Origin of the sequence: Limosilactobacillus secaliphilus, assembly GCF_001437055.1 — a bacterium.
In the GTDB taxonomy this organism is placed as follows: domain Bacteria; phylum Bacillota; class Bacilli; order Lactobacillales; family Lactobacillaceae; genus Limosilactobacillus; species Limosilactobacillus secaliphilus.
In genome coordinates, this window is sequence record NZ_JQBW01000006.1 from 1 (window position 1) to 57671 (window position 57671).

Genomic DNA, 57671 nt, shown 5'->3' on the forward strand with positions numbered 1-57671 from the left:
TTGTTGGTTTCACGTAAGGTGTCGCCTTCTGGTGCCAAGTCACGGTCGTGGAAGCAGAGGAATTGAACCCCTAACTTCTGGTAAAATTCGAAGGCATAGTCAACCTTGGCTAAAGCCTGGTCCATTGGGTCGCTGTACTTGTCGTATGGCCGTTCAGCGGTCCCATCACCGAATGGGTCCACCAGGCGCTGGTCAAAGGTGTGCCAGTAAGCAACGGCAAACCGCAGCCAGTCCTTCATCTTCTTGCCCAGAATCACTTCGTCAGGGTTGTAGTATTGGTAATACAGTCCTGAACGGAGGTGCTTATGTGGACCTACATACTTGATCTTATCGATACCTTTCCATAAATCACTCATCATTGAGTCCTCCTGTTCATATTAGTTTATATAAACAACTAACTTACGATTTAAGAATAATCCTTCAACATGAATTTGTAAACCCTTCCAGTAAAAATAAAATTCCTTTTCAGCAACTTGAATGTCAAGCTGACTGGAAAGGAACCTTATTAATCGATATGGTTGACCTCTTTAGGCCATTTGAACTTTAAGGAATAATTCTCCATCCCCAAAACGTGATGGATGATTAATGATGATGTACCCAGCAAAGATGGATAACGCGAACCACGAATTTCGTAGATCGGCACATTCATGTTTAAATCAATCAACCGGTGATGAACTTTTCTAAATATATCCGGAATACTTTCCATCAACGGCGAATTCAAGTAGACAACCTGCGGCCCATATGAAACAACAGCATTATAGATTGTCGTCGTTAAAACGGTGATTGCATTATCAATTAAGTTAACCGTGTCAGTATCTCCTCTTTGGTATAACAAATACAGTTGCTTCAATTGATAATTAGGGCGGTGCTTAATCTGCCGGAAGCGATCAAGAATGGCTTTTTCAGAACACAAGGATTCAACCTTAACTAAGGAAGCAGTTGTATCACCACGACGATGGACTAACTGACGGCCGATTTCACCAGCCTGGCCACGATAGCCCCGATACAAGTCTCCGTCAACAATGATCCCGACCCCTAATCCAGCATGAATACTGATCGTGATCAAGTCATCAACGTTGTTTTCCCGGCCAAAGTCATGTTCAAATACCGCCACCGCGTTGGCTTCGTTTTCCAAAATGACGGGCACATGGTAACGATCCTCAAAGTATTTCTGCAAGTCAATCGACTTAAAGTCAAAAAATGGCGTTGATTGGATCTTATTTTCGTAAACAACCCCATGGACCGAAAAACCGATTCCTAACAAGCCATGATCAGTGTCATCGCTAGCCAGGAAGTTCTCCATCATCCGGTCAATCTCTTTCAATAATTCACGCACGTTGATCGTGTCCAGTGACTTTTCAGCAACCTGGATCATCTCCCCATTTAAATAGGTAACCAAAGAACGCAAACCATAACCACCGATATCAAAACAGGCAACCCAGCCGTACTGCTTGTTCAAAGTAATCAAATGGGGACGCCGGCCACCACTGTTGGTCGACTCACCCAGACCGAGCGATTTAATCAAGCCCGATTTGTTAAGCTCGTTATAAATGGAAGAGACAGTGGATTTATTTAGTTTTAAGATTCGTGCTAATTCAACCCGTGAAGTTTGGGAATGGTTGAATAGTTGCTGAATAATCAATTGACGATTGGTAACTCGTGATAAGTTCCGACTACTGACCATGTAGTTTCTGCCTCCCTTTCTTCGTCAAAAAAGGCTGCTGAAAATGAGTCCATTCTCAACAGCCTAAAGTCATTTTAGTTACCGTTGGCATTTAGTGATAACTCTAAATTAATTTTTTTATCATAAGTTAGTATATCACTTTAACCAACAAATTAAACAGTCACAGATTTCTATTAACGTTCAACCGCCAGTATGGCAACACCATAGCCACCCAAATTAATCTGCTTGCCTGTCTTTTCTTCACTTAACAAGTCTTGAGCTCCCGGAACTGGATTGGCGACAACTTGACCAGCTGGGGTGGTATTAACAAAGAAGTAATACCGTGTCTGATCGTTTTGCCGAACCGTACAATCAACGGTTGCGGCTGCTTGCAGAGCATGACCCGTAATGCCAGCTGCAGAAAAGGCATTCCGGATTACTGCCTGCAAGCCATTTTGGTCAAGATAAGTACCGACATGAAAGACCTTACCCTGGCCAAAGTCGTTGACTGTTACAGCCGGTGTACCTGCATAGTATTTACCTTCATAGACAGCCACCGCCTTAGCGTTTTCTAGGTGGATAACTTCATCAAGGCCACCGCCTTGTACAACGCCGTCAGCCATCCGAACCGGAATATGCTTACCCTGGTCCAAGTGATCCAATTCCTCAATCCAGATGCCAGTCAACTTTCGCAGGCCACCCGGGTAGCCGCCCAGGTAAACATTATCGTTTTCGTTGACCATGCCGGAGAAAGCGCCGGTTAACAGAATGCCACCCTGCTGGACATACCTCTTCAGGTTTTCACGGTCTTGCTTCGTCACCATGTACATAAACGGTGCAACAACCAGTTTGTACTGAGACAAATCAGCGGTTGGTGCAACCAAGTCAATGTTGACGTGTTGCCGGGCAATGGCCTGGTAGTAAGCCAGAAGTTTATTGATGTAGTTGCGTGAAGTTGCGTTCAGTTCAGCATTAGCCCAATAGTTGTTCCAGTCAAAGATCATGGCAACCTTAGATGGTAATTTGTCGGACTGCAGAATGCCCGACTTACTCAACCGCTTCAGTTCTTCACCCATTGATGTGATTTCCTTGAAGGCGCGGGTATCTTCCCTACCGGAGTGAGAGATGATTGCTCCATGGAACTTTTCAATGCCGGAATATGACTGCTTCATCTGGAAGAATTGCATACTCTGAGCGCCATGGGCCATTGCCTGATAACCAAGCATCCGCATCTGGCCAGGTGCCTTCAACATCTTATTCCAATCCTGCTGGGTCGGTGTTTGTTAAATCAACAGGAACGGACGCCGCTTCAAACCATAATAGAGGTCATGCTCCATGCCGGTTTCAAAGCCTGACGTGTTGTATTTCGGATATTCATCCCAGGCAATGACATCCTGGTACTGAGCCCACTTGTGATAATCGAAACCATCGTTGAATTGCACGAGGTTGGTGAAAATCGGTGTGTCAGCAAAGTACTTGCGAATCGTGTCGTATTCCATCCGGTATTCGTTCAAGAAGGAATCCGACATGAAACGGTGGAAGTCCATGGTGTCCGCCATCAAAATAGCCATTCCACCATTCCAAGGATAAATGTCGTTGTTGACTGTCGGCGGCTCGATCTGGCTCCAGTCGGTAACCGTGTGTGACCAGTAAGCCGTATTCCAAGCCTGATTCAGACGATCAAGAGTCTTGTACTTCTTTTGTAGCCATTCTTGGTAAGCCTTCGTACAGTGTTCACAATAACAGTAACCGCCGTACTCGTTGTTCACATGCCAAGCGACAATTGAATCGTGGCCGACAAAATGAGCAGCCAGATGGTCAACCAAATCATGAGCAAACTTCAAGTAGGTTGGACTGTTGGGGCAGAAGTTGTGACGCTTGCCGGGCCCCTGCCGAACATGCGTGTTTGGATCAACCCGACCAACGTCTGGATATTTCTTGACCATCCAGAATGGGAGCGCAGCCGTTGAAGTTGCCATGATGATCTGCATGCCGTTCTTCTCAGCCAATGCGACAACCTTATCCAACAGACTAAAGTCGTAATGGCCTTCCGACGGTTCAAGCAGGCCCCATGAAAAGACGTTCAACGTCAGCTCGTTGATGTGCGCATCCTTCAGCATGTCCATATCATGTTGCCATGTATCTTCCGGCCACTGCTCAGGGTTGTAGTCACCACCAAACATGAAGTGCGAATAAATTTTCTGCAGATTAACTGCCATTGATATACCTCCTTATCGTGACTCAAGACGATAATTAGTTTTCTTGCTTAGCCTTATTCTTCCGTTCAACGACGGCCTTGTTCATGTCGTCAACATCCTTATCAGTCAGAGGATACTTGGACATGAAGTAGTAAGACAATGCCGCGATAATGATTGGCAGCCAAATTTGGGTGATTTGAATACCAAACAGAGCATGTGGAGTTTGTACCTGAGCCTTGCTGTTGAACTTGAACAGACCGTTAATGAAGGCAGGCAAGAAGCTGGCGATAACCGTCCCAATCTTGTAAACCAAACCAGTCAAAGCCTTGATAATACCAGCTGGCCGTTTGCCCGTGTGGTATTCGGCGTAAGTGATCAGTTCAGGTGACAGCCGCCACATGTAACCGGTAGCACTAGTTAAGCCCCAGCTCTTTAAGAAGGAAGCTAAGTAACCTAACCAAAGTGAGTTCTTCAGTGAAGTAATGCTCCAGATCCACAGCAAAAGTTCACCAACGATAAACATGATGATGAAGAAGTAGAAGAAGCCCTTCTTACCAAAGACCTTACGGAACCATGGCCATAAAGCAACCAGGAAGATCCCAGGAATGGCACCGATCGTACCGATAGCGGCGATCCATTCAGAGTGACCGATGTTGTATTGCATGAAGAATGGCCATACACCGTTGGATAACGTGTTCCAAAGACATGCACACAGAACGAACCAGCAGAAGTAACGCAGACCTTTGCTTTGCTTCAATTGAATCCAGTAGTCTGAGAAGTGAATCTTTTCAGTTTCCTTCTGAGTTGGCAGAACACGTTCGTGAACACGGAAGTAAGCGAACAGCATTCCACAGAAACCAATAATCATGTAAATCAGGTAAGCCTTGAACCAAGCTGGCTTAGCTGCTGGAATACCATAGTTACCAAGTGGTGCCTTGATACCGAATAAACCGATACTCTTGACTACCTTGTCAGGAGACATCAATTGAACGATAACTGGGAAGATGGTACCGATCAACCAGTAACCGATGTTCCCGACCAGTGTGTTGACAGAAATCAAACGCGTCATTGATTCGTTATCACGGGTAATGGATGCCAGTAATGAACCCCATGGCAAAGAAATCATGGTGTAGATCAAGTTAGTGGCAATGTAAGTACCACCGGCGACCCAAACAATTCCTTTGAAGTTCGGGATCGGAATAAACAGTGATACGGCGCAGGCCATCATTGGCAGCCCCCAGCCAAGAATCAATGGCTTATATTTACCATGCTTGCTTGGCTTCCGCTTATCGATGATGACCCCAACAATTGGGTCCCAAATAACGTTAACCCAATTGACAATCAGGAAAATTGCCGCACCGGCATACGATGCAATTTGGTCAACGTTGGTAAAGTAAAATAGCAGATACGAGCCTAAGAGCCCAAACACGAAATTTTGAAAAATACTCCCACAACCAAAGGCGACAGCTTCAATCATTTTGACCTTGGCAAACTCATTGTGCCGGTCGTCTTTTTTCGGAGAGCTGGTTAATTTACTATCCATATTTCTCCTCCTGTAACAAATTAAAATAACAATTGCACGTCTTGAAATCGCTTTCAAAACACCTTTATAATATGCAAAAGCATTAATATGTGCTATATCATAATTGGTTGGGTTATTATCAAAACTAACTCAATTTATTTTTCAACTTAGTTAATTGATTTTAGGTACGTAATTATGAGCCAAGAAGATTTATACCGAAATGCCGTTCATTATCCAATGTTTGATTGGCAAGTTTCTCTCTTTGGGGCACACAGTCAGAGGGTCAGTGATGATTGGAGTTGCCCTGTCGACAGCCACCAAGCCTTCGAAACGATTGCGGTCTTGAACGGACAAGAACAAGTTACTGTCGAAAAACACAGTTATTTACTAAAAATGGGTGACATTATTCTGATCAAACCGGGACAACTGCATTCGGTCAAGTCCGCGGGCGATCTTGAATACTTTAACTTCCACTTCATCCTGGATAGTCCCCTCTTCAACGTTGCCTTGGCAAATAGTCAGCAGTTTATTTTTAAACATGATTCACTCTTTGCTACAACCGCCTGGCCAATTTTCCGCCAACTGATGCAGCTTAACCACCAGCCGGACTTGTTTGATTCTCAGCTACGTGCGCAAATTTTTCTCTGTCGCTTTCTCCTCTTGTTAAATGACTTTACGGCAACTCAGGCCAAGGACGACGGGAAAACGTCAAGGGCCCATCCACTGGCAATCAAGTTTTACAAGGCAATCAAATCCATCTTCAACGAACGCCTATACCACTCCGATCAAAGCGGGATTTCTAGCTCGACCATCATCGAAAAGGCGTTGGCTGACACTAACATCTCTCACAGCTACGCTAACCACATTTTTCGGGAGGCCTTTGGGATTAGTCCCCGGCATTTTCTCTCGTCTTTAATGGAGGAAGCCGCCAAAGAACTGCTGACGCTGCCTGGTAATACCACCACTTCTGTCGCTCAAGACCTGGGTTACACCAATCCGGCCAACTTCTCCCGGCAGTTCAAGAAGTGGACCGGCATGTCGCCTTCTGCATACCAGCAGCACATTCACTAGGGAGCGCAGATTTCTGTTCGCTAATGAATTTACTGTTATATAATTAAGTTAGTTTATTTGAACTACTAACTCGATATTTTATCAACAAGTGAGGCCTTATTATGACACAATACATTACTAATCCAGTCTTGCACGGTTTCAATCCGGACCCAAGTTTGTTACGAGTTGGCAAGGATTACTATTTGGCAACTTCAACCTTTCAATGGTTCCCTGGCGTCTCGATCTATCACTCCACGAACCTGATTAATTGGGAAATTGCTAACCGGCCGCTGGCTAATACCAAGCTCCTCGACTTGCAGGGAGTTCCCGATTCTGGCGGTGTCTGGGCACCTGATCTGTCTTATCACGATGGCCAGTTCTGGCTGGTTTATTCAAACGTGAAGTCCTTACGTGCCGCTTTCAAAGACACGCCTAACTTCTTAACCACGGCCAAGAGCATTGATGGACCATGGTCTGACCCGGTCATCTTGAATGCCAACGGTTTTGATGCCTCAATGTTCCATGACCAGGATGGCAAGCATTACTTAGTCAACATGGTCTGGGACTACCGTGGTTACAAGCACTCCTTCTATGGCATCCAACTTCGAGAATACTCCACCACCGAAAAGAAACTGGTTGGTCCAGCTCACCTGTTATGGAAGGGTACTAAGGATGGCTTAGTTGAAGGTCCTCACCTCTACCACATCGGTGACTATTACTACCTCTTCTGTGCTGAAGGCGGTACTCACTGGGCCCATGAAGAAGTCGTTGCCCGGTCCAAGTCGTTATTGGGGCCTTACGAAATGCAACCGGATGGCCCAATTCTGTCGGACTTGAATGCAGCCCGGAACCCATTGCAAAAGAGTGGCCATGCGTCATTAATTGATACGCCGGACCACAAGGAATGGTACATCGCCCACCTGACTGGTCGTCCGCAACACCATCCAACCGATTCGGCCATTGATCCCCGTGGCTGGTGCTCACTGGGACGCGAAACCGCCATTCAGAAGATTGAATGGGATCAAGAAAAATGGCCGCATGTCGTTGGTGGCATGCAAGGATCCTTGAAAGTTGCTGGACCGGTATCAGGCACTCCTGCGCAACCAATCAAGTCCAACAGTGAACGTGTTGACTACGCAAAGGGACAAACAAGCCCGAACTTCCAAACATTACGGAACCCGCTTAAGTCCTTCGCTCATGTTGAAAACGGCAAGGGGCTGGTAATGAATGGCCGTTGTGCACCATCGTCATTGTTTGACGTCTCACTCTTGGCACGTCGCTGGCAGTCTTACCACTTCGTCTCGACGACTAAACTTTCCTTCAAGCCAACGACCTTCCAGCAATTGGCCGGGATGATTAATTATTACGACTCCAAAGACTATACAGGTATCTATGTTTCCTACGACCAGGATCGGCAGGAGCGGATTTTGGAAATCATCAGTTGCGACGCCGAAGACTATACCTTCCCACTGGGAGAAAAAGGCCGGGTTGTCCTCCCAGTTGACAAGGACGTTTACCTGCGCACCACTCAAGATGGGGTTGAATACCATTATTCATACTCACTGGATGGGCAAGAATGGCATGACCTGGGTCCAAGCTTTGATTCCTTAAAGCTTTCTGATGACTATATCTTTGATAACTATGGTCCCCACGCCTACTTCACCGGCGCCTTTACGGGCATGTTTGCCTCCGATTTGACTGGCGGTGCTCTCCCTGCCACCTTTGCTTTCTTTGACTATCAAGAAAAGTAATTCATCATCAACTAAAAGAAAGGAATTTCGCCACAATAACAATGTGCGTGACGAAATTCCTTTTTGTGTTAACGCCAAATCCGCGCTATAATGACGAGCATGATTAATAGAAAGCGAGCAATATTAATGAAAAAGTTAACGACGATTACACTGACGATTGTTGCCGCTCTAAGCTTAGCTGCCTGTGGCAATAACAGTCAGCAAAGCAAGGAAAACTCGAGCTTGAAAGCCGAAAATTCCAGTTTAAAAGCTAAGAGTTCGTCCAAGGCAGCCAGTGAGTCATCTCAAAAGGCACAAACAGCTTCATCATCCGCTGCTAACACTTCTTCTCAATCCTCTCAATTAACGGTGGAACAAGTAGCGGACCGCTTTGCTCAGCTACAGCATCTTGACCGGAGCCAGATCAACATTTATGTTCACCCGACCGCGGATCCTGACGTTTTCCGGGTTTACGTGAAGGATAAGAACTCTGACCCAAGCATTGATAGCTTAATCGATCACCATCTTTTCAACGTTCGAACCAACCAAATTACCCAGGCAACTAGTCGGGAATAGTTTCGAGATAAAAAGTACCCTTGTGACATCATCCCTTTTACATACATCGAAAGTTAACAGGCGGTACAACAATGGCTCCAACGTTCTGGCAAAGCCGAACGTTGGAGCCTATTGTTGCTCGCGGGGGCGTGACTACGAAGCCATTAGTAGCTTCTGTCACGCTCCCACCTTTAGTTACGTTGATAAACCGGTTGGCCATTGACAAAAACCGTCTCTATATCGGTTTGCTCGGTCTGGTACATCAAGCGCTGAAAAATGTCAGCAGTGCTTAATGGCATTAAAGCACGATGCATTTTGACAACCTGTAAATCGGCAGCGTAACCAGCTTGAATGACACCGGTCTTTAATCCCAATGCCGCAGCACCGCCCCTAGTTGCCAGATAAAAAGCGTTGGCCATCGTAATGCGCGAACCAGCGACCCCACGTTTTTCAGCTGGCAGTTGATTATCAACGCCATCAGTTAACTGTTGCGATGACTTGACCGCCTGCCGCGCGTTGTGGAAGAGACTCGGCGTATAGCCACCTGAAATGTCGGAGCCCAGTCCCAGTTGATTATGCAAAGCAAGTAACTGTTTGACCGGTAATACACCGTTACCAAAGTAAATGTTGGAAATTGGGCAATGGGCAATTGCGGAGTGGCGTTCCCGGAGAATGCGCCAATCATCTTTGGTCAACTGGGTACCATGGGCCATTACCGCGCGTTTAGTCAACAGGCCAAAATGATCCATCACCTCGGTGTCACGTTGACCAAAGCGCTCAATAGCATAGCCATGTTCCCAATTGCTTTCACTTAGGTGCGATTGCACAGGCAAGTCATATTGATGTGCTAACCGGCCCAAACCAAACAGGGCCTCATCAGTACAACTAGGGACAAACCGCGGCGTAATGACCGGTTCAATGGTCTGTCCGGATTGTGTCTGCAGATCGCGAACGGCATGGATAAATTTTTCCGTCGATGATAAGGCTGCCTGAGCAGAAGAATTTCGATAGTATTCAGGCGATGTACTTGGGTTGTCCATCACTACTTGCCCAACAAAACCGCGCAAACCTTGCTTCACCGACTCCTTGGCCAGTATCATATTCGCGGAAAAATGAATCGTCCCGAACATGAGGGCTGCGGTCGTACCGTTAGCCAATAAGTTGTGGACAAAATCCTGGTAAACCTTCTGCGCATATGTGGGGTCGCTCAACTTAGCTTCTAAGGGGAAAGTGTAATGATTCAACCACTTCGCCAACGGAAGATCAAGTGCCAAACCCGCTTGCGGCCATTGGGGAGCATGGACATGTAAGTCAACGAAACCGGGCAGAAGGTACTGATCAGCACCAAGTTCAACTAAACGTTCCTGTTGACGAGCTACCTGCAGCTGTTTTGCATATTCAGGGTCCTTGCGGTGTAGAATTCGTGCAATGATCCCCTTTGAATCGATCATGATCAACGCATCTTGAACTGCTTGAACGTGATTTGGATCTTTGGAGCTGAAATATGTTCCGTGAATCGTTAACTCTGCCATTGTCTGGACCTCTTTTCCTGATTTGTTTAAGTGTATAACGAACAAGTAATTAAGTAAATGCATAATTGTTCGTGTTAGACAAAAGTATAAAATAAGGCACCAGCTGCTTGCTGATGCCTTATTTTCGTTATTTGACTAATTATCTGCGACAACAACCTTCGTTCCGGTTGGCAAATCATGCTCGAACCATTTGGCGTCGGCAATGGAGAGGCAGACACAGCCTGGTGAGCTTGGGGCTTTCCCTTGCTTGTTGGCTAAGCTCTTAATATAGTGATGCGGATCTTTCGTGGTCACGATTGAATGGAACATGTAATCCCCGTTCCATGAGATACAGTAGTTCGCACCCAACTTCAAGTTCGGGTTGTAGACCCTATCTTTGCGGATGTTAGAAGCATGGAAGGTGCCTGTGGGGGTGACGCTCTTCATCTTGTGGGTCACTGGGTCTTTCTTGTAAACACCGGCAGAACTGTACATTGTGTACAACAGCTTCTTGCCACTGTATACGTAAGTCCGGTTACCCTTCAAGCTGACCTTCACCCATAAGTTGGGCTTGCCCTTCAATTCAGGATATGGAACCGTCTCAGAAGACTTAACCCAACTGATTGGACGGCGCATGTGCTTGCTATGCGGTTTGCTGCTGGCTAATGCCGGGTTAACCAAAAGTGCCAGAACCAAAATCATTGCCAGCAACATGGTTCCGCATTGACGTAAATGACGATTCATCAGATTTTCACTCCTGATATTTCAAAAATGAGTTGATAGTAATAATGTACTACTTTTCTGTCTAAATAGTTACCAATTAGCTCACAAAATTGAACAAATGGTCCTGGCAAACGCCTCACTAGCAGCGCTTTTCATTACAAGAAAATATTTATTTTTCACAAAAAACTCCCCTCACCATTTATAAGGCAAGGAGAGTTCATTCATCATTTCAATGTTGTTGACGCAACCGTGAATCGTTTCATGTTATCCCAGTCGATTTCAAAGCCCATACCAGGCGTTTGAGGTGCATCAACATAAGTGCCATCCAGCTCAACCGTTGGCTTAATGATGTCACGATCATAGTAACGAGTGGAAGCGGCAATATCGTTGGGCAAGGTGTAACCAGGAAGCGTGGCTGCGGCAATGTTCTCTGCCCGGGCAACCCCGGAGTCCAGCATTCCGCCACACCAGCAGTCGAGTCCGTGGTCACGAGCGTAGGCTTGAATCTGCTTGGCGGCAGTTAATCCACCAACTCGCGCAACCTTAATGTTGATAATGCGGCCACTGCCAAGTTCAACCATCTTGTGCGCATCGTCAAGCGAGGTCACACTTTCGTCCAGACAAACCGCTGTCTTCAATTCGGACTGCAGTCGAGCGTGGTCAACCAAGTCCCCTGGTTCCAGCGGCTGCTCGATCATGATCAGATTTAAGTCATCCAGCTTCTTTAGCATCGGCAGGTCCTTCAGGCGATAAGCTGAGTTGGCATCGGCCATCAGCATGGCATCAGGAAATTCGTCGCGAACCGCTTTGATGTATTCATAATCAGCACCGGGCTTGATCTTCATCTTAATTCGGTGGTAACCCGTGTCGAGATAACCACGGACAACCTCAACCAACTTTGCCGGTGAAGCCTGGACACCAATGCTGACACCAACTTCGACCTTTTCCTTATTGCCGCCGACTGCTTTGTACAGCGGTAAGCCCTGCTCTTGTGCATACAGGTCCCACAGAGCACAGTTAACACAGGACTTGCTCATTTTGTTCCGCCGCACATAGCTGAACAATTCTTCCGTGTCATCCGGATGATCGATCTCATGGCCGACCACCTTTGGTAACAGTTGTTTATCCAGCAATTCCCACGCGCCATCACGAAATTCTTCATTGTAGAATGGCACATCAAATGCAGAACATTCAGCATAACCGTGATTGCCTTCACTATCGGTCAATTCCAGAATGATCGTCCGCTTGAACTTAATCACCCCAAAGCTAACTTCGAAGGGATTGCGAAGTGGCAGGTCAACTTTAAACATCCGTGCTTGTGTAACTTTCATATTCTACCCCCGTTCTGCGGCTGGCTTTGTGTTGATCGTTAAGGAGGCAACAAAGGACAGCAATGCAAATGCAGTTAACATCAAGAATGCGCCAGTGAAACTGTGAGTGGCTTGAACCACTAAACCGATCAAGATAGGTGCCAGGAAACCGGCAACTTGACCACCAAAGTTAACAACACCGATGGAAGCACCGTAATTTGACTTGGAGATCAGTTGGGCAACGAATGCGTATGAAGCCCCGAAGGCAACCGACTTAGTAAAGTAAGCCAGGACCTCAAAGACGATGATCCAGGTCAGGCTCTGGGACCGGAACATGCCGTACATGAAGCACATTGTCACTAAGGAAGCCAAGGAGATCAGCCATTTTTCGTGGCCGGCGAAGAACTTAACCATGATGAAGCCAGCTAAGAAAGCCCCCAAACCGGCAGTGACCGATGGCAATGGAACCAGCCAAGTGATGCCCTTCAGGTTGATGTGTCGTGCTTGCAGCAAGTAAGTTGGCATCCAAGTATCCAGGCCCTTCGTGATGACACTCAAGCCAAAGACAACTCCGGAGAAACTAAGAACTCGCCAATCAAACTTACCTTTTTCCTGACTGGACCCCGTTTCATAATCCGGCACTTCCTGATTCAGTGGACGTTCGAGTAAGAAGTAGATTAAGACATAAACCAGACCTAAGATACCAACGAAATGGAAGGCTCCACGCCAGGACATAGCGGCGATCAGCGGTGCAACAACGAATGGAGCGACCGCGTTACCAATGTAGTTAGAGGAAATTGCGACCCCAGAGGCTTGGCCACGTTTATCCTTAGGGAAAGCCAGACGAACCTGCTTCATCGCTGCGGATGGGTAGGAACCTTCACCGATCCCGAAGAGCACCCGGATTACGATCAGTGAGGTGAATGACCAGGCAAAACTAGTCATAACCGTGAAAACTGACCAAGCAATCAGCGATACTACGGTCATCCACTTGGTACCGAAGCGGTCAACTAACCAACCGCCAGGAATTTGCATGAGTGAGTAGCTGAAGAAGAAGGCTGAACCAACCACCCCTAATTGGGCAGGAGTCAGTGTAAACGTCTTGCCTACATAAGCCAGGGCAATGTTCATGGCAGAACGGTCGATGAAACAAATAATGAAGCCAATAAAGACAAGTGATAAGGAACGATAGGATTTAGGTTTATTGCTAGCTGGATTTAATTCTTCCATAAAGATTACCCTCTTTCTGTATTTTCTTTTCCTAATTCAAAACACAAGTTGGCGATCAGACTAATGCCATCCCAGAAAGCCTGAACTTGCAGGTTTTCATTTGGCGCATGATTGTGCTGATCATAGTTAGCCAACGGAATGGTAAAGACCGGCACGTGTAATTCGTCAACCCAAATGTAGTTAGGCACGCTGCCGGGCATTACCGGCTCAATCAGACAGTCGCCAGTGCCCTTCTTAATGGCCGCTTGCACCCGCCTAATTAACGGAAGATGCGGGTCCATCTTGGTCGGATCAAGTCCCGCCAAAAAATGCAGCTGAACCCTGCCACTTGCCAATTCATCCGCCAAAGCCTTTTTGATCAGGCCTTTAACTTCCTGACAAGTCTGACCGGCGACTAAGCGACAATCGACCACCGCACACGCTTGATGGGGAATAATGGTCTTAATGTAGTCGCCTTGATAGCCACTCGTCAGGCCATTGATCGTTAACGTCGGCATGAACATCAAACGACGATAATAATCATGCTTGTCTTTGAAGAGCGGCGACGGAACATCGGTTGGCATTGGCAGTTCGCTTAGCCATTGTTCTTCGGCTTGACTAGGGCCTTGAACTTTGTCGTAGAAGCCTGGCACTTTGACATGATAAGTGCTTGGGTCAACCAATTTGTTCAGCGCATTCAAGAGTTCTAAGGCGGCGTTGCGACTAACATTGCCAAAATTACCGGAATGCAAGTCATGATCGGCAACCTGCGTGCTTAAGCGGAAAGCAAGAACGCCCCGGTTGCCCAACCGCAAAACATGCTTGCCTGATTGACTGAAGGAGCCATCCATCACAAACACATCATCAACGTCAGCTAATAATTGTTTGTTGAGACTGGCGACCGTTGGCTGTAAATGAGGACTGCCAATTTCTTCCTCCCCTTCGATAAATAGTCGCAGGGTAAATGGCAAGTCACCATGCAGCTGCAGATAGGTATAAATCCCTAATATCTGGGCTAACAGCTGACCCTTGTTATCTCCACAACCGCGGCCATAAAAGCGGCCATCTTCTTCGGTTAATGAAAATGGGTCCGTTCGCCAGTCGTGCAAGTTGCCAACTGATTGCACATCATAGTGGCCATAAAATAGGTAAGTCTGAGCCTTGCCTGGAGACAGGGTGGCCAAAATGACTGGATTACCTTCTGTTTCAACGACTTGAACTTCCGCATGCAGCAGTGTTTTTAGCAAGTCGGTTAGGTAGTCGACAGTTTCGTCAATTCCCTCACCGGTCTCGCTGAGCGATCGCTTACTAATCAACTCCGCAAAGTATTTAGTAAAACGATGCTGGTTTTGTTGAATATAAGCATTTACGGTCATTTGCTCACCCCTTATAATTAGATTATCATTAGAATATTCTAATAATGTTCTGATTACCAATATCAATTTAGGCATGGTCTATAACCTATATTTATGGAAGGGATTGCAAATATGAATCTGTCGCAACTTAAATACTTTGTCGAAGTCAGCAAAAGTTTAAATATTTCCGCTACCGCTCGTAAATTACACGTCTCCCAACCGGCCATTTCCCGCAGTCTTCGGGAATTAGAAGCAGAATTAGGTGTGAAATTACTCACTCAGCAGGGACGAAAATTAATATTAACCAGTCAGGGGAGCTTCTTTTACTCGGCTGCCGAGCAGTTTCTGACTCAGTTGCTAGATGCGAGCGATAACGTTCAGAAAATTCAGCCGGCCAACGACAACCAGATCACAATTAAAATGCAGCAAACGACTCCCCTACTCGTTCCCTTCATCAGACTCATTAAGGACCAATTGCCAGGTATTGTGATCCACATTATCCAAAGCGATTTAAAGAATGGTGAGCAGCACTTTGATTTTCAATTGGTCCCTGCTCCTGTTGCCAACCAAGCCAATGATCTGCTAATTGAAGAAGAAGTCTGCCTGGCCGTTTGCAAAGGGACTTATCGTAAATCTTCAATTGCCCAACGGGAACTTAACGATCTCCCGCTCTTGCAGCTTGATGAATCGCCATTTGCTGAGATGGTGAAAAGCTACCTGAATGCGCAGGGGATCCATCCGCATTACCTATTGCGGTCAGGCGATCGGAGCCTGCTTCTTCATCTGGTGGAAGAAGGCTATGGTGGCTGCTTAGTACCAAAACTATCTTGGGGATCACTGATCGATCATCACAAAGTGGACCTCTTGCGCATCGGCACGCGTGGTTTCCAGCGTCATATCTACCTTTCCTATCCGCTGGGACCCAGAACCAAAACTCAGCAAACCGTGCGCAATCTTTTGCTAAACTATTGTCAGCAGCTATAACGAAACGCAATATAGATGAAATATGGTCTCACAGCGTCTTTGCAAAACAGCAGATCTGGCACTAGTTGCCCTCAAAATGTTAAAATCTTGGGTGTCACTAAGTCAGATTCATTTATTCCAATTGCATTGTTTTTCTGGATACAATCGATAATAAAAAGCAACTTGCATTTTAACGAAAATTTGTTATCATAATTGCTGTTGAAAATAAATACTAAAAAGTAACATAAGCGACCAGTAATCGTGAGGATGTCTTTGTAATCTCCCTCACCACTGGTCGTTTTTAATTTAAGGAGGTTTCGGTTGTGGACGAATTATTTTCGAAAGCACCAGTTAAAAAAGCATACTTCACCCTTGCCCTACCGGTAGTTATGGGCATGATTACGACAATGATCTACAATCTTGCCGATACGATTTTTATTGCTAAGACCGGTAACCCTAAACTAGTTGCGGGGGTCACAATTGGGGCACCACTTTTTACCCTGCTGCTTGCCATTGCTGACATTTTTGGCTTGGGTGGCAGTTCCGTCGCTTCCCGTCTGCTGGGTGAAAAGCACTATGATCAGGTTAAACGCGTCAACAGTTTTTGCATCTATGGCGGAATCATCATGGGAATTGCTTTAACGGTGATCCTACTGGTTTTTGAACGACCATTTCTTCACCTGCTCGGCGCCAATGCCAGTACCTACAAACAAGCAGCCGCCTTTTACCGGATCCTCAGTTTCGGTGCGACTTTCGTGATTTTGTCCGTTATTCCGCAAAACTTAATTCGTACAGAAGGTTTGGCCAAACAAGCAATGATTGCCGCGGTTGCGGGAACTGTTTTGTCGATAATCTTGGATCCAATCTTCATTTTTGCCTTCAGATTGGGGACCGCTGGGGTTGCTTCAGCGAACGTGATCGGCTATATTTGTTCGGACCTCGTACTTGTTTATATGATCAACCATCGTGCCCGCTATGTACCTTTAAACATCCGTTTCTTGACCTTCAATCCCCGAATGATTTGGGAAGTAACTAAGATTGGTATCCCAAGTTCTATCACTAACTTCGCCTTGACCTTTGGGATGGCCTTATTGAACTCCTCATTGGCCGTTTATGGTGCTTCAATCGTTGCCGCAATGGGGATCACCCAAAAGATTTATGGTGTTTTGATTTTGGTCATCGTTGGTTTTGCCTTTGGAGCACAACCGTTGATTGGCTACAATTATGGAGCTCATCAGTGGCAACGACTTCACGAAATCATCAGCTTTGACTTTATGGTCCAGATTGTCTATGCCGTTATTGTCGGTGGTCTATTGATCATCGCCGCTCACCCTGTCTCAGCGCTGTTTATGCATCAAGAAATAATTGTCAACGCCAGTGCTTACATGCTAAGAGCAACCGTCATTACCACCCCAGTCGTTGGTATCATTATGGTTTATACCACTGTTTTTCAATCCATCGGTAATGCCACCGGCGCATTCATCATGTCAATTTCCCGACAAGGGATCATTTATTGGCTGGTCTTGGAAATCCTGAAAGCTTGGGTTGGTTATCACGGCATCGTTTGGTCTCAAGCTGTCGCTGATATTCTGACCTGCCTGATTGGATTTGTGATTTACCACGGCGTCCTTGACTGGAAAGATCGGCTGCCTAGCAAAAAATAAGCGCATAAATAACGCCCTCAAAGTTGGTTTAGCAACTCTGAGGGCACTTTCGTTTAAAACTTAACTTTGACTTGATGAGCAGAGAAAATGGCACCAATGATGATTACGCCATTTTGGCCGTCAATTCGATAAAAGATCTCATAACTGTGACCAATTAATAAACGGTAGGTTATTCGCTTAAGTTGATACTGATTAGTGATATCTTTTCCCATCCGAGGAAATCGGGTTAACAAATCGTTTTTTTGCTGAATGTGGTCGACGAAGGAAATAATCTTTTCATCTGACAATTTCAACTGATCTTGCCAATATCTGATTATTTGGTTTAAAGAATCAGCAAAACTAGCCGTATATTTAATCTTCATCTTTGCCCCACCCATATTTTGCAAATCGCTGCTTCATGTCGTCCGGGCTTAATAAATGATCACTAGCAAATGCTTCTTCGATCATTTGGCGATCATGGTCAATATCTTCTTTGCTAACGATGGGACTGTATAGAATCGCCCCGTTCGATAATAACTTGGGTTCATATAAAGTATTCTCACTGACTTTAAACGGTGCAGGAATAGTTAAGGTCATCGAAGTGCCTTGGCGACGTGCTTTAATTGGTTTATATTTCATTCTTTTCACCACTTTCTATAATTATAAGATAATTATATCTGACTATGGTTAGTTTACAAGTTCTACTTCCAGCAGAACTAAAAAAGCGAGTTCGTAGTTATTTACTACGAGCTCGCTTTGCTAGTTAAGCATTGATTACGGTAATTCGTTCTTTATGATGCTGTGGCTGCAGGATTTCATTCACAATTAATTTTGCCATTGTTCCTGACGTGACCTTGGATTCACCACTATCGGCGAAAAGCAAGTCATCACCACCAATAACGTAATTGGTCTCCTGTCCGGCTTCAAAAGTCATGGATGGCGAAATACCTACCCAGTCAACATTATTTACCGTTTGAAGATATCCCAGTTCCTTGAGTTGCTGTTTAGGTGTGTTAATCCATTTTTCCGCTCCCGGAACTTTCGCAATATCCTGGACAAATGGATGACGATCATTGCCAGTCAGCAAACTGCCGGCACCGAGAATAAAAATCAGTCTGATCTGGTTATCCGCCGCAACAGTTACCAATTTTTGAGCTAATTCTACCTGCTCTGCGGCCTTTTGCGGACCGGGATTGAAAGCGTCGACCAAAACATCAAAAGCAGCTAGTTTTTGTGGATTAATACTTAGCACATCACCAGCGATTAATTTTGCCTCGTCGCCAAGAAGCGACCGGGCTTTCTCTTCATCGCGAATAATTCCTGTCACATCTAAATCATTTTCAGCTGCACTTTTCTTAAACACAGCACTGCCAGCCATTCCGGAAGCCCCAATAATGCCTACTTTTATCATCCCGCTACCTTCTTTCTGATTGTCATGACCTCAATTTATCATGGTTTATTCAGTATTGTAAGAATTATGTTTCTTAATAAAAATTGCCTTGTGAGTTTTTCTTACTCACAAGGCAATTCAATGTTTTCAATTATCGCTGCTTTACAGCCCCATTAGCGTAGTTGATTTTAATGTTCGCTTGGACATTAGGAACAAAAACATTGAAGCTGACCGATCCGTCTTTCGATAAGGCTTCAATGTGTGCCCCAGCCGGCACCAAACAGTCGCCATCATAGATATCAGTAACTCGATAACGAACTTGTTTGCCTTGGTCAAGTGCTTTACGAACAAGCCCTTCGTAGTAGTTCTGCCCGGTAGACTGACTAGAACGAGCTTCGTTAGCCCAAGCAGTTTGAGTGGCAATGTTCTTTGGATTCGACTCTGACACATCAAAGCCATGAAGGCCACCAACCAAAGCGTAACCTAATAGGTGACCACGATCATATGCATGAGTTGGCCGGCCCTTTAAATGACTAGCCTGCAGGAATCCCGCTGGCTTCCAATCATTGGCGCCATTACCTGTGGACTGGCGATTTCGATATTGACGCGTCGTCTTGTTTAACCAAGCATCACCACGCCAAGCACGACCATGATCATCGACATGATTGACTGCATATGGAGCACTATTGATATCAGCATTTAATTGGGGATGGTTATCATTAAGAATGTAGGCCCCATGATTATTCCATTCAATTTTTGAAGGCAGTTGTTGGCGAACTGCTGGCGTCAATGTAACCTGGGCCTGCGACTGAGTAGGCGTGGGCAGACCATGATTACCCGCAGTCTGATAAGAACGGCTCCCCCATGCCCGGTGAAGACGCGCACTAATGCTGGGCGTTTGGCCATACTTACTGCCATCAGCTGGCCGTTGGAAAGCCGTCGCGACAGCAAACAAAATGGCAGCAACGGCAAGCCAATGCCACAATTTACGAATTTTCCGTTTCAATTTTGAGGTTTCCTTTCAGCTATTTACGCCTATTTTACACCTCTTAATTGAAATTGAACATCCGTTCGTTTACTGGAATTTCATTCTTAATGGCTACGGCGACGTGCAAAGAGCATTGAAAATAGTCCCAACAGGAATCCAGATAAGGTGACAAGCATATCACCATGATTGCCTGTTTGCGGCAAACGGGCCTGGTGAGCTTTCTTCTTCATCGGTTGTCCCAATTTGGTCAGCTCATGATCAAGTAAGGCATCTTTATCATTTTTATGATGTGCGCCTTGATGATCAACAAATTCGCTAAGTGGCAGCTTGCTTTGCCCTTTAGGAGTCACAAATTGGGTTTGTGGACTTGTAGTAGTCGGCGCTTCAGACATCTCAGTTCCAGTGGTAGCTGTCGAAGTCGTGGATTGTTGACGATTGCTCAGTGGCTGATCGCTGTTGCCTTCAACGACCTCAGCATCCGCTGCCGCATCATCGCTATCTGCCTGATCATGATGTCCTGTTTTCGCTGGCTTACGGTGGTGGTGTTTAGCCGGTTTGCGGTGCTTAGTCGGTGTCCCTTCTTCATGTGCTGAACTGCTCTGTGGCTCAGCACTCGGACTAACTAATTGGGATTGGTCATCGCTCGGCTCTTGATCATGTTTCATGGAAGTTGGTTCCTCTTCATGTGTTGGTTTAGCAGTCGGCTTGTCAGCAGGATGTGCATGACTTTCATCTGCAGGCTTGCTGGCCGCTGCTTCACTCGGCTTTTTCACTGGGTTGGTTTCTTCTGGTTGAGCGGAAGCATGGTGATCAGTCTGACTCCCCTCCTGCGGCTTAGTTGGTTGATCACTCTCATCTGGCTTGGTTGCCGGTTTAGCTTGTTTGCTTGGTTGATCCGTCTGTTCACCGGCTTTGCCAGCATCACCTTTATCATCGCTTGGCTGACTGGCCGTCGACTTACTAGGTGTTTTATCAGCCTCAGACTTTGCAGGTTGCTCTTTCCCCGGATCGGTCTTTGTTGGTGCTTTGTCAGTTGTCGAAGAAGGATGGCCAGTTTCGTGTTTTGTCGGCGATGTGCTGGTCTTTGTGTCGGTTGCCGAGGGATCAGAAGTTGGTGTGGTTTGCCCTTCTGCATCTGTTTTTTGACCTTGTTGAGTCTGGTGTTTGACAATCATCGTTTGGTTAATGATCCAACGTCTTTTATCCCGCGTAAAAGTGACGTCTCCAGACTTAGGATTGACGGGCACCAGCCCATCAGCTAAGTGCGGGTGCACCGTAAAAGTCGCCTGGCCGGGGGTACAGTAAAAGTATTGAGTCTGTATTTTATGCCCCTCGTCATCTTTAATATGAACAGCCGCTGCATCAATCAATCCCCGTTGATCGTCTTGTGCCAGATATGGAACATGGTAGATTATCTCTGCTTCATCGGGATCCAAGTCCGGTGCCGGGGTGTGATGTACCGTTGGATGGTAGTCGCCAATACTGTCAAATCTAATTTTCGATATCTTTTCCGAACAATTTGGGTGTAGTTGGCCGTCATTGCCTTTCTGCCATTTAACGACCACTTTCTTATCTTGATGAATTTTGCCATCCTCAGACCGCAACTGATAAATCACCATCGTCGTTTTTTCGTGGTGCTTTTCGGGCGCCTTCTTGACAACCGCCTCACCACTGTCAACATGAGCCGCATGAATCACTGCCGGTGCGCCGATTACCAACAATAAAGTTAATTGAGCCAGTAAAGCCCCTTGCCAAATTTGCTTACCTTGTTTTGTCATATCAAATATCTCCTTTTTCCTTGTCTATAATCTAAAGACGAGAAAAAAGGAAAATGACATTTTATTTTTGGCAGAATTTTTTGTTTGCCTTAAACTAAAGGCGTAAGGGGACAAGCAGCGATTTGCAAAGGAGTTGATCAAGATGAATAAAGTTTTCATGCTAGGTTATTATCAAGGAGTTGTCGAAACGGCGCCAAAGATACTGTCCGCTGAAAAGACCAACGAATTGGCGATTGCAATGACCATCCAACACTTGCGTCATGCCGGCGTTGATAGTGCCTCCATCAACCACTTTCTTGTCGACGACGCCCACGCTGACGTTCGTGAAGTATCACGCTGCATCACGCTCAACGCTGACGAACTGGAAACTCTGCAGGCAAAGATCTTACGGATGGGCCAATTAGCTTAAGTTGCCAATTAAACAAATAAAGCATGTTCTCACTAGGACTCCACCGCCTTAGTAAGAGCATGCTTTTTTGTACATATTATTTTTGGCGCTTAGTCAGCGACTATCAGTTCAATACCGAATAGTTTAGCCAAGGTCTTCATCTGATCCATGTTCAGGTTGAGTGACAATACCGTGTGGTGACCGCCGCCAGCCTGCATCCATTCAAGAGCGCCCTTCTTCAAACCAGCAGTCGGTGTCCACATCTGCTTAGCTACCGGCAGCTTTGGCATTGGTTTCTCCGGCGTCGTGGCATTAACATCATAGGCAATCAGTTTGTAACCATCGTCAAAGTAGGACAAGGTGATATCAATTCCCTCGCCGGCTGCCCCAGTAAAGACCAGCCGTGCTGGATCTGCCTTGCCACCGATGTCCAACGGGTGAACCTCAACTCTTGGCTTATCAGAGGCCAGAGTTGGATCAACTTCTAGCATGTGCGAACCCATAATTGCTTGGTGACCCTGACGCAGGTCCAAAGTGTAATCTTCCATGAAGGCCGTCTGCTTGTTGTCCGCAATAATCTTCATCAACCGCGACAATCCGGCTGACTTGAAGTCGCCTTCTGCCCCGAAACCATAACCGTCAATCATCAACAGCTGAACGGCCAGGCCAGGTAGTTGCTCCAACCCTTGCAGATCCTGGAAGTTGGTGGTAAAGGCATCATATCCCTTATCATCCAAGAACTTCTTAATCCCTAAGTATTCACGCAGTTGGTAGCGGACTGAATGAACATATTTGTCATGATCATTATCGCCCTCAACCAGATCAAAGCGCTTGGCAAGTTGCTGGTATTCCTGATCGATTGTGTCTTCACTAACACCATTGACCACATCAACTAATTCACTGACCGGCCAATAATCAACCGTCCAGCCCAGCTTAATTTGGGCAGCAACCTTGTCACCTTCAGTAACCGCCACATCGCGCATTGTGTCGCCAAAACGAGCGATCCGAATATGGAAACTCATGTCATAGCCAACCGCAACCCGTTGCCAATTAGCAATTTCGGTTTGTACTTCTGGATCGTTCCACCAACCATAAACGATCTTATCCGGGACGTGCAGACGGGCGTTAATGTATTCGTATTCCCGGTCACCATGAGCCGACTGATTCAGGTTCATGTAATCCATATCAATCGAATCAAACGGAATATGGTCCAACATTTGAGTTGCTAAGTGTAACAGCGGTTTCTGCAACAGTTGGGTCCCACGAATCCAGTTCTTAGCCGGCGAGAAAGTGTGCATCCAAGTGATGACACCAGCAACATGATCGTTATAGTTGACTTCCTTCATAAATTTGGTGATTCCATCCGCCGTGGTGGCCACCAGCTTGAAGACCACTTTATAAGGTAGACGACCACTTTGATTCAAGCCATCCACCAGCTTGCGAGCATCCGATTCAACCTGTTTCAATGCGTCTTCGCCATATAAGTACTGACTGCCGACCGCAAACCAAAATTCATAATCTGGCTGTTTTTGCATGATTTATCCGTCTCCTTATTTATTCAAATCAGTTTTTAAATCGCTTACATGGCTAGTATAGATAATTTGTACGGATAAATCAATATAAGTTAGCTACTTATTCGGATGATTTTACCAATAAAAAAGACTATCGCTGATTGATAGTCGTTAATTAATTATTTCTTTTGGCTGGCTAACGTCTGTACCGACTTGCGTTCAATAATGTCAGCATCATAGCTGATTGAAGATACCTTTTCACCGTTAATCATCTTCAACATCAGCTCGCCAGCGTCAACTCCCATCTTATTTTTCGGGTGGACCGCTGTCGTCAAACCAGGAGTCATAAACTTGCTCAGTTGATAGTCATCGAAGCCCACCACACTGATGTCTTCAGGGATCTTCATGCCTAACGAGCGCACCACATCCATGATCTGGATGGCGAGTGCATCGTTGTAACAAATAATGGCCGTCGGATGATCAGCCTGTTCCAAGCGGCGGGCAACCTTCTCGAAGATTTTGCCCATGTCATCCGCCGTCTGATACATGATCACATCGCTTAGATAAGAGAATTCCGGATGACGGGCGTAAGCATCCATGAATCCCCGCATCCGCTCTTCGCCTTGGGCATCATCAACTTTGAAAATCCCCAAAATACTCTGATGTCCCTTATCAAACAGCATCTGGGTCAACTTATTTTCAATGTTCCGGTCCTTCAATACCACGTAAGGCAAGTTGAGGTCCGGATAATGGGCGTTAATAAACAATGTCGGAATATTCGACTCCTCCACCGTCTTGTAGAGGTCCATATTCGGGTTCGGCAAAGCACTCCGGGTTGGTTCGATGATCAGGCCATCGACGTTGCTTTCCAGCATTTTGGTGAGGCTTTGGCGTTCATGATCATGGTCATTGTGCGTATTGCTTAAGAGGAGGGCGTAACCGGCACGTGAAACAGCCCGATCAATCCCGCTAATGATACTGGGGAAAATGTAATCGGCAAGGTGGGTTGTCACAATCCCAATCATCTTATTGTTGATCGGCTTGATTTGTTTGGCGCGCCAATCATCGACGTACATGCCGCCACCCTGAATGCGGTAAATGTAGTGGTCGTTCTCCAATTCACCCATCGCCCGGCGAATCGTGTAGCGACTCACATCATACTCGGCCATCAAAATGGATTCGGTCGGCAGTTTGTCACCCACCTTGTACTTACCGGTCGTAATGGCCTTGATGATACTGTCTTTGACGCTTTGATACTTTGTCATAGAGCCCTCCTTTTAAAAGTCACTATACCACGAATGACGCAGTTTGATTGACCGCAAATCACCGGCCCACCATCTGCAAGCTGCCTAGCAAAATAGTGAGGGTTGCAGCCTCATTTGACCGATTAATCGCGGTTGATAACTATTTTAATTCCATGGATTTGCCAGCCGCAACCTCAGCAGGTAAAGCCGCCTTATAGTTGTCGATGAAGCGCTCATAACCCTTCACGCTTTCCGGTTCGGGGTACAAAGTTGAACTTTCAGCGTCAACAAATACCCGTTGATCCAGGTAATCAGCCAGGCTCAAGTCGTGATTATTAAGGGCATACAGTGCCAAGACCGCCATCCCCCAGGGACCACCTTCACCGGCATTGCTCATCACAGTGATCGGCGTGTTCAACACATCCGCCAACACTTGCTGGGCAACGACAGGGGTCTTAAAGAGGCCGCCTTGCGCAATCAAAACATCACTTTTGATGTGTTCTTCGCGTAATAGGATGTCCATACCGATCTTCAATGGGGCAAATGCGGCATACAACTGTGCCTTGAAGACATTTGCCAATGAAAAATGACTATCCGGTTTCCGGACCAACATTGGCCGTCCCTTTGCAACCTTCGTGATGTTCTCACCTGACAGGTAGCTGAAGTTGACTAGTCCGCCAGCATCCTGGTCGCCGCTCAACGAACTATCAAACAGCTTTTCGTACAATTCGTTGGTCGATAAATCCACGCCCAATTTCTTCGCAAACTGGCCAAAGAGGCTGACCCAGGCGTTAATATCGGATGAACAGTTGTTGGTATGAACCATTGCCACCGGTGCCCCAGCAGGCGTCGTCACCATATCGATGTCACGATGGACCTTATGCAATTTTTGCTCCAGGACCATCATGGAAAAGGCAGAAGTACCTGCAGAAATGTTGCCAGTCCGCTTCCTTACCGCGTTGGTAGCAACCATTCCGGTGCCGGCATCTCCTTCACAAGGGGCAATGATCGTGCCGGCCTCTAAGTCACCACTAGGGTCTAACAATTTGGCGCCAGCCTTGGTTAAATAACCAGCAATCTCTCCTGCCATTAACGGCTTGGGCAAAATATCCTGAATCTGCCAATCAAACTGGGCAACCTCTGGTAGTTTAGCGAACTGGTCCAGCATTTTTTGATCATAATTATGGCTGGCTTCGTCAATCGGAAACATTCCCGAGGCGTCACCAATCCCGATGTTCTTCTGACCTGAAAGACGCCAGCTGACATAACCCGCCAAAGTCGTCATAAAATCAATGTCTTTGACGTGGGCTTCATGATTCAAAATTGCCTGATAAAGATGGGCAATGCTCCAGCGTTCAGGAATGTTGAAGTCGAACAGATACGTTAACTTACCGGCGGCTTCACCAGTGATGTTGTTGCGCCAAGTACGGAAAGAAACCAGTAAATCTCCCTGCCGATTGAATGGCAGATAGCCATGCATCATTGCACTGATCCCAATCGTACCAATCTTCGTTAGGTGCAGGCCATACTCTTGTTCGATCTTGGCTGCCAGTTTGGCATAGCTGGTCTGGACCCCTTCCCACACCTTGCTGAGCGGATAAGTCCAGATGTGGTGGTCCAATTCATTTTCCCAGACAAAGTCACCACTCGCAATGGTTTGGAAGTCGTCGGTCACCAATACGGCTTTGATCCGTGTTGACCCCAGTTCAATCCCTAAGGCCGTGTGAGCGTTGACAATTTTTGCTTTAATATCGTCTTGATTCACGGGATAACCCCCTTATCAATTAAATTCACGGCTTCATTGTAAAATATTTATCCGTACTAATCAATCTAACTTATCTGATGTATTTAACAATGATCTTGATCAGGTAGCAACACCCACCACATTTTAGCGACAAAAAGACCCAGCATCGGTCAATCAAATGCTGGGTCAATTTAATACGACTATTTAAATACGGTGAACAACCTTTTCAATGTCATCACTGATGAGTTCTGGGGTCAGGTGATACCATTCGGCCAGTACATCGGCAGGCACATTGTCAGCGAACTCACGCGGAGCACCGAAGTTTAAGACTTGCATGTCGGTTGGACCATAGTAACGGTCAATGGTTTCACCAAAGCCGCCACTCAAGTTACCGTCTTCCAAGGTGACCACGATGTTGTGATCTTCTTGCAGGTGGTGTAGGTCGCGGGCATCAATGTTAGTGACTGACTTAGGGTTAATCAGTGTAGCATCGATGTTCAATTCCTTCTTCAACTGCTTGCATACTTGACGGCCAAGTTCAAAGAAGTCACCAACGGCCATGATCGCAACTTCACTGCCTTTGTGGACAATGTCATAGTCAATGGAGCTGTAGTCATCTTGCGTTGCTGGCCGGTGAACCACTTCCTTTTCGGGCTGGCGAATGAAGACTGGTGATTCATCCTGGTTAATCGCCCAGTGCAGCATCGAAATCATTTCCTCTTCGCTGGTTGGCGTCAAGTATTCGATGTTCGGCAAGGAGCTGATATAAGAAATATCGAAGGTACCTTGGTGGGTAGCCGATTCGCTACTGATCGTGCCGCCTTGAACAATCATCACAATTGGGGCATCGTTTAAGGCAACATCGTGGATGAGTTGGTCATAAGCCCGCTGCAGGAAACTGCTGTTCTCAAAAACGACTGGACGGACACCATGTTGTGCCATCCCAACAGCTGAGGTAACAGCCATCTGTTCAGCAATCCCAACGTCAAAGTAGCGATCTGGATACTTGGCTTGGAAACGTTTCAGGTCGAACATATTCGGAATAGCGGCCGTAACTGCGGCTACCGGTTGGCCAGCTTCAATTTCCTTAAAGAGTTGGTCAATTACTGCTTTACTGTAGCTTTCCTTTGATGCTGCCTGCTTGCTCTTGCCGGTCTTTGGATCAAATGGCCCGCGCCAGTGATAAAGCATCTGGTTTTCGACAGCTGGTTCGTAACCCTTACCCTTGAGCGTGTGGACATGCAGAACGATTGGGTGGTCGATATCCTTAACTTCCTTGAAGACCTTGATCATGGCAGCTAAATCATTGCCATCAGGCACATAACGGTAATCCAGACCCATGAACTTAAAGATGTTGTTTGCTGACTTGCCGTTTGTTTCACGCAGTTCCTTCAAACCTTCGTAAAGGCCGCCCTGGTTCTTATCAATGGACATTCCGTTATCGTTAACGATGATGATCAGGTTAGACTTCAACTGGCCGGCGTTATTCAACCCTTCATAAGCTAAGCCGCCACTTAAGGAACCATCACCGATCATGGCCACAATATTTTCACCCTTCTTATGACGCAGATCGCGAGCCCGTGCCATGCCGACAGCTAAGGCAATTGAGGTGGACGTGTGGCCAATTTCAAAGAAGTCATCGTCACTTTCTTCTGGTGAGGTGAAGCCAGAAACATCCTCATAATGGTCGGGATCCAGGAAGCCTTGCTTACGCCCCGTCAGCATCTTGTGGGCATAACACTGGTGGGAAACATCCCAAATAATCTTGTCGTGAGGAGAATTGAAGACGTAGTGGTATGCAATTGTCATTTCAACAACGCCCAGGTTTGGTCCAACGTGGCCACCAATAGCAGCATCACGCTCAATAATCAATTGACGCATCTCTGACCCAAGCTGCTTCAACTGGTCCAGCGTCATCCCCTTAATGTCCGCTGGTTCTTCAACTTGGTTCAGTAAATAATCCGGATGCAGATTCATTCAACCAACTCCTATCTCATCTTCATGATAGCCATTTATACACATAACTATTTTACACCATTTCACAAAGTGAGGAAAACGACATCTCTGCTAGATTGTTGACCTGGCCGCCTGAATTCATTAGCATAGGAAACTGTTGGAAAAAGGAGGTACTGAGATTGAGAATCGATGAAAATGCCGCGGTCGAGAAGCTGTCGCCACTCAAGCCGTTAACTGATGAACAGGCACAACTGGTCAAACACGTACTCGAATTTGCCAGTCAACACCTGCAGCACCATGACACCCCTGCAGTTTTCACAATCTATGGAGACGCCGGGACCGGAAAGAGTGTCGTTTTATCCCACCTTTTTAATCAACTGCAAACCGCCGCCCGAACGGATAAGAGTAGTTCATTCTATGGCACCAACAACCGCTTCCTGGTTAACCACCCCGAAATCCTGAAGGTCTATAAGGAAATCGCTGGGCATTACCGTCATCTCTTGAAGAAGGACTTTGAACGGCCTACCTCTTTCATCAACCAGTTGGACAAGCACAACGGTCATGTCGATGTGGTTGTAATCGACGAAGCCCACCTCCTCTTGTCCAAACCGGATCATTACAATAATTTTTACCACGAAAACCAGCTGGCCGAAGTCATCAAACGCGCGCAAGTTGTTATTTTGGTCTTTGACCGCTACCAAGTCTTACGGATGAAGAGTCTGTGGACACCGGAACGGCTGCAAAAACTCACCAACCAGTATCCGCACGAAGACTACCAGCTCAAGCACCAATTCCGGATGACGGCCAGTGACGAACTTTTGAATTGGATGAATCGTTTAACGGATGGTGAAGTGACTGCGTTGCCTAAGAACGCCCGCGATCATTATGACTTCCGCGTATACGACGACGCCGAGAAGATGCGGCAAGCAATTGTGCAACGGAATCAAGAAGTAGGCCTGTCACGGGTCTTGTCGACTTCTGGCTATCCCTCAACTTTGGACGGCGGGAAGCACTACATTAAAGAAGGTCGCTTCAAAATGCCGTGGGACCAGTACAATTACACCTCCACACCGTGGGCCGAAATTCCGAAGACGATCAATGAGGTTGGTTCCATCTATACCTGTCAGGGATTCGACTTGAACTACGCTGGCATCATCATTGGCCCCATCATCAGCCAAGCAAAGGACAGTCAACGTTTGATCGTGCACTTGAACCGTTATACCGACGTGGAATCGTTCAAACGACGCAAAGACCTGACCGACCCTAAAGAAATCAAACGCTTAGAAGACCGGATGATCATGAATGCATTGAACGTCATCCTGAAACGTGGTGTTCGGGGAACTTATCTCTATGCTCATGATCCCCGCTTGCGACACACCTTAATGACGATGTATGATCGAATTAAATAATTTTTAGGAGGGTCCTTATGAATAACAACGAATCACCGCGCTCGGACCGTAAATATTTAAATAAGGGCCTCTTGATTTTGGTGGCAACCGTGATCATCCTGCTGGCAATTGCCTGGGTTTGGCATGACTTTAAACCGGAGATCGAACTATTGCTCCACTCGTCCCCTCACAATCGTAAAATCCTGCTGCACATGATCCGGTCACACGGACTGGTCGATATGGGATTGTTAACCGTGATCATCGCGTTGATGAATGCAATCCCTGGCTTGTCCAATTCCGTTATCTGTATCTTTGCCGGCCTCTGCTATGGCCCCGTGATCGGTCTGCTGGTCAACTGGTGTGGCAACGTGCTTGGCAATTGTCTGGTAGCTGCACTCATCCACCAGCTGCACTTCTCAAAACAGTTCAAAAAACGCCGGCTGCTGAATGAATTGATGTCATTCAAGTATCCGGAGGTTGGCCTGACGCTGGGCTACATGATTCCAATCATCCCCAGTGTGTTAGTCAACTATGCGGTGGTGCAAATGAAGATGAGCCGGCCCCAATTCTTGGCGATGGTCGTTGTGGGCATGCTGCCAACATCCTTTTTGTATGCATTCGGAGGCGATGCCATCTTCAAGGGTGATTTAAAGCGGATCGTTGTCGTTGTGGTCGCTATCTTAATCATCCTCCTTCTGTTCCGCCTCATTCATCATCGGCGAAAAGCAGTCAATACAAATTGAGAGTAAAAAAAACAGGCGCCCAGCGTTCGGAAAACCGAAACGTTGGACGCCTTTGTTATATCATTGATTATTTTTGATAAGTCTGCCAAAAGTTGGATAGGTATTTCGTCGTCAAGGACTGTGGCTTGTTGATCAGATCCATCGGTTTGCCAGCAGCCACAATCCGGCCACCGTTGCTACCACCACGCGGGCCCAGATCGATCAGGTAATCCGCATTGACCATCAAATTGAGATCGTGGGTGATGATCACAATGGTTGCTCCCTGCTTGATCAACCCTTGCATGACATCCAACAAGGTCTTCACATCCAGTGGGTGCAAGCCAATCGAAGGTTCATCAAAAACAAATAACGTCGTCTTCTGCTGGTGATTCAAGTGCTTAACCAACTTCAAACGTTGCGCCTCACCACCAGACAGGGTCGGCGTATCTTCACCCAAGTGCAAATAGGCCAAGCCGACTTGATCCAACAGCTTCAATTCCCGTTCAATCGATGGCACCGACTTGAACACTGGCAGTGCTTGGCGAACATCCAGTTTCAACAAGTCAACAATCGAGTAGCCATGCCACTTTACCTGTTGAATATCCTGATTGTAACGGTCACCATGACAGGTCGGACAGGTCTGCTGCATGTCGGGCAGATACTGAATATCCATCGTCACAATTCCTGTACCGCCACAGGTTGGGCAGGCTCCTTGCTTGTTGTTGTATGAGAACCATGAGGCCGTGTAATGATGTTTCTTGGCTTCTGGTTGTGCCGCGAACAGCTTGCGCAGGTGATCCATAATACTGGTGTAGGTGGCAACCGTTGAACGAGTGGATTTGCCAATTGGTGCCGCGTCGACACTCACTACCGACTTCAGCGGCGAATCAAGCTTCACCACCTGTTTTGGCAACGGCTGCTTCTTTGACTGCGCCTGGATGGCCGGGACCAAGCTATCGATGATCAACGAGGTCTTACCGGCACCAGAGAAGCCTGTGACGGTCGTGATTTGGTTCAACGGGATCTTCGCGGTGACGTCCTTTAAGTTGAAGTAATTCTGGACTTCAAAATCAATGTCACCGTGGACTTTTGGTGCAATCGGCTTGGTCGTTTTGACGGTCGCACTACCACTCAAGAACGGCCCAATCAGTGAATGATCATTATGGCACAATTGCTTAGGCGTGCCCTGGCTGATGATGGTACCACCTTCATCACCAGAACCGGGTCCGATTTCAACGACCCAGTCAGCGGCTTTGATGATGTCAATGTTATGGTCAACAACCACCAGTGAATTGCCTTGGGCGACCAAGGAATGGAAGACGGACAGCAAGCCAGTCACGTTGTCCGGGTGTAGCCCAATCGATGGTTCATCGAGGACATACAAGACACCGGTCGTCTGGGTCCGCAACGTTCGCGCCAATTGGATCCGTTGCAGTTCACCGGTCGACAAGGTGTTCCCATTCCGCGACAAGGTCAAGTAATCGAGCCCTAACTCCAGCAGCACCCGCAAGTTGTCGTCCATCTCCGTAAAGAGTGAGTTGGCCATCTCATGCATGTTATCTGGCAATTCGGCCTTGACCTTCTTCTCCCAGCCTGGCAACTGGCCCAGCGTCAATTTCGTGACTTGGGCGATGTTCAACCCACCAGCAAGCTGCTTAAGTCGATCAGGCTTTAACCGCGTACCATGGCATACCGGGCACGTTGAGAAGGTAAAAAACTGATTGATTCGAGCCTGTGAACGGGCACTCTTACTCGTCCGAGCCGATTCGGTCACCGCGTCATGCGCATTTTCGTAAAGGGCATTGAAGTCATGGAACACACGGCCGGTACCTGAACGAAAGTCCATCTTAAACTTGGTACGCGGCCCGTTTAAGACAAAGTTCTTTTCCTTTTTCGTCAAATCCTTGTAAGGAACATTGACCCGGATTCCAGCTTGTTCGGCGACACTCGGCATGAAGTTACGGCCTGGCAGGTGCCAAGAAGCAACAGCCCCTTCATTCAGAGTCAAGTTTTCGTCCAAAATCAGCTTGCTATCGTCAACTGCCCGGACTTTCCCGGTCCCCTGACAGTTGTCACAAGCACCATCAGAATTGAAGGCAAAATCTTCCGCCGAGAAGGCATGGAACTTCGCACCACAAACTGGACAGGTCAGGACCCCCATCTCGTGTCCCTGCTTGGCCATCTGAATAGCAATGTCCAAGCTTGGCTTCAAACGGTGACCATTGGGACAGACTGGTGAACCCAGCCGCGAAAAGATCAGCCTGATCACATTGAAGACTTCACTCATGGTCCCAACCGTTGCCCGTTCCGACGGGATACTTGGCCGTTGGTGCAATGCCAGTGCCGACGGAATATGTTTGACCGATTGAACATCCGCTTGGTTACCCAGCTTAATCCGCCGCCGTGTATAAGTCGACAAGGCTTCTAGGTAACGCCGTGAACCCTCCTCATAGAGAATGCCCATCGCCAGTGATGATTTCCCGGAGCCGGATAAACCAGAGATGGCGACAAACTTATGCAGCGGGATATCAACGTCGATACTCTTCAGGTTATTGACCTCGCCTCCTCGAACTTCAATTTTTGTGGGTAATTTTACCTCAACCATATTGTTCACTTCCTCAAAAATAAAGAGCCTCAGTGGGCCCTTGCCTTTATTTCTCTAAAATACCGTCGCGTGCCTGTTCCGGCAGCGGACCAGCCGTCTGCAGATAATCAACGTATGCTTGTGCCCGTGCCTGTAATTTTTCGTCAGTGGCATAACTTTCTGCGTAACTGATGAATGGCACACAGAATTTGGTCTGAATCAGGTGGTTAGTCGCTTGGAAAGGACGCAGTAATTCCGGTCCTAGGTAGAAGTGCTTGCCCTCACGCTGGTAAGCTGTCTTAGGCGAACCAGTCGAGATGGCTAACAACCATTCATGATTCTTAATGGCATTGCCGCCATTGTAGGCCCAGTTGCCGGTGAAGACATCATCTTCATATTGCTTCAGTAATGCGGGACTGGAATACCAATAGAATGGGAACTGAAAAACGATTCGATCAGTATCCGCCAACACTTGACGTTCACGGTCAACGTCGATCTTAAAATCAGGGTATAGAGCATAAATGTCGCGAACCTCAATGCCCGCTTGCTGAGCGGCGGTTGCTAATGCCTTATTAACCTTTGACTGATCCATGTGTGGGTGAAACAGAAAAATACGAGTTTTCATGCTAACACTCCTTACTTGTAATTCGTTAGTACAGTTTTATTTTGCACTGCTCATTTAGCAAAAGCAAATTATAAGAAAATGGGTCGGTCATACTAAAAAAGAGGACCAAGTATTCGGATGTTTCCGAATGCTTAGTCCTCTATATCTTTAATCTAGATTGTCGAAATTAGTCTTCCAAGTGGTGACGACGAGCTTGAACGTCGTAGTAGATCCAAGCAACTGCACCAAAGAAGACAGGGCCGAAGATGGTCCAGAAGGCCGTCTGCCAGTCACCCGTCATGATTGGGGCAATGCAGGTAAAGATAATCCCGAAGGCAACGATCAGGCAAACAAAGATTGAAACAATGTTGGTCGTTGTCTTGGACTTGAAGAAGACGAATGGCCGTGCCAGGTCAGTCCGCTTCTTGAAGAATGGGAAGGCACCGGCAATGAACAGGTATGGCATTGAGTTAGTAACATTAGCCATGTTGGTCAAAATTTGGTAGAAGTCTTGGGCACCAGAACCACCGAAGGCTACACCGAAGATGATCAAGCAGATAACAACACATTGGATACCCATTGCGTAAGCTGGCATACCGTGCTTGTTCAGTGTGGTAATCTTCTTAGACCACAGACGAGAGTCAGACCCAAGGATCAAGGCCTTAACTGGTGAGTAAATCATAACGAAGAATGAACCAACGTAAGCAAAGAACATCCCAAGACCGGTGAACCGGCTCATGAATGAACCAATTGCCAGTGAAGCGCCATTGGATAAGCCTAAAGCATGACCCATAACGACACCGGCGTTGCTCATCATGACATAGGAAATGTTACCTAAGTTAACTTCCTTGCCACCTAAGACCTTCTGCCAGTTAGCTGAAATACCCCACATGAAGATCATAACGGCGTACAGCACCGTGATGACAATCATGGAGATCACCATAGCAGTTGGGAACGTCTTCTTTGGGTTCTTGATTGAATCCATCAAAGTACCAATTGATTCCAAACCACCGTAAGCAAAAATAGCATAAATAACAAATGATAAAGTAGCAATCGTAGTTTGGAACTTAGGGTTCGGTGACTTGAAGAATGAGGAAGCACCGTGGATTGGCTGGAGAACAACCCCGTGTTGACCAATCCAAATAACAATTGAAATAACAACGAACAGAACCGTCAGAATGGAAACCATTGTCCCACCAAAGGTACCAACCTTGGCGATCTTGTCAACACCGTGACTAGCGGTAATCGTAACGAAGATCACCCACAGAATTGCCAGCACCCCAACGAACTGGGTTGCTGAAAGACCTAAGACGGACCAGGTCTGCGTCTTATCGGAACCAGAAATCAACGTGGACAGCGGAATCCAAACCTTAGAAGCCGTTGAAACCATCCAAACAATCCATGCGGACATCCAGATGAAAGTACCGATGAAGGCCACCCGCTTGCTGCCGGCAGCTTCCAGCCAGGAATAAATACCCCCTTCCGCTTTGGGCAGAGCAGAACCATATTCGGCAATCATCATGGCAATTGGCAGGAAGAAGACAATTGCGGCGACGACATACCAGAAAATAGAAGCATAGCCCATTTGGTAAAAGGCAACTGGTGAGTTAGCAAACCCGAAAACGGTCGTGAAGATCATCATGACCAGGGAGAATAACCCAATTTGCTTTTTTGTAGACATCTCTTTCGCTCCTTTATTAGAAAAATATTAACAATCCTTAGAAATTATTATACGACTATTTTGAAATTTATGTCCGAAAATGTTGAATTAACGAGATAATTGGCCGAAATTATCTCAAAACTTAATTCACAACGTATTCTAATATGTTTTGCTTAAGATTCTTAAGTGAATTTATTCACAGCTGACCCATTTATGTTTTAAAATGGGATTGCTTATTAAATAATATGTTTTAGAAAGTGTGATTATCTATGAAAATGCGTCGAATCGACCACATTGTTTTGACGGTCAGTGATCTGGAACGGTCCCGCCGTTTCTACCACGAAGTCTTTGATATGCCGGTAATTGACCAGCAGACCAATGATGAGGTCGTTACCCTGCGTTGTGGTCATCAGTTAATTCGTTTGCAGACGGTTGGCCGGGATCAAAAAGCCCTCCAAGCCGACAAGCCAACTGTTGGTGCTGCTGACCTTTGCCTGGTTTCTGGCGACGATGTTAACGAAACCCTGCACCACTTCAAATCCTATTATGTGGATGTCATTGCCGGCCCAGTGACGAAGTACGGTTCAGAGGGACAAATGACTTCCATCTACCTTCGCGACCCTGATCAGAACTTAATTGAAGTTGCCTTCTACAAAAATAAGTAAAGTAGTTGTGTAAACTACATTGATCAATTTATAATTAATTACGAAGATTTTTATTTGAACGGAGGTTTCAATTATGGGTGAAGCTATTTACATGCGTAAAGCAACACTAGACGACCTGGATGCTGTCTGGGACATCATCCAAAACGCAAAGAAATTACTGAAGGCAGATGGCAGTGACCAATGGCAAAGCGGTTATCCTTCACGTTTGAGCATGGAACAGGATATCGAAGCAAACTCTTGTTACCTATTAATGTATGGTGATGAAATTGTCGGTACCGGTACTTTAATGCTGCAAGGTGATACGCACTACGCCTACATCGTTGATGGTAAGTGGAAGAACGCCGGCCACCCATTCGCAACCATTAACCGGATCGCGATTACTTCTGGTTACCGGGGCAAGCACTTTGCTAACTACATCATGTCAACCTTGATCAGTATTGCTTATACCAATGGTGTACGCAACATCCGGATTTCCACCCACGAAAAGAATGAACGGGTCCACAACCTGGTTCAAAACTTTGGCTTCGTTCAGCGTGGTAAGGTTTACACCGGTCCAACTGACAAGGATATTCGTAACGCTTACGAATTGAACCTGTAATCAAACAAGACAAATAGTTGTTAGGGAGTGAAAGCCCGCCTGCTGACATGGCAGGCTGCTCTCACCCCTTTTTTATTTGCGGAGGTCATTATGGCAGCATCTATTTCCAAAAGCGAGCGTCTGGCTGAGATCATCAAGATTATGCGGCGTCATCAATTTTTGAGTAATTTCTATCATCAAACCAATCCAAAGGAAGTTCTGGCTGCCTTTCAAGAGTTGGGGCCGACCTTCATCAAAATGGGTCAACTGATTTCTACCCGTCCCGACTTGGTTTCGCCCGCCTATATCAAGGCTCTCAGCAAGTTGCAGGACCAGGTGCCCGCCGACTCATATGAAACGGTTTGCCAGGTCATCAAGAATAATACCGGCCACACGCCAGACGAACTGTTTAAAAGCTTTGACCATCAACCCTTTGCTTCGGCTTCGGTTGGTCAGTGCCACTATGCAACTCTGAAAGACGGGACGAAAGTGGTCGTTAAGGTGCAGCACCCAGCAGTGGACCAGCTGATTAAGGCGGACTTGGCCCTCTTCCACCGTGCCGTCAAATTGATGAAGTATGTGCCCGGCAAGCTGACCGTTGTGGATTTCAATCAAGTGTTGGCAGAATTAAGTGCCTCCCTCTTGAGCGAAGTTAATACCATGCAGGAAGCCGTGTGGGGTCAAGAATTCTACCAGCACAACAATGGCGATGGTATCATCCAGGTGCCAAAAGTTTACTTGGATCAGTGTCACCCACAAATTCTGGTCAACCAGGCCATGCCGGGCAAGTCAATCAAATATCTGGTTAACCAGCCAGCACCGACCGACAAGCAGGCCGCCCAACAGTGGCAGGCCGAACGCAAAACCGTGGCCGAAACCCTGGTTCAGAACTTTATTAAACAGGTGTTTGTCGATCATTTCTTCCATGCCGACCCGCACCCAGGCAATATTTTGTTCTACCGGGTAACGAAACCACAATTGGCAACCAAGAAGGATGTTCAGCGCCAATTTGGTGACTTAACCGTCCACTTCAGCAGTCAAGAATCCCTGCCACCATACCGCTTGGTTTACCTGGACTTTGGGATGATGGGCCGCTTATCTAGTGCCATGGCGGATGGGATTGCCAAGATTATCCTGGCCATTGCTAGCCGTGATGAATACGCAGCTGCCCAAGCCGTCTTGAACGTCTGCAACCGCACTGGCGAAGTTGATGAACAAGGCTTCACCCGTGATTTTGGTCGTTTTATTCAACCATATTTGAAGACGCACCTGGCCGACATCGATATGGGTCAGCTAATCTTCTCAATGACCCAGCTTTGTCAAGGACACCATCTGCAGCTACGGCCGGAAGTCACCCTATTATTTAAGGCCTTTGGCAGCCTTGAAATGACCGTCGCCAAACTCGATCCACAGATTTCGATGATGAGTGTGGCCCGGCCATTTGCTAATCAATGGTTTAAAGAGCACTATAATCTCAAAGAATCGTTGGCTAACCATGCCCATGAAGGCTACTCTGCCCTAGTTGCTGGAGCCCAAATCCCTAAAAAAGCCAACCGTTTGTTAGATCAGGTTTTGAATGGTCAAGGACGGGTCAACCTGCACTATGTTGGTCAACGGAAAGTATTGGACAAGGCCAACCGCATGTTAAACCGACTCTTGATTGTGATCATGCTGGCTTCTTTGATCATGTCATCATCAATCCTTGTGGTCGGTTCGTCAGCTCACCCGGTCATCTACAAGCTGGGCGTGGCCGGTTGGGTATTGGCCATTGTGATTACCGCCATCCTGCTAATAAAAAACGCCTACGATTCCTGGCATCGTAGGCACTAATCATTCAGCGATATTCAGTTGGATTGTCAATCGCAGCGAATGTCCTCTCCTGGCACACAATCGCAATCAACCATTTCGGGAGCATTTACGGCTTTTTGGGCTAACAGCTTTTGTAAACTGGCGATATCCTTTTTACTTAGTTCGGTATGCTTGATCACATGTAACAAAGATTGACCGGCATGCATTTGACAAATACTGGCAAATAATTGATCCACCGCTTCATTCATTGTTTCCTGTTCTTTTACCAAGGGTTGGTAGATAAATGCACGACCATGCCGAATGGTCTTTAAAGCACCCTTCTTAACCAGGCGATGTAACAACGTCTTAATGGTCGCGGATTGCCAGTCAACCTTACGCTGCAGAATAGTAGTCACTTGGGCACTGGTAGCTTCTTTCAGCGTCCAAATAATCCGCATCACTTGCCATTCTGCGGGGCTAATATCACAATTTGTCTCCATCGAATTCACCTCAGTTTTAATTTACAACCGTAAACTTATTTCGTCAATTATCTGGGGCTGGATTCCGATTCATTGTTAATGAACAATTAAGACAAATTCATGCAATTCTTAAGCCTGCAACCGCTTACCATCTGTTATAATGAGTCGAAAGAAAACAATACTTAAATTACTTAAGATGGTAAAAGGGAGTGTGTCATATGATGTCGACTTTAAGCAACCTCATTGCAATGATTGGTTTATTATTCTTAATGGTAATTACGCTCTTCCATGGGGTTCATATGACCCATTTTGGTAGCCATCACCGCGCTGCCTAAACCAGAAAAGCTAAACTTCAGACGGACTGCTGATTTTTCAGCAGTTTTTTTGTGCTATTTTTAGGTCATTAAAGTTATCCGCAATAAATAACCCTGTTTGAAAAATATTTTTTTGAAAATTGGCGCCCAAGGCATTGAGTGTTTAACAAGAAAACTATAATCAACAAGAGCTCAATCCCTTCTCGCCCTTCACTTTCTTTTATTACAGAATCATTACAATAACTAATATAACAAAATTATTTATTTATCCATGATAACTAGAACGCCTTTTCTTCAACTTTTTGTGTCACTTTTAATAAATCATGCTATACTAAAAATTGAAAAGAGGTCTTAGATATGGAAATGAATGAACAAGCTATTCAAAACATTAACAAATCTGACTTCGAATTCACGGACGAGAAGGACAACAAGATTGATTTAAGCAAGGTCGCTGAAGAACCTAAGGGCACCGAATACGACTTCCGTCTTAACAACCACATTGTCCAAGACAACATGACGGAGAATCAAATGGAAGAAACGGTTAACCACCTGTTTGCCGCTTAATTTATAACTCAACTTATCTATTCAAAACTGCGATTGGGTCAATTCTCAACCGCAGTTTTATTTTATCTGATAACAACGTTCCATCACCCTGGTCAGTTCCGCACGCATTTGTGGTTCGACTGCTTGGCCATAGTGCTGTTTGTATGCCTCGTTAACAATCCATAAGAGCTTGGCCTTTTCCCAGCATGCCACATGTACGCGCATCTGCCGGCCACGATGATAATTATTTGCCAGTTGTGTGCATTCATGTTGGTAACCATAGCAATGCATCAGATAATGCAGGACGCCCAATTGGAGGTTCGATAACTCGTCGGCTGCCTCTAAGATCCTGGTAAAGGTGTCCTTATAGGCCGGAATAGCCACCCGACACTTCAAATTGCGATTAACTAGGTGCAAGTCAACCATCCCTTGGTCAGGCAAATAGACATAGCCAGTTAGAAAGCGGGCCATATAGAAGACCAGGTTAGGATTATGTAAACCACCGCTGGGTAACAACCGATTTAGGCCGGCAATTATCCCGCGCACATTTTTGCCTAGTAATCGTGAGCTTGGACAGATATTGCTCTGTAAGCAGTTATTTACCCGAGCAAAAGAATTAATGGATTCACGCAGGCTTTGATCAATCACCACATGGCTGCCATCGGCCATTAAAACGAAAGTCTGATGATCACCGTAAGAAGTTAACAGCAAACAATTGTCCCAATTCAAATTGGCTCGCTGCAAGTGACAATTTACCTGTGCTTTCAAAGCATTCAACGTTATAAGCCCATCTTCAGCCTGACCTTCATCTTCCATCACTAACCACTACTTTCTTCTAACCGCTGTAACCGTTTTCAAGGCCACTCAAAGATTAACGAAAATCAGGAAACATGTCAATGATTATTCAAGATAATAGTCGCTATCGATCAACAAATAACGTTTTGTTCAGCATTTGTCCAAAGATCTGCCAGCAAACATTTTTTTGATTATATTTAGAAGAATCATTTCATTAATCACTCTTTTAACTTCTAAACGTCATTTTTGCGATTAACGTTCTTTTGATTTTTGTAGCTATCCTAAAATCGCTTGGCCAAGTAAAACAAGCAAAGGATAGATGAAGATGAATTCAGTTAACAAAATTGCGTTTCAAAAAGCGATTAAGCAAAGTTACAAACCTCAATATCAGTCCATCATTTTTGGTGCCTTGAAAAGACTCCATCAGTGTCCTCAGCAAGCCAACTGGGACGACCTTGTGCAAGAAGCCCGAATTGTCCTGGCTTCAAAGTTGATGGTCATAGGCAATAATGATAAACAGCGCAATCCCTACCTGTACCAATACGTGTACTGGCGATTACTTGATTTATTGCGTAGTCAACAGCGCCGCCTGACTCGCCAGGTCAATCAGGATGAGGACAACCAAATCATTTTGCCAATCGATGATCATATGAGTGAAGTCTACGAACGGCGTGAAAATGATCAGCTCTTCAAGCAGTTAAAACCCATTCTGACATCTCGGCAAAAAGCCTACTTGGATTTGTTATTGCAAGGTTATTCTGATCAAGAAATTGCTTTAGCTTGGCATTGCTCAAGACAAGCCCTAAATAACCTACGTCGGCGCGTAATTGCCAAAGGACGGCGGTTATTTAAACAGCATAATTAATTTACTTTAACGGTCTCGCTTTAGCTGGCGGGGCTTTTTTCAATTAATGCACTCATCAATAAGTGAATGGCATCGGGGCTGTAGCCATGTGCCCGCAAATAATCCGTTGCAATCAGCCAATCACCATTGACCAGTAGAGACTCAAGATCGTTCATTTTCTTACCCCCCTATTATTTACACACGGCAAAACTCATAAATTACAACAAAATAATCAAATAATTTTCAATTTAGATAAGCGGCCGCGAGCCATTTTTGCCTTGTCATCGTCATCCCAGCTCACTTATAATTTATTGAAAAATGTTTAAGGAGGCGTTGCCATGTCAATTGCGCAACTGTTTAACCAGGTCGCCGTGATCTTCCTGCTCATGCTGCTGGGAGCGTTCATCCGCAAAATCGGGTTCCTCCATCCTCAATCGGTTAATGACCTAACCAATATCACCCTTTATTTCCTGTCACCACTAGTGATTATCAGGGCTTTTGAGCAACCATTCTCCTCTGTGCGTTTCCATCAGTTGGCAGTTTTGGTAATCGGGGTGTTTCTGACTTACTTCGTCTCAATCATCTTAGCCAAGCTGGTCTTTTATCGAGAAAAAGATCTCAATATCAAGCGAATCGCCATCTATGGCAGCAGTTATTCCAATAATGGTTTCATGGGGATTCCATTAGCCCAGGGTCTCTTCGGCAGCATTGGTGTTTTCTACGCTGTGGCCTCAATGATCGGCTTCAACGTCATGTCCTGGACTCAGGGGATCGGTATCTTTCAAGAAAAGCAGCAACGCCACTGGGGCACCGAATTGAAAAAGATCCTGTTGAATCCCAACATCATCGCGATCATTTTAGGGCTGATCATGTTTATCAGTTCCTACCATTTGCCAAGAAGCATCGCCAGTTTCGTTAACTACACCAGTCCAGCATTCACTCCCTTATCAATGATTATCATCGGCAGCAACCTAGCCGACATGGAAGTCAAGTCGATTGAATTACCGCCTACGCTTTGGCTCAGCTTGGTGCTCAGAAACCTGGTCTTTCCAATTCTGGGGATTTTCATCCTCGTAGCTTTGGGTGTAACTGGTGTGCCCTTATACACAACCGTCATCCTCTCCGCTTGTCCAGTTGCTGGTTTAGTCGTCCTATTCACGCTGCAAGCTCATGGCAATGCCAAACCAGCCACGATGTTAATGAGCCTGTCCACCATCCTCAGCTTGATCACCATTCCCATTGTGTACTGGCTTTGCAGCTTGTTTGGCTAACAAAAAAAGTCGCAGACGAAAAAATTGTCTGCGACTTTTTCTTTTATCGTAAAACTTAGTCAGCGTTCTTCAACTTCGGAATCAAGTTGGCCAATACATCAATGAGACGATCGATATCCTCACTGGTGTTGGTCATCCCTAGGCTAATCCGTAATGATTCAGAAACCCGCGGACTGTTTTTGCCATACATTGCGACCAAGACGTGAGATGGCTCCAGTGAACCAGCCGTGCAAGCAGAACCAGCAGCGGCAACGACTCCCGCCAAATCCAGGTCCGTCAACAAGGCGTCACTGCGCACGCCCTTAAACCAGATGTTCATTGTCTGTGGCGTCATATGGTCATTGTCAAACGCACCATTCAGTTCAAAGTCAATGTCATGCTCTTTCAAGCCCTGAACCAGTTGCTTCTTCAAAGCCCAGTACTTTTCAGCATTCTTTTGCAACTGGTCGTTTTCAAAGTGCAGTTGAATGGCCTTAGCAAAGGCAGCCGCTTGCGGAACATTCTCCGTACCGGCCCGACGCTTCATTTCCTGATCGCCACCACGAATCAAGGATGGCAAATTGATGCCGTCACGCCGGTAAAGAAAACCGATCATCTTTGGACCGTTGATCTTGTGGGCGGACGTCGACAGCAGGTCAATATGGTCTTTCTGCACGTCGATTGGTACTGCCCCATAGCCTTGCACGGCATCCGTGTGGAACCAAGCATTCGAATCCTTCACAATTTCGCCAATTTCGTGGATCGGCAGGTGGCTGCCCACCTCGTTGTTGACCGTCATGATTGATACCAGGATCGTGTCGTCGGTCAAAGCATCCTTCAACTGTTGCAGATCGATTTGTCCATCTTCGTCAACGTCCAGGTAAGTCACCTTGAAGCCATAGTTCTTCTCCAGATCTTCCAATGGGCGCAGGATGGCCTCATGCTCAAACTTGGTCGTGATAATGTGCTTGCCTAATTTCTGCCGTGCGCGGGCCGTTTGGTAAATGACCGTGTTATCACTTTCGGTCCCACCGCTGGTAATCACGATTTCGTTATCATCCGCCGCATTAATCGACTGAGCCATCAGGTGACGACTGTTTTCCAGTGTTTGACGGGCAATCCGGCCGTAATAATTAGTGGTTGACGCGTTGCCCCATGAATTCACCATGGCGTCGTCCAAAGCCTGGATCGTTTCCGGAACCATCGGGGTTGTACCAGCATTATCTAAGTAAACTGGGTGCTTATCCATCTTCTTCAATTCCTCCTACACAGGTGTGTCTCAAACAAAATAATCATAACAGGACTCTGGTCGAAGCTCAATCAAAGAGGTTTCTCATGCGGCCATCACGATCAATAGCAATGGCCTGAATCCCAGCCGTTTGCCGCACCACTTGTTCAATATAGGACCAATCATGCCCAAACAGGATTGAGGTCCAGAGCTCACCCGTGAGCGAATCACGGGAGATAATCGATAAACTGGCCAGGTCAGTGGTAAAGGGATAGCCGGTCGTTGGATCCAACAGGTGATGGTAAAAATGGTGGTGAGCGGTAAAGTTTCGTTGATTGATTCCAGAGGTCACAATGGAACGATCTTTCAGACTAAGTGTCCGAATACATTGTCCCATTGGCTTGGTCGGATCTTGCAGGCCAACCACCCACGGTCGATTTTGGGCGCGGGCATTGCCACCAATCACGACCACATTGCCGCCCAGATTGATCATGCCGCTGGTCACGCCGTCATGCCGCCAGCCCTTGGCAATCAAATCCGCAAAGTAGCCTTTCGCTAGTGCGCCTAAGTCGATCTCCATGCCGCTCTTGGCCAAGTACACGCGTGAATGTTGGGCGTCCAAGAAGATATCATGCGGGTCCGTCAACTTCATCTTTTCCTTAATTGCCTGATCAGACGGTAGGTGCGCGTCTTTGAAACCAATGTGCCACAACTTTACCAAGGGGCCAATCGCAATATTCAAGTTGCTTTGGTCGAATAGACTGTACCGTTTACCCACTTCGATCAGCCAAAACAGCTCCCGGGGCACGACAACCGCCCTCTTCCCGGCATTCGCGTTGATTTTCATTAATAGCGACCGGTCATCGTTGGCAGAAAAGACAGCTTCAAAATGGCGCAGCTGTTGAGCCGCCCAGTTCAGCTCTTCGTGAACGTCACCAGTGCTTTGCTGGATGGTTAGGCTGATGATGGTCCCCATTAACTGTAAATGTTTGGTGGTCATAAATAACCTCCCTTGTGCTTCATTGTCTGCTTGCAAATATGGCCCAACAGCTTACAATTAGAGAAACTATTGGAGGTTTGCTATGCTCGATCAACAACTAGATATTTTTGATTTAAAGAAAATACAGGTTCGCCATACCAAAGCTGAGTTCGTCAAAATGGGTCAGGCTGCCCAAGCAAAAGTCAGTAGCAAGGCTTTAGCCACGTACCATGACGTCCAGCGTGATCCTTTGCAATACATTCAGTATACCGAATCCAAGATGATTCAGGAATTGCTGCCTTTGCGCCACGGTCGGATGATGGTCAACCCGTTCACTTTCTACCGCGGTACGGCCGAATTGATGGAAGAGGATTTGAAGCATCAGTCACAAAGCCAAGTCCTGACCATTCTCTGTGGTGATGCGCACGTCAACAACTTTGGCTTTTATGCTTCACCCGAACGTCAGCTCTTGTTTGGGCTCAATGACTTTGACGAAGCACGAATTGGCAACTGGGAAAGCGACTTGAAGCGCCTGTTGGTCAGTGTTGAATTAGCCGGTCAGCTCAACGGCTTCTCGCAGGCCAACCTCACCGATTTGATACAGCAGATCACCAAGACCTACCGTCATGCAATCAAGCGCAGCAACCGCCAGTCTTTGTCACAGATCTATTACTTCCAATTCCAATACCAAAACATGGTCGACATCGTCAAGGAAATGGGTGATGACCATTCAGCCGAACAGCTGGCAAAAATTCTCCAGAAGATTCTGACCAAAAGCCAGCGCTCCAATTCCGAGCAGATCGTGAAGAAAATGTGTGTCGCAGATGAGAATGGTCACCTGCGTTTCAAGGATAATGAGCCCCGTGCCCGCCATGTCGGAGCGGTCCGTTATCAAGAAATCTTGAGCGGCTACCGCAAGTATCGTGATAATGCGCGGGAAGACATCCGCATTTTCCTTGCCAACTTCGGCGTTGAAGATATCATTCGCTACAGTGTTGGCGTGGGCAGTTTTGGCACACGCTGCTACCTATTGCTCCTGACCGGCAACGATGGCAGTCACCTGGTCTTGCAGATCAAGGAGGCACTGCCGCTGCGCTATAACCTGCTTGCCATGCCGGTGAACGCCGCCATTGCTAGTGGTCCGCGTTCCGGCCGTCGAATCGTAACCGCTCAACGAACCTTGCAGTCATCGTCTGATCCCTTCTTGGCCGCCACTAGTTTTGCTGGTCGTAGTTATTATGTCCGTCAATTCCGCGACATGAAGGAATCCATTGATGTCTTAAAACTCGATTTTGAAAGTTACACTCTTTACTGCGAAACCTGTGCTTTATTGCTTGCCACCGCTCACTATCGGACGCCGATTGCGCCAATGATCCGTGGCTATCTGAAGCAACAAAAAGCGCTCGACAAAGGATTGGCTCAATGGGCTCTTGCTTATACCAAACAAGTTGAAAAAGACTATGACTGCTTCGTTCACGCCATCAAGAATGGCCAACTAGCAGCCGTAAAATAAACAGCAACACGAAAAACGTGACCAGCCGACAGCAGCACTAGTGCCTGCAGGCTTGGGTCACGTTTTTTATCGTCGTCAATCTTCCAAAATAACGATTTCGGCCATCAAAATCTCTGAATACAAATGGCTCACGATCGGCATGAACCGCTCTTCTTGTTGCGAAATCGTACTCAGGTATTCTCGTTCTTCCTGAAAGGCCAAACGATAGGCCATTTCCAAGGTGTTGGTTTCAGCCGCATTCATATCCGGTTGACGCAAAGTCTTGCGGAATGCATAGATGAAGTGGCGCAAAGTGGTCTGACCCATCTGTGCCCGCAAGTCAAAGATGATCTGCCGCTTCAGTTCATCGGGCAGGTAGATCTGGTTAATGCGGTCAATGGCGTGCTTAACCATCGCCTTGCGGAAATAATTGATCTTCTGTTGAATCTCGTGGGTGTCCGCCTCTTTGGGCAAAATGAAGCGGAAAACAATGGTTGGTACTAACAGACTCAGGATGATCAGGACTGCTTCAGCCATCAGCACCATTTCAAAATCGGTCCGTTTAACTGCCGTTTCAGCAACCATGTAGGCTAAAGCGAAGGTCACCGCCCCATGGACACCGCCAAGGGCAAAGACCCACGACGCATGCCAGTCCATTTTCATCACGAACTTGCTGTAAACCAAGCGTACCAAGACGTTGCCAAGGTACAAAACCATCCCGACAAACAGCCATGCTCCGGGCGAATGAATGGCCTCATTGTGCCGGGTAATCCGGACCAACACTACCCCAAGCATGACGAACACAATGCCGTTCATGATTTCCGTAAAGAGTTCCGTGACCACGTTTGAGTTGGTAATTAAACGCGGGTTAGTCAAGCGGCTTCGTTCAGCTTCAGCGTTATGCATGAGTCCGGCACAAACGACGGCGATAATCCCAGAAACGTGGATTGCCTCAGCCAAGTAGTAGATAAAGAACGGCGTGGCCATGAAGATCACCAGTGCAGGCGTACCATTATAGGACGGATTGTTGCGGATGCTGTCCATGTGCAGGATTGACTGTCGAATCAAAATCAACACCATCGCGACTAAGAAACCGACGATCACCCCGCCCACGGCTGAATATAGGAAGTTAGTCAGGGTTTGGGTGAAGTTGATGTAGCCATTTACATACCAAAGGATCGCCGTATTCAACAGGATCAGGCCGGACGCGTCATTAAACAACGATTCCAGTTTTAAATAAGTGCGTTCCTTTTTCGGAATCACCAAACCATCAGAAACGGCGTCCGAAGCCGTGGCATCCGTCGGTGTACTGATTGCCGCCAAGATAAAGGCTAGCGGCATGCTCATAATGCCGACCGCATGGGCCGCAAAACCCGCGACCACATAGCAAGCCAGCACCATGATGATGGTCAGCGACAAAATTTGTTTCCATTTTTTGGCAACTAAATGAAAGCGCGTCTCCATTCCTTCAAAAAACAGGAGTGGCGCTACCACGATCCCCATGAACAGTTCGGAATGAAAGGCGACGACAGCGTGATTTGAGATGGGAATTAATGCAAGGCTCATCCCTAAAAACACGTTGATGTAGTTAATTGGGATGGCGTGCAAAAGGTGCCGTTGCAGCATAATCCCAATCACGGCAGCCGCAATGACGACGCCGGCTGAGAGAATCAGATTCATTTTATTTAACTCCCCGAAATAATTTTAAATACCATTATATCTAAGCTAATTCAATGTCTCCAGTTTAGCGCTTTTTTTAGGGTCTTTGCAGTACCGAATTTTTTTGCTAAAATGACGTTTCTAGGTTTTCTCGTAAAACGTTTTAAAAGGGTTAGCTAACCTCACATTGTTTGCGAAGACATTAAAATCGCATTATAATTTAATAAGTTACTCTGTAACGTTTGTTAAGGAGATGAGTAATTATATGGGTCAAAAAGCCAATAAATCCAACCATTTGGAGCGTGGCTTATCTAACCGTCACGTCCAAATGATTGCTCTTGGTGGTGCCATTGGTACAGGGTTATTCCTTGCCTCTGGCGAATCAATCCATGATGCCGGTCCGGCGATTCTGATCAGCTACTTAGTCACTGGGATTATCTGTTTCTGGATGATGCGGGCAATGGGCGAAATGATGATGACCGATGTCTCATATGGTTCGTTCGTTGACCTGATCCACAAGTACTGGAGTCATCAGGCCGGTTTTGTGATCGGCTGGGCATACTGGGCCAGCTGGATTGCAATTGCGATGGCTGAATTAACTGCCATCGGTATCTATATCAAATTATGGTTACCGGGCTTGCCGCAATGGGTTCCCGGCCTAATCACATTACTGTTGTTAATCTGCGTGAACTTGATTACCGTCAAGGCTTTCGGGGAAGTTGAATTCTGGTTCGCGTTGGTGAAAATCCTGGCAATCATTGCCTTGATTCTGATCGGTGTCTTCATGATGCTCTTCCGTTTCAAGACCAACGCGGGTTATGCCTCACCTGTAAACTTAGTTAGTCACGGCGGCTTCTTCCCTCGCGGATTGCGCGGTATCATTGTTTCGCTGCCAAACGTTGTCTTCGCCTTCTTGGGTGTGGAAATGGTTGGTATGACGGCCGCTGAAACGAAGGACCCCCACGAAGTCATCCCCCGGGCCATCAATAACATTCCGGTCCGGATCTTGATCTTCTATATCGGGGCTTTAGGCGTGATCATGTGCATCTACCCATGGTTCTTGCTCCATGCTTCCTCAAGTCCATTCGTTATGGTCTTCAAAGAAACGGGGATTGCCAGTGCTGCGGATATTATTAACTTCGTCGTGATCACCGCGGCGGCTTCATCATGTAACAGTGCCCTGTTCACGACGGGACGGATGCTTTCCGAACTGACCGCTAAGTCTGAGAGCAAGCGGGTCCGCTGGTTCAGTCATATTTCAAGTCATTCGGTGCCTAACCACGCGATCATGGTTTCAGCTTCCTTGATTTTGATTTCCGTTCTGCTCAACTACTTCATTCCAAGTGCCGTCTTCAGCCTGATTTCAGGGATCGCTACTACCAGCTTCCTCTTCATCTGGGGTTCCATCATGGTTGCCCACCTGAAGTTCCGCCAACAATATCATGGCAAACTGGAATTCAAGACGCCTTGGTATCCTTACTCCGACTACTTGGTAATTCTCTTCTTCGTCGTGGTTGGGATTACGATGCTCTTGAAGCACACCACGATGATCTCACTCTTTGCTGACTTGGCTTGGTTTGCAATCCTGGTCATCCTGAGTCATTGGCACAAAGAAATTCCAGCAAAAAAGAAATAAGTTTTGAATTGTCAACAACGGCCTTCATCCATTTTGGAATTGAAGGCCGTTTTATTTTGTCCGAAATTTGGTTGCAAATTAATTCTTGATATGCGAACATATGTTCTGGAGGCGGGATGATGATGGACCCATTTAAAGAAGGACGGCGCATTAACGAACGGATTGCCAAATATTTCAAGCCCCAGGCGTTTGCCACCCAATACCGGATTGCGGTGGTTTATTACGCGCCAGAAGATGGCTATAATCTATTTTTCGACCTGACCCGCACACGGACGTTTTCGCGTTCCATTCCCATCGGTGAGATGACTCATTACGACTTTAAAGATCTAGTGTTGGTCTTGCGCACCATCCGTACTAAATACCAATTCACGATGGTCTACCGTAATTTCACGCCTGATCAGTTAAAGGTCTTACGGCGCCAGATTCATTAATCAATTTAGGCAACAAAAAAACGGGCTGCATTGCTGCAGTCCGTTAAGGAGTTGGGCTAGCTGGATTCGAACCAGCGCATGACGGTACCAAAAACCGTTGCCTTACCGCTTGGCTATAGCCCAATGATTGCCTTTCGACAACAGTATTAATATATCATTATTTTCTCCGAATGGCAAGTCAACAATAATGAAAAAAAGTTCTTACGAAAAGAATAATTGTCTGGTATAGTAATCAATCGTTGGCTTAAAAAAGAATGGAGGAATTGATTTTATGGACACAACTATGAACGCTAATGTACGCCTTCAACCGCGCGTCCAAGTCCACCATCCCAAGCTCGCGATGGTAAGTATGATGTTAGGAGCCTTTGTCGGTATGTTCAGTGAAACCTCATTGAACATTGCCCTGCCCCAACTCATGGCCGAGCTGCACGTTAGTCAGTCTAGTATTCAATGGCTGGTGACTGGCTACATGTTAGTCATTGGTATCATCTTGCCACTTTCAAGTATCTTAACGAAATGGTTCAGTACCCGGCAGATCATTATTTTTGGTCTCTGTGACTTCACCCTTGGTGCCATCATCTCAGCAATGGGTAACATGTTCGGCATGGTCTTACTCGGCCGGATGATCCAGGGAATTGGTACCGGACTGATTTTGCCGTTGATGTTTACGGTGGTTATGCAAATCTTCCCACCACAAAAGATTGGTGCGGTAATGGGCATGTGTGCACTGGTCATCATGTTTGCACCAGCCATCGGTCCTACTTTGACCGGGTTGATTCTCAAAGCCGCTTCCTGGCACTGGATTTTCTGGTCATTTGTACCCTTCTTGCTGATTGCCTTGGTTTTCGCAATCACGTCACTGGAAAACGTCAATGAATTAACCAAGCCGCATGTAGACTTCTTATCGATTGTGGAATCAATCATTGGTTTTAGCGGATTGATCGGTGGCGTCAGTTTAGCAAGTCGCGATGGTTGGACATCCGTCTCCGTGATTGCTTGCTTATTGATCGCCCTGATTTCTCTGGGACTGTACTGCTATCGTCAGATCCATTTGGAAAGCCCAATCTTGAATCTGCGGATCTTCAAGTACCGTGATTTCCGGATCGGCGCCATCATCGTGATGGTTGACTTTGCCATTATTTTGTCCGCAATGTACCTGCTGCCACAATACATCCAAAACGGTTTGCTACTGCCCGTTGCCTTAACGGGGATCATCATGCTGCCCGGTGGGGTCATCAACGCCTTGACTTCCGCTTTTGCCGGCCGGATCTACGACAATACCGGTGCCAAATTACCGGCACGGTTAGGTATGCTGATTGCCTTAGTCGGCGTCATCTTGCTGCTCTTTGCCAATGACCATGCCAGTGTGGGCTACGTTATCTTTGCCCATGTTGTCTTGATGATCGGCTGCCCACTGGCAATGTCACCGGCCCAAACTAGCGCTCTGAATGCACTTAGTGGTCGTGAAGCTAGCGATGGCAGTACGATTTTGAACACCATGCAACAAATCATTGGGGCCTTGGCAACTGCCCTGGCAACCAGCTTCCTGGAAATAGGTCGTCTCAGTGCTAATGGCACTAGTCATGCCTACGCATTCACCAACGGGGTCCACTTCGGTCTTTACTTCACCTTGGCCCTTGTTGTCATCGGCTTATTGGCCAGCATGCAAATCAAGGACAATGGTCGCTAATCTTTAACATGCTATACTGAACATGTTTAGCAAGTTAAAGAAGTGACTGAATTGAGTAAACACAAGATAACAACTGACAGTAATTATTTCGACAGCCGCTATGCTGGTGAAGATCGCGATGACAATAATGCCAACGAGTTAAGCGTTCAACCAGACGGCGGTGATGAGAAGCGCCTGAGTCTCCTGCTGACCAACTGGGACGCAGACGGGCACGAATTTGATAATACTTTCTCCCTGACCAAAGAGGAGGCTCGGCTGCTGGGTTCCCTGTTAACCAGTTGGGGACAAGATGAACGTTAAACTGTCATCAGAAATAAAGCACATGATCGTATCTTCGACCATGTGCTTTTTCAGTTGGCTAATTGGAAGTGCATGTTAGAATGTTACTAACTTTGTCACTGAAAAGGAGTCTTGCAATGACTTTTTATACCTTGTCTTATTTGGAAAAACATCAGCAGATGAACCAGTTGATCAATAATTTGGTAATGATTGTGTTCATCATTCTAATTGCCATCATGGCTGTCAAATATTTCCGTCATCGGTTAATCACCCGCTACCGTGACTTTGGCATTATTTTCTTCCTCTTACTGCTACTTTTTGCTGGCTTCCAAATCACTGATATGGAGAAGAATACGACCAAGCAGGCACAGACTAGCCAGATGGTCCCCTTCATCAAATCGGTTGCCATGGATCACCACGTCAAAACAAGCCAAGTGGTCGTGAATTCAACCACTTTGACGGACGGGATCATTGTCCGCATTAAAGATGCAGATTACCGGGTCAACCTGTCAGACAGCGGTGACAACTACACCCTTACTAGGGCCCACGTCATTGACCACCGAGTTAAGTTGGAAAAGTAGGAGGCAATTGTGATGGATACTTATGGCTTAATTATCATCAAATTCGTTTTGGGTATGTTGTGCCTGATCTTGCAGATTAACCTCCTGGGCAAGGGCAACCTGGCACCCACTTCTGCCATCGACCAAGTGCAAAATTACGTCCTTGGTGGGATTATCGGTGGCATTATCTACAACAGTCAGGTGACCGTCCTCGAATTCATCATGGTCCTCCTCATCTGGACCATCATCGTCTTCGTAATCAAAGTGGCCAAAGAAAACAATGCTTGGGTGCGCCGCGTCATTGACGGCAATCCGCGGATCTTGATCCGTAACGGAAAACTGATGGTCAAAAATTGTTTGCGGGCTGGAATGACGGCCAATGATTTAATGTTCCAACTTCGCAGCCGCGGGATCGACCAAATTGCCAAAGTCAAAAGCGGCATTCTGGAGCAAAACGGACAGCTGATCATTATCGAAAACGATGAGCATAACGTCCGCTTCCCCATTATTAGCGACGGTCAACCCAATCAGGACGTGCTGGAATTAATTCATCACGATCAAGATTGGCTACAGAATCAGGTTCAGCAAGCTGGCTTTGACCGCATTGAGGACATCTATTTAGGTGAGTACATCGAGGGGCAACTTAACTTAACCCCCTACCCTAAAAACTAAGCAAAATAAAAAGTGGGAGTGAGACAGAACTAGCTTGCTAGTTCGTTTTCGAACCCCCGCAAGCACAAAGAGGGCTCCAGTGTTCGGATCTTCCGAACATTGGAGCCCCTTTGTGTACTGCGCTGCAGCATTTTCGACTATATAGAGGGTCTTATGTCACAACCCATTTTTCTATGCTCTTTTACGGCGATAGAGGATCACTGAAACTGCTGCACAAACAAGTGTCCAAAGCAGACCGACGAGGCTAACAAGTGCCCCTTCGTGTAGACCTGGCAAATGGTAAGTGAAACGAATCCGGTGGGTACCGGCAGAAAGACGGAGGCCCAGGAAGGCTTGGTTAGTCCGTAAGACCTTCGCTGGCTTCCCATCAACGGTTGCAGTCCACCCACTCGAATATGGAATCGACGAGGTGAGGATTCCTGTTCGCTGGGTAGTAATTCTGCCACTCAACTCGTTTTGACCAAACTGCAGATCCTGAATACCATGCCGGCGAATCGTTGCCACTTCACGGTCATACTTAGCGCCCAGGTTCTCGGCAACGACTTGATACTTGAGTTCGTAGTTGCCCAGCTTTGAAGGCTCAAATGACAGTTTTTGTGGCAAGCTCCCCCGGTAATAGCCGATGTTGACGGTCCCGTTCTTCACCCGTTTGAAGAGCGACAGGACGCTTTGCTTGGATTGGCTGATTTCGGCCGTCCCAAACCGACTGCCAAAGAAGAGCTTGAAGGAAATATCCGGCGAACCGCTGATAACGTGGTAACGCCAGTACTTGTAACGGTTGAAGCGTTCGTTGATGACGGTACCAGGATTGGTTGCCATCTCAGCCACGTGCTGCTGTTCATACTTCAGCTGTTCCTTCATAGAGAACGGCGTGTACTTGATCTTGGAGAAGTCAATGTGCAACTCGGTCTTCTTGTAGCGCGCCCGCCCCTTCTTCGTCTGTAAGTCAGGAAATTGAAGCTGATAGGTCTCGTCGCCATCCGTGTACTTCAGGTGACTTGGATCGATCTTATTAAAGCGGTTTGAGATCAGCTGTGATTTGACTGGCAAGACGTTGCCCTTCAAATCCGCGGCTTTCAGGCCCTTAGTTGCCTTACTGCTGTTGTTCACAACGACCCCGCTGGCCAGTGCCCGCTCCTTAGCCGTTGGCGACAGCTTATTGTAGCGCGCTTGGCTGATGTAGGAATCCTGCCAATAAAGCAGCGGGAAGTTCTGTTCAGTCTTGTAGCGGATGGTTTGGATCGGCGTCAGGTCCTTAATCGACTTGGCGTCAGATGGCTGGCCTTTATCGAAGTTGATAATCGGGTCGGTCAGCTTATCTTGCAGATAGCCGGCTGGCACCTTGGTGGCGTTCTTACCATCACTCTGCGCAAAGATGTATTTGACGCCGTAGAAGTTATTCAAGACCGACCGATCATCCGCCTGGCGAATCGGGATGTTGGCCGTGTATTGAATGTTTTGCAGCGAATCATTGAACTGCCCGAGAAAATGGTTCTGCAGCGAGTAATAAGAATCAATGTTATGCAAGCCCGTAGTCAGGTCGTTGTCAAACTTATGATCAGCAATAATGCGGTTGTTACTGATTGTATTGACTCGGTAAGGTGCCGTTCGATCGAGTCCGGCATCCAGATTGCCATAACGATTAGCGGTGATTACCTGGTATTCACCGCGGTTCAGCATTTCCTTAGCAAAACCACCGTTGTATGGCGATGCAGCATAAATGGCGTTGAAGCCGGCATTGACGACAACCAGGAGCAAAAGCCAGCGATCCGGGTTAGCCAGGTGGTGGAGGTTAATCATCCACAGAGCCAGCAGCGACAGGATCAGGAAAATCACCGGCATGAACATCGCGGTATCGTTCTGGAAGAAGTAGGTGACGATCAGGATCAACAGGTACACCACGGTCGCCCAGTTGAGGATCCACAAAGTATGGTGGTCCAAAGTCGGGGCGTCCTGGATTAGGATACAGACCGCCATGGCCAACGGCAGGTAGATCAACAGGGTCCACCGGTTGGAAGCCGACATCATCCCGTTGAAGACCGCCCCGATTGCTGGAATCAGCAGCATGATCAGCGACATGCCCAGACTGATGGTCAACAATGGGTACTTCTTTGGCCGCGAATAGATGTATACCAAAGCAATGAAACCGATGCTGACGATCCCCAATGCAGACCAGAAAATGAAGTACCAGTCACTACCGTTGATTAATTGCTTAGGCAAAAACAGATAGTAATACAGCGGATAAGTCTTCAGGCCGTTGGCAAATTCGGACCCGGCCCGCGTGGAATTCATCACCGCGATCAGCTCTGGTACCAACATCACTGACGACAGCAAAATACTGGTCACCGCTGCAAATGCCAATTTCAAGAAGGTCTTGCCGTAATTTAAAGTCTTGCGGTAATGCGTAGCCACGCGCAGGACCAGGTAGAACATGGCCCCGATGCCCAGTACGAAAGCCAAGTAGTAGTTGGAAATCAACATCCAGGTGAAGACACCCAGCAGCGGCCAGGCACTACCACCCTGCAAGACTCGCTCGATCTGAACGACAATCAGCGGGAACAAAATAAACGGCGTGGTGAAGAATGGTTGCGCCACGCAGGCATATAAGAGGAAGGAATTAACCAGGTAGGTCGCTGCCCCGGCCAAAATGACATAGTCGCGAAACTTGAAATGCGAGGCAAAGTAGACGAAGGCCAACCCCACGCAGTACATCCGCACCACCAGGATTACCTGGTAGGCCAGCGTAATCTTGGCTGCCGGGAAGAGTAAAGCAAGGTAAGCAAAAACATCGCCCATCGTGTAGTAGGAATAAACCTGAAAAGTATCAGCACCCAAGCCAAATTGCCAGGACCAAAGATGGAAACCTTGACGCGGATGTTGCAGGAAATTGACCACTGCTTCGCGCCATTTGGCCATCAGCGGCAGGTGCTGGTTCAACGGGTCACGGTCCAAAATCAAAGTATGGCCGTTTAAGACGTAGATGCCAAAAATGCAGGCCGCCAATACCAGGAATAATAGTGTGTAGGCCAGGTATAAACGCCAGACTGACCGTTTTTTAAAGGAAAATTCCATAACCATCCTCGCTGATTCAAATTACAAAAAAGGACTGTGAAAGATTCACAGCCCCCGATATTAATCGGAAAAACAGGATTCGAACCTGCGACCCCCTGGTCCCAAACCAGGTGCTCTACCAAGCTGAGCTATTTTCCGCTGATGATCGTTGCCTACACAACGATCAATATCTTACCCGTAAATCATAATTTTGTCAACGTCATCTAATGACCATGCGTGAAGAATTGCGTGGCCTTAACCGCCCGTTGCCAACCTTCATAGAGGCCACGAGCTTCCTTGTCGCTCATCACAGGGGCAAATTGCGTTCCCGACTTGCTTAATTTAAGCAGTTCATCTTGATCGTGCCAGAAGTCAACTGCCAATCCGGATAAGTATGAAGCCCCTAAAGCGGTGGTTTCTTCGATCTTGGCACGAACAATCGGCGTCTGCAGGATGTCAGCCTGGAACTGCATCAGGAAGTCGTTACGTGATGCCCCACCATCGACCGCTAATTTGTTTAACGGAATACCGGTATCCTTGACCATCGTGTCCACGACGTCCTTCGTCTGGTAGGCAATGGCTTCCAGCGTTGCCCGAGTAATCGCACCACGATCAGAGCCCCGAGTCAGACCAAAGACGGCACCACGCACGTCTTGATCCCAATAAGGAGCACCCAAACCGGTAAAGGATGGCACCACATAGACGCCACCAGTTGTGTGCGCATCGACGGCCATCTTCTCTGAGGCAGAAGCTTTGCTAAAGAACTTCAAACCGTCACGCAACCATTGAACGGCGGAACCCGCAACGAAAATACTACCTTCCAGTGCGTAGTGGGTCTCGCCATTCAGGCCATAGGCGATCGTCGTCAGCAGGCCGCTATCGGACAGGGTTGGCTTTGTACCCGTGTTCATCACCGTGAAGGCACCGGTACCATAGGTGTTCTTCACACTGCCCTTTTCAAAGGCGCCTTGACCGAACAAGGCCGCCTGTTGGTCACCGGCAATCCCAGCGATGGGAATCTGAACCCCAAAGAAGTGGTAGCCAGCCGTGTAACCGAAGATGTGCGATGAAGGTTCAACCTTTGGCAGCATGGCCTTCGGGATATCCAGCAGGTCTAAGATGTCTTGATCCCAGTCCATCTTGTGAATGTTGAAGAGCATGGTCCGGCTGGCGTTGGTGACGTCAGTGGCATGAACGTGGTGATCAGTCAGATTCCAGAGCAGCCAGGTGTCGATCGTCCCAAACAACAGGTCGCCCTTCTTGGCCTTTTCCCGTGCACCAGAAACCCGATCCAGGATCCACTTGATCTTCGTGGCGGAGAAGTAAGAATCGACCACCAGACCGGTCTTA

49 protein-coding genes, 2 tRNA genes and 2 pseudogenes (1 of these 53 running past the window's edge) are annotated in these 57671 nt (G+C 46.9%); 21 read left to right on the top strand and 32 right to left on the bottom strand.

Annotated features, from left to right (window positions below; all coding sequences use genetic code 11):
• The 5 genes and pseudogenes from IV45_RS02005 to IV45_RS02025 all read right to left on the bottom strand — a co-directional run.
• A pseudogene (locus IV45_RS02005) lies at positions 1-356 on the bottom strand (xylose isomerase); the annotation flags it as partial.
• A gap of 149 nt (positions 357-505) precedes the next feature.
• Complete coding sequence (locus IV45_RS02010) at positions 506-1684, bottom strand: ROK family protein (protein WP_057740179.1); 1179 nt, start codon at positions 1682-1684, stop codon at positions 506-508.
• A gap of 173 nt (positions 1685-1857) precedes the next feature.
• Positions 1858-2739 carry a beta-galactosidase trimerization domain-containing protein gene (locus IV45_RS02015; RefSeq protein ID WP_338040599.1) on the bottom strand — a complete coding sequence of 294 codons (882 nt, stop codon included), beginning with the start codon at positions 2737-2739 and terminating at the stop codon, positions 1858-1860.
• Positions 2728-3882, bottom strand: a pseudogene (locus tag IV45_RS02020) (beta-galactosidase); the annotation flags it as partial. The gene IV45_RS02015 and the pseudogene IV45_RS02020, both read right to left, overlap by 12 nt.
• Positions 3883-3916: 34 nt before the next feature.
• On the bottom strand, positions 3917-5404 hold the full coding sequence (locus tag IV45_RS02025; RefSeq protein WP_057740185.1) for an MFS transporter: 1488 nt from the start codon (positions 5402-5404) through the stop codon (positions 3917-3919).
• A 174-nt stretch (positions 5405-5578) separates the two neighbouring features.
• Between IV45_RS02025 and IV45_RS02030 the strand changes: the two genes are divergently transcribed.
• The 3 genes from IV45_RS02030 (at position 5579) to IV45_RS02040 (ending at position 8739) form a co-directional block, all read left to right on the top strand.
• The gene (locus IV45_RS02030; RefSeq protein WP_057740187.1) at positions 5579-6454 is read left to right on the top strand and encodes an AraC family transcriptional regulator; all 876 of its coding nucleotides are present in this window, start codon (positions 5579-5581) and stop codon (positions 6452-6454) included.
• Positions 6455-6555: 101 nt separating this feature from the next.
• Positions 6556-8184: a glycoside hydrolase family 43 protein gene (locus IV45_RS02035; RefSeq protein WP_057740189.1), complete on the top strand. Its 1629-nt coding sequence runs from the start codon at positions 6556-6558 to the stop codon at positions 8182-8184.
• A gap of 126 nt (positions 8185-8310) precedes the next feature.
• Positions 8311-8739: a hypothetical protein gene (locus IV45_RS02040; protein WP_057740190.1), complete on the top strand. Its 429-nt coding sequence runs from the start codon at positions 8311-8313 to the stop codon at positions 8737-8739.
• A gap of 170 nt (positions 8740-8909) precedes the next feature.
• Here the strand turns inward: IV45_RS02040 and guaD are convergent, their stop codons facing one another.
• The 5 genes from guaD to IV45_RS02065 form a co-directional block, all read right to left on the bottom strand.
• A complete protein-coding gene (gene guaD / locus IV45_RS02045; protein WP_057740192.1) occupies positions 8910-10250 on the bottom strand; it encodes a guanine deaminase in 1341 nt (446 codons plus the stop codon).
• 135 nt (positions 10251-10385) lie between these two features.
• Positions 10386-10973: a L,D-transpeptidase gene (locus IV45_RS02050; RefSeq protein ID WP_057740194.1), complete on the bottom strand. Its 588-nt coding sequence runs from the start codon at positions 10971-10973 to the stop codon at positions 10386-10388.
• 203 nt (positions 10974-11176) lie between these two features.
• A complete protein-coding gene (gene menC, locus IV45_RS02055; protein ID WP_057740195.1) occupies positions 11177-12283 on the bottom strand; it encodes an o-succinylbenzoate synthase in 1107 nt (368 codons plus the stop codon).
• A 3-nt stretch (positions 12284-12286) separates the two neighbouring features.
• The gene (locus tag IV45_RS02060; RefSeq protein WP_057740196.1) at positions 12287-13492 is read right to left on the bottom strand and encodes an MFS transporter; all 1206 of its coding nucleotides are present in this window, start codon (positions 13490-13492) and stop codon (positions 12287-12289) included.
• A 5-nt stretch (positions 13493-13497) separates the two neighbouring features.
• Positions 13498-14847 carry a M20/M25/M40 family metallo-hydrolase gene (locus IV45_RS02065; RefSeq protein ID WP_057740197.1) on the bottom strand — a complete coding sequence of 450 codons (1350 nt, stop codon included), beginning with the start codon at positions 14845-14847 and terminating at the stop codon, positions 13498-13500.
• A gap of 111 nt (positions 14848-14958) precedes the next feature.
• Here IV45_RS02065 and IV45_RS02070 point away from each other — a divergent pair, with 111 nt between their 5' ends.
• Together IV45_RS02070 and IV45_RS02075 are read left to right on the top strand one after the other, a co-directional pair.
• On the top strand, positions 14959-15810 hold the full coding sequence (locus IV45_RS02070; protein ID WP_057740198.1) for a LysR family transcriptional regulator: 852 nt from the start codon (positions 14959-14961) through the stop codon (positions 15808-15810).
• Between the two features lie 302 nt (positions 15811-16112).
• Positions 16113-17453 (top strand): MATE family efflux transporter, encoded by a 1341-nt coding sequence (locus tag IV45_RS02075; RefSeq protein WP_057740200.1) that lies wholly within the window; start codon positions 16113-16115, stop codon positions 17451-17453.
• Between the two features lie 53 nt (positions 17454-17506).
• Here IV45_RS02075 and IV45_RS02080 read toward each other — a convergent pair whose 3' ends face one another.
• From IV45_RS02080 to IV45_RS02100, 5 genes are all read right to left on the bottom strand, one after another.
• Positions 17507-17815: a type II toxin-antitoxin system RelE/ParE family toxin gene (locus IV45_RS02080; protein ID WP_057740202.1), complete on the bottom strand. Its 309-nt coding sequence runs from the start codon at positions 17813-17815 to the stop codon at positions 17507-17509.
• Positions 17805-18071, bottom strand: a complete 267-nt coding sequence (locus tag IV45_RS02085) for a hypothetical protein (protein WP_057740204.1) — start codon at positions 18069-18071, stop codon at positions 17805-17807. Before IV45_RS02085 ends, IV45_RS02080 begins: the two co-directional genes overlap by 11 nt.
• 124 nt (positions 18072-18195) lie before the next feature.
• A complete protein-coding gene (locus IV45_RS02090; protein WP_057740206.1) occupies positions 18196-18843 on the bottom strand; it encodes an NAD(P)-dependent oxidoreductase in 648 nt (215 codons plus the stop codon).
• 130 nt (positions 18844-18973) lie between these two features.
• Positions 18974-19828, bottom strand: a complete 855-nt coding sequence (locus tag IV45_RS02095; RefSeq protein ID WP_057740208.1) for a DNA/RNA non-specific endonuclease — start codon at positions 19826-19828, stop codon at positions 18974-18976.
• Between the two features lie 86 nt (positions 19829-19914).
• Positions 19915-21588 carry an LPXTG cell wall anchor domain-containing protein gene (locus IV45_RS02100; protein WP_057740210.1) on the bottom strand — a complete coding sequence of 558 codons (1674 nt, stop codon included), beginning with the start codon at positions 21586-21588 and terminating at the stop codon, positions 19915-19917.
• A gap of 142 nt (positions 21589-21730) precedes the next feature.
• Between IV45_RS02100 and IV45_RS02105 the strand changes: the two genes are divergently transcribed.
• The gene (locus IV45_RS02105; protein ID WP_057740212.1) at positions 21731-21997 is read left to right on the top strand and encodes a hypothetical protein; all 267 of its coding nucleotides are present in this window, start codon (positions 21731-21733) and stop codon (positions 21995-21997) included.
• 89 nt (positions 21998-22086) lie between these two features.
• Here the strand turns inward: IV45_RS02105 and araA are convergent, their stop codons facing one another.
• From araA to IV45_RS02125, 4 genes are all read right to left on the bottom strand, one after another.
• Complete coding sequence (gene araA, locus IV45_RS02110; RefSeq protein ID WP_057740214.1) at positions 22087-23511, bottom strand: L-arabinose isomerase; 1425 nt, start codon at positions 23509-23511, stop codon at positions 22087-22089.
• A 155-nt stretch (positions 23512-23666) separates the two neighbouring features.
• Positions 23667-24752: a GntR family transcriptional regulator gene (locus IV45_RS02115; protein WP_057740221.1), complete on the bottom strand. Its 1086-nt coding sequence runs from the start codon at positions 24750-24752 to the stop codon at positions 23667-23669.
• Between the two features lie 139 nt (positions 24753-24891).
• Positions 24892-26496 carry a xylulokinase gene (locus tag IV45_RS02120; RefSeq protein WP_057740228.1) on the bottom strand — a complete coding sequence of 535 codons (1605 nt, stop codon included), beginning with the start codon at positions 26494-26496 and terminating at the stop codon, positions 24892-24894.
• Positions 26497-26679: 183 nt separating this feature from the next.
• Positions 26680-28452, bottom strand: a complete 1773-nt coding sequence (locus tag IV45_RS02125; RefSeq protein WP_057740231.1) for a 1-deoxy-D-xylulose-5-phosphate synthase — start codon at positions 28450-28452, stop codon at positions 26680-26682.
• Between the two features lie 158 nt (positions 28453-28610).
• Between IV45_RS02125 and IV45_RS02130 the strand changes: the two genes are divergently transcribed.
• Positions 28611-29840, top strand: coding sequence for a DUF2075 domain-containing protein (locus IV45_RS02130; RefSeq protein WP_057740234.1), 1230 nt, complete (start codon positions 28611-28613; stop codon positions 29838-29840).
• A 17-nt stretch (positions 29841-29857) separates the two neighbouring features.
• Complete coding sequence (locus IV45_RS02135; protein WP_057740237.1) at positions 29858-30562, top strand: TVP38/TMEM64 family protein; 705 nt, start codon at positions 29858-29860, stop codon at positions 30560-30562.
• A gap of 67 nt (positions 30563-30629) precedes the next feature.
• On the opposite strand, the gene IV45_RS02140 is transcribed toward IV45_RS02135, so the two are convergent.
• The 3 genes from IV45_RS02140 to yjeM all read right to left on the bottom strand — a co-directional run bounded on the left by IV45_RS02140 (position 30630) and on the right by yjeM (position 35410).
• The gene (locus IV45_RS02140) at positions 30630-33146 is read right to left on the bottom strand and encodes an excinuclease ABC subunit UvrA (protein ID WP_057740240.1); all 2517 of its coding nucleotides are present in this window, start codon (positions 33144-33146) and stop codon (positions 30630-30632) included.
• A gap of 46 nt (positions 33147-33192) precedes the next feature.
• On the bottom strand, positions 33193-33750 hold the full coding sequence (locus tag IV45_RS02145) for an NAD(P)H-dependent oxidoreductase (protein WP_057740243.1): 558 nt from the start codon (positions 33748-33750) through the stop codon (positions 33193-33195).
• A 166-nt stretch (positions 33751-33916) separates the two neighbouring features.
• Complete coding sequence (gene yjeM / locus IV45_RS02150; RefSeq protein WP_057740245.1) at positions 33917-35410, bottom strand: glutamate/gamma-aminobutyrate family transporter YjeM; 1494 nt, start codon at positions 35408-35410, stop codon at positions 33917-33919.
• Between the two features lie 248 nt (positions 35411-35658).
• Between yjeM and IV45_RS02155 the strand changes: the two genes are divergently transcribed.
• The 3 genes from IV45_RS02155 to IV45_RS02165 all read left to right on the top strand — a co-directional run bounded on the left by IV45_RS02155 (position 35659) and on the right by IV45_RS02165 (position 38461).
• Positions 35659-36054, top strand: coding sequence for a VOC family protein (locus tag IV45_RS02155; RefSeq protein WP_057740247.1), 396 nt, complete (start codon positions 35659-35661; stop codon positions 36052-36054).
• 73 nt (positions 36055-36127) lie between these two features.
• Positions 36128-36652, top strand: a complete 525-nt coding sequence (locus IV45_RS02160) for a GNAT family N-acetyltransferase (protein ID WP_057740250.1) — start codon at positions 36128-36130, stop codon at positions 36650-36652.
• A 90-nt stretch (positions 36653-36742) separates the two neighbouring features.
• Positions 36743-38461: an ABC1 kinase family protein gene (locus IV45_RS02165; RefSeq protein WP_057740252.1), complete on the top strand. Its 1719-nt coding sequence runs from the start codon at positions 36743-36745 to the stop codon at positions 38459-38461.
• Between the two features lie 26 nt (positions 38462-38487).
• On the opposite strand, the gene IV45_RS02170 is transcribed toward IV45_RS02165, so the two are convergent.
• The gene (locus tag IV45_RS02170) at positions 38488-38919 is read right to left on the bottom strand and encodes a CopY/TcrY family copper transport repressor (protein ID WP_057740255.1); all 432 of its coding nucleotides are present in this window, start codon (positions 38917-38919) and stop codon (positions 38488-38490) included.
• A 650-nt stretch (positions 38920-39569) separates the two neighbouring features.
• On the opposite strand from IV45_RS02170, the gene IV45_RS02175 reads away from it, so the two are divergent.
• Positions 39570-39776 (top strand): hypothetical protein, encoded by a 207-nt coding sequence (locus tag IV45_RS02175; RefSeq protein ID WP_057740258.1) that lies wholly within the window; start codon positions 39570-39572, stop codon positions 39774-39776.
• A gap of 57 nt (positions 39777-39833) precedes the next feature.
• Here the strand turns inward: IV45_RS02175 and IV45_RS02180 are convergent, their stop codons facing one another.
• Positions 39834-40571 carry a hypothetical protein gene (locus IV45_RS02180; RefSeq protein WP_057740261.1) on the bottom strand — a complete coding sequence of 246 codons (738 nt, stop codon included), beginning with the start codon at positions 40569-40571 and terminating at the stop codon, positions 39834-39836.
• 436 nt (positions 40572-41007) lie between these two features.
• On the opposite strand from IV45_RS02180, the gene IV45_RS02185 reads away from it, so the two are divergent.
• On the top strand, positions 41008-41415 hold the full coding sequence (locus IV45_RS02185; RefSeq protein WP_157051193.1) for an RNA polymerase sigma factor: 408 nt from the start codon (positions 41008-41010) through the stop codon (positions 41413-41415).
• 20 nt (positions 41416-41435) lie between these two features.
• On the opposite strand, the gene IV45_RS08045 is transcribed toward IV45_RS02185, so the two are convergent.
• Positions 41436-41570 carry a hypothetical protein gene (locus tag IV45_RS08045; protein WP_268872318.1) on the bottom strand — a complete coding sequence of 45 codons (135 nt, stop codon included), beginning with the start codon at positions 41568-41570 and terminating at the stop codon, positions 41436-41438.
• A gap of 162 nt (positions 41571-41732) precedes the next feature.
• On the opposite strand from IV45_RS08045, the gene IV45_RS02190 reads away from it, so the two are divergent.
• Entirely contained in the window at positions 41733-42665 is a 933-nt protein-coding gene (locus tag IV45_RS02190) for an AEC family transporter (protein WP_057740267.1), read from the top strand.
• 55 nt (positions 42666-42720) lie between these two features.
• Here IV45_RS02190 and IV45_RS02195 read toward each other — a convergent pair whose 3' ends face one another.
• Together IV45_RS02195 and IV45_RS02200 are read right to left on the bottom strand one after the other, a co-directional pair.
• Positions 42721-43893, bottom strand: a complete 1173-nt coding sequence (locus IV45_RS02195) for a cysteine desulfurase family protein (protein ID WP_057740270.1) — start codon at positions 43891-43893, stop codon at positions 42721-42723.
• Positions 43894-43960: 67 nt separating this feature from the next.
• Positions 43961-44872, bottom strand: coding sequence for an FAD:protein FMN transferase (locus tag IV45_RS02200; RefSeq protein WP_057740273.1), 912 nt, complete (start codon positions 44870-44872; stop codon positions 43961-43963).
• 82 nt (positions 44873-44954) lie between these two features.
• Here IV45_RS02200 and IV45_RS02205 point away from each other — a divergent pair, with 82 nt between their 5' ends.
• Positions 44955-46364, top strand: coding sequence for a DUF2252 domain-containing protein (locus IV45_RS02205; RefSeq protein ID WP_057740276.1), 1410 nt, complete (start codon positions 44955-44957; stop codon positions 46362-46364).
• 75 nt (positions 46365-46439) lie between these two features.
• On the opposite strand, the gene IV45_RS02210 is transcribed toward IV45_RS02205, so the two are convergent.
• The gene (locus IV45_RS02210; RefSeq protein WP_057740279.1) at positions 46440-48023 is read right to left on the bottom strand and encodes a cation:proton antiporter; all 1584 of its coding nucleotides are present in this window, start codon (positions 48021-48023) and stop codon (positions 46440-46442) included.
• A 244-nt stretch (positions 48024-48267) separates the two neighbouring features.
• Between IV45_RS02210 and IV45_RS02215 the strand changes: the two genes are divergently transcribed.
• Positions 48268-49638, top strand: a complete 1371-nt coding sequence (locus IV45_RS02215; protein WP_057740282.1) for an amino acid permease — start codon at positions 48268-48270, stop codon at positions 49636-49638.
• 119 nt (positions 49639-49757) lie between these two features.
• The gene (locus IV45_RS02220; protein ID WP_057740285.1) at positions 49758-50069 is read left to right on the top strand and encodes a hypothetical protein; all 312 of its coding nucleotides are present in this window, start codon (positions 49758-49760) and stop codon (positions 50067-50069) included.
• A gap of 51 nt (positions 50070-50120) precedes the next feature.
• On the opposite strand, the gene IV45_RS02225 is transcribed toward IV45_RS02220, so the two are convergent.
• Positions 50121-50192: transfer RNA gene (locus IV45_RS02225), tRNA-Gln, on the bottom strand.
• Between the two features lie 148 nt (positions 50193-50340).
• On the opposite strand from IV45_RS02225, the gene IV45_RS02230 reads away from it, so the two are divergent.
• The 4 genes from IV45_RS02230 (at position 50341) to IV45_RS02245 (ending at position 53270) form a co-directional block, all read left to right on the top strand.
• Complete coding sequence (locus IV45_RS02230) at positions 50341-51759, top strand: DHA2 family efflux MFS transporter permease subunit (RefSeq protein WP_057740288.1); 1419 nt, start codon at positions 50341-50343, stop codon at positions 51757-51759.
• Positions 51760-51810: 51 nt separating this feature from the next.
• Complete coding sequence (locus tag IV45_RS02235; protein WP_057740291.1) at positions 51811-52059, top strand: hypothetical protein; 249 nt, start codon at positions 51811-51813, stop codon at positions 52057-52059.
• Positions 52060-52175: 116 nt separating this feature from the next.
• Complete coding sequence (locus tag IV45_RS02240; protein WP_057740294.1) at positions 52176-52619, top strand: DUF3290 domain-containing protein; 444 nt, start codon at positions 52176-52178, stop codon at positions 52617-52619.
• A gap of 12 nt (positions 52620-52631) precedes the next feature.
• A complete protein-coding gene (locus tag IV45_RS02245) occupies positions 52632-53270 on the top strand; it encodes a DUF421 domain-containing protein (RefSeq protein WP_057740298.1) in 639 nt (212 codons plus the stop codon).
• Between the two features lie 171 nt (positions 53271-53441).
• Here IV45_RS02245 and IV45_RS02250 read toward each other — a convergent pair whose 3' ends face one another.
• From IV45_RS02250 to glpK, 3 genes are all read right to left on the bottom strand, one after another.
• A complete protein-coding gene (locus IV45_RS02250) occupies positions 53442-56342 on the bottom strand; it encodes a YfhO family protein (RefSeq protein WP_057740301.1) in 2901 nt (966 codons plus the stop codon).
• 64 nt (positions 56343-56406) lie between these two features.
• Positions 56407-56480, bottom strand: a tRNA-Pro gene (locus IV45_RS02255).
• Between the two features lie 65 nt (positions 56481-56545).
• Positions 56546-57671, bottom strand: partial view of a glycerol kinase GlpK gene (glpK, locus tag IV45_RS02260; RefSeq protein ID WP_057740304.1) — the 3' portion only. 380 nt of this gene lie beyond the right edge of the window; 1126 of the gene's 1506 nt are visible here — the last part of the coding sequence; its start codon lies off the right edge, out of view; it ends in the stop codon at positions 56546-56548.

What these genes read in the sequence shown, in the direction of transcription:
- IV45_RS02010 (WP_057740179.1), bottom strand. Translation starts at nt 1,684, where the DNA reads ATGGTCAGTAGTCGGAACTTATCACGAGTTACCAATCGTCAATTGATT.
- IV45_RS02015 (WP_338040599.1), bottom strand. Translation starts at nt 2,739, where the DNA reads ATGGGTGAAGAACTGAAGCGGTTGAGTAAGTCGGGCATTCTGCAGTCC.
- IV45_RS02025 (WP_057740185.1), bottom strand. Translation starts at nt 5,404, where the DNA reads ATGGATAGTAAATTAACCAGCTCTCCGAAAAAAGACGACCGGCACAAT.
- IV45_RS02030 (WP_057740187.1), top strand. Translation starts at nt 5,579, where the DNA reads ATGAGCCAAGAAGATTTATACCGAAATGCCGTTCATTATCCAATGTTT.
- IV45_RS02035 (WP_057740189.1), top strand. Translation starts at nt 6,556, where the DNA reads ATGACACAATACATTACTAATCCAGTCTTGCACGGTTTCAATCCGGAC.
- IV45_RS02040 (WP_057740190.1), top strand. Translation starts at nt 8,311, where the DNA reads ATGAAAAAGTTAACGACGATTACACTGACGATTGTTGCCGCTCTAAGC.
- guaD (WP_057740192.1), bottom strand. Translation starts at nt 10,250, where the DNA reads ATGGCAGAGTTAACGATTCACGGAACATATTTCAGCTCCAAAGATCCA.
- IV45_RS02050 (WP_057740194.1), bottom strand. Translation starts at nt 10,973, where the DNA reads ATGAATCGTCATTTACGTCAATGCGGAACCATGTTGCTGGCAATGATT.
- menC (WP_057740195.1), bottom strand. Translation starts at nt 12,283, where the DNA reads ATGAAAGTTACACAAGCACGGATGTTTAAAGTTGACCTGCCACTTCGC.
- IV45_RS02060 (WP_057740196.1), bottom strand. Translation starts at nt 13,492, where the DNA reads ATGGAAGAATTAAATCCAGCTAGCAATAAACCTAAATCCTATCGTTCC.
- IV45_RS02065 (WP_057740197.1), bottom strand. Translation starts at nt 14,847, where the DNA reads ATGACCGTAAATGCTTATATTCAACAAAACCAGCATCGTTTTACTAAA.
- IV45_RS02070 (WP_057740198.1), top strand. Translation starts at nt 14,959, where the DNA reads ATGAATCTGTCGCAACTTAAATACTTTGTCGAAGTCAGCAAAAGTTTA.
- IV45_RS02080 (WP_057740202.1), bottom strand. Translation starts at nt 17,815, where the DNA reads ATGAAGATTAAATATACGGCTAGTTTTGCTGATTCTTTAAACCAAATA.
- IV45_RS02085 (WP_057740204.1), bottom strand. Translation starts at nt 18,071, where the DNA reads ATGAAATATAAACCAATTAAAGCACGTCGCCAAGGCACTTCGATGACC.
- IV45_RS02090 (WP_057740206.1), bottom strand. Translation starts at nt 18,843, where the DNA reads ATGATAAAAGTAGGCATTATTGGGGCTTCCGGAATGGCTGGCAGTGCT.
- IV45_RS02100 (WP_057740210.1), bottom strand. Translation starts at nt 21,588, where the DNA reads ATGACAAAACAAGGTAAGCAAATTTGGCAAGGGGCTTTACTGGCTCAA.
- IV45_RS02105 (WP_057740212.1), top strand. Translation starts at nt 21,731, where the DNA reads ATGAATAAAGTTTTCATGCTAGGTTATTATCAAGGAGTTGTCGAAACG.
- araA (WP_057740214.1), bottom strand. Translation starts at nt 23,511, where the DNA reads ATGCAAAAACAGCCAGATTATGAATTTTGGTTTGCGGTCGGCAGTCAG.
- IV45_RS02115 (WP_057740221.1), bottom strand. Translation starts at nt 24,752, where the DNA reads ATGACAAAGTATCAAAGCGTCAAAGACAGTATCATCAAGGCCATTACG.
- IV45_RS02125 (WP_057740231.1), bottom strand. Translation starts at nt 28,452, where the DNA reads ATGAATCTGCATCCGGATTATTTACTGAACCAAGTTGAAGAACCAGCG.
- IV45_RS02135 (WP_057740237.1), top strand. Translation starts at nt 29,858, where the DNA reads ATGAATAACAACGAATCACCGCGCTCGGACCGTAAATATTTAAATAAG.
- IV45_RS02140 (WP_057740240.1), bottom strand. Translation starts at nt 33,146, where the DNA reads ATGGTTGAGGTAAAATTACCCACAAAAATTGAAGTTCGAGGAGGCGAG.
- IV45_RS02145 (WP_057740243.1), bottom strand. Translation starts at nt 33,750, where the DNA reads ATGAAAACTCGTATTTTTCTGTTTCACCCACACATGGATCAGTCAAAG.
- yjeM (WP_057740245.1), bottom strand. Translation starts at nt 35,410, where the DNA reads ATGTCTACAAAAAAGCAAATTGGGTTATTCTCCCTGGTCATGATGATC.
- IV45_RS02155 (WP_057740247.1), top strand. Translation starts at nt 35,659, where the DNA reads ATGAAAATGCGTCGAATCGACCACATTGTTTTGACGGTCAGTGATCTG.
- IV45_RS02160 (WP_057740250.1), top strand. Translation starts at nt 36,128, where the DNA reads ATGGGTGAAGCTATTTACATGCGTAAAGCAACACTAGACGACCTGGAT.
- IV45_RS02165 (WP_057740252.1), top strand. Translation starts at nt 36,743, where the DNA reads ATGGCAGCATCTATTTCCAAAAGCGAGCGTCTGGCTGAGATCATCAAG.
- IV45_RS02170 (WP_057740255.1), bottom strand. Translation starts at nt 38,919, where the DNA reads ATGGAGACAAATTGTGATATTAGCCCCGCAGAATGGCAAGTGATGCGG.
- IV45_RS02175 (WP_057740258.1), top strand. Translation starts at nt 39,570, where the DNA reads ATGGAAATGAATGAACAAGCTATTCAAAACATTAACAAATCTGACTTC.
- IV45_RS02180 (WP_057740261.1), bottom strand. Translation starts at nt 40,571, where the DNA reads ATGGAAGATGAAGGTCAGGCTGAAGATGGGCTTATAACGTTGAATGCT.
- IV45_RS08045 (WP_268872318.1), bottom strand. Translation starts at nt 41,570, where the DNA reads ATGAACGATCTTGAGTCTCTACTGGTCAATGGTGATTGGCTGATTGCA.
- IV45_RS02190 (WP_057740267.1), top strand. Translation starts at nt 41,733, where the DNA reads ATGTCAATTGCGCAACTGTTTAACCAGGTCGCCGTGATCTTCCTGCTC.
- IV45_RS02195 (WP_057740270.1), bottom strand. Translation starts at nt 43,893, where the DNA reads ATGGATAAGCACCCAGTTTACTTAGATAATGCTGGTACAACCCCGATG.
- IV45_RS02200 (WP_057740273.1), bottom strand. Translation starts at nt 44,872, where the DNA reads ATGACCACCAAACATTTACAGTTAATGGGGACCATCATCAGCCTAACC.
- IV45_RS02205 (WP_057740276.1), top strand. Translation starts at nt 44,955, where the DNA reads ATGCTCGATCAACAACTAGATATTTTTGATTTAAAGAAAATACAGGTT.
- IV45_RS02210 (WP_057740279.1), bottom strand. Translation starts at nt 48,023, where the DNA reads ATGAATCTGATTCTCTCAGCCGGCGTCGTCATTGCGGCTGCCGTGATT.
- IV45_RS02215 (WP_057740282.1), top strand. Translation starts at nt 48,268, where the DNA reads ATGGGTCAAAAAGCCAATAAATCCAACCATTTGGAGCGTGGCTTATCT.
- IV45_RS02220 (WP_057740285.1), top strand. Translation starts at nt 49,758, where the DNA reads ATGATGGACCCATTTAAAGAAGGACGGCGCATTAACGAACGGATTGCC.
- IV45_RS02230 (WP_057740288.1), top strand. Translation starts at nt 50,341, where the DNA reads ATGGACACAACTATGAACGCTAATGTACGCCTTCAACCGCGCGTCCAA.
- IV45_RS02240 (WP_057740294.1), top strand. Translation starts at nt 52,176, where the DNA reads ATGACTTTTTATACCTTGTCTTATTTGGAAAAACATCAGCAGATGAAC.
- IV45_RS02245 (WP_057740298.1), top strand. Translation starts at nt 52,632, where the DNA reads ATGGATACTTATGGCTTAATTATCATCAAATTCGTTTTGGGTATGTTG.
- IV45_RS02250 (WP_057740301.1), bottom strand. Translation starts at nt 56,342, where the DNA reads ATGGAATTTTCCTTTAAAAAACGGTCAGTCTGGCGTTTATACCTGGCC.